This is a genomic window from Arthrobacter oryzae (genome assembly GCF_030718995.1).
Lineage (GTDB): Bacteria > Actinomycetota > Actinomycetes > Actinomycetales > Micrococcaceae > Arthrobacter > Arthrobacter oryzae_C.
Genome location: NZ_CP132204.1, coordinates 2,323,385 through 2,379,158 on the forward strand (window position 1 = coordinate 2,323,385; position 55,774 = coordinate 2,379,158).

At 65.8% G+C, this 55,774-nt stretch carries 50 protein-coding genes, 1 tRNA gene and 1 other RNA gene (2 of these 52 cut by a window edge); 17 read left to right on the forward strand and 35 right to left on the reverse strand.

What is annotated here, in order from left to right; all coding sequences use genetic code 11:
* Positions 1-1,851: the 3' portion of a S8 family peptidase gene (locus tag Q8Z05_RS10740; protein WP_305943436.1), read on the forward strand. It extends 1,212 nt beyond the left edge of the window; the window shows 1,851 of its 3,063 coding nt (coding positions 1,213-3,063); the start codon falls outside the window, past its left edge; it ends in the stop codon at positions 1,849-1,851.
* Here the strand turns inward: Q8Z05_RS10740 and Q8Z05_RS10745 are convergent.
* A complete protein-coding gene (locus Q8Z05_RS10745; protein ID WP_305939644.1) occupies positions 1,845-2,342 on the reverse strand; it encodes a MarR family winged helix-turn-helix transcriptional regulator in 498 nt (165 codons plus the stop codon). The two genes, Q8Z05_RS10740 and Q8Z05_RS10745, sit on opposite strands and share 7 nt — an antisense overlap.
* Positions 2,343-2,421: 79 nt before the next feature.
* Here Q8Z05_RS10745 and Q8Z05_RS10750 point away from each other — a divergent pair, with 79 nt between their 5' ends.
* Positions 2,422-2,649 (forward strand): hypothetical protein, encoded by a 228-nt coding sequence (locus Q8Z05_RS10750; RefSeq protein WP_305939645.1) that lies wholly within the window; start codon positions 2,422-2,424, stop codon positions 2,647-2,649.
* Between the two features lie 144 nt (positions 2,650-2,793).
* Positions 2,794-2,976: a hypothetical protein gene (locus Q8Z05_RS10755; RefSeq protein ID WP_305939646.1), complete on the forward strand. Its 183-nt coding sequence runs from the start codon at positions 2,794-2,796 to the stop codon at positions 2,974-2,976.
* 102 nt (positions 2,977-3,078) lie between these two features.
* Here the strand turns inward: Q8Z05_RS10755 and Q8Z05_RS10760 are convergent, their stop codons facing one another.
* The 5 genes from Q8Z05_RS10760 to Q8Z05_RS10780 form a co-directional block, all read right to left on the reverse strand.
* Positions 3,079-4,437 carry an aspartate kinase gene (locus Q8Z05_RS10760; RefSeq protein WP_305939647.1) on the reverse strand — a complete coding sequence of 453 codons (1,359 nt, stop codon included), beginning with the start codon at positions 4,435-4,437 and terminating at the stop codon, positions 3,079-3,081.
* A gap of 181 nt (positions 4,438-4,618) precedes the next feature.
* Entirely contained in the window at positions 4,619-5,218 is a 600-nt protein-coding gene (gene recR, locus Q8Z05_RS10765) for a recombination mediator RecR (protein ID WP_205651440.1), read from the reverse strand.
* Positions 5,219-5,368: 150 nt separating this feature from the next.
* Positions 5,369-8,500 carry a DNA polymerase III subunit gamma and tau gene (locus Q8Z05_RS10770; RefSeq protein ID WP_305939648.1) on the reverse strand — a complete coding sequence of 1,044 codons (3,132 nt, stop codon included), beginning with the start codon at positions 8,498-8,500 and terminating at the stop codon, positions 5,369-5,371.
* A gap of 65 nt (positions 8,501-8,565) precedes the next feature.
* Positions 8,566-8,662: signal recognition particle sRNA small type (gene ffs, locus Q8Z05_RS10775), an RNA gene on the reverse strand.
* 67 nt (positions 8,663-8,729) lie between these two features.
* Positions 8,730-9,083 (reverse strand): hypothetical protein, encoded by a 354-nt coding sequence (locus Q8Z05_RS10780; protein WP_305939649.1) that lies wholly within the window; start codon positions 9,081-9,083, stop codon positions 8,730-8,732.
* Positions 9,084-9,456: 373 nt separating this feature from the next.
* On the opposite strand from Q8Z05_RS10780, the gene Q8Z05_RS10785 reads away from it, so the two are divergent.
* Positions 9,457-9,541 (forward strand) — tRNA-Ser (locus tag Q8Z05_RS10785).
* Positions 9,542-9,588: 47 nt separating this feature from the next.
* Here the strand turns inward: Q8Z05_RS10785 and Q8Z05_RS10790 are convergent.
* Positions 9,589-10,518: an oxygenase MpaB family protein gene (locus tag Q8Z05_RS10790; protein ID WP_305939650.1), complete on the reverse strand. Its 930-nt coding sequence runs from the start codon at positions 10,516-10,518 to the stop codon at positions 9,589-9,591.
* 303 nt (positions 10,519-10,821) lie between these two features.
* Here Q8Z05_RS10790 and Q8Z05_RS10795 point away from each other — a divergent pair, with 303 nt between their 5' ends.
* The 4 genes from Q8Z05_RS10795 to Q8Z05_RS10810 all read left to right on the forward strand — a co-directional run bounded on the left by Q8Z05_RS10795 (position 10,822) and on the right by Q8Z05_RS10810 (position 15,298).
* The gene (locus Q8Z05_RS10795; RefSeq protein ID WP_305939651.1) at positions 10,822-12,081 is read left to right on the forward strand and encodes a peptidoglycan DD-metalloendopeptidase family protein; all 1,260 of its coding nucleotides are present in this window, start codon (positions 10,822-10,824) and stop codon (positions 12,079-12,081) included.
* A gap of 127 nt (positions 12,082-12,208) precedes the next feature.
* On the forward strand, positions 12,209-12,694 hold the full coding sequence (locus tag Q8Z05_RS10800; protein ID WP_305939652.1) for a glutathione peroxidase: 486 nt from the start codon (positions 12,209-12,211) through the stop codon (positions 12,692-12,694).
* Positions 12,695-12,936: 242 nt separating this feature from the next.
* The gene (gene fdhA / locus Q8Z05_RS10805; RefSeq protein WP_305939653.1) at positions 12,937-14,154 is read left to right on the forward strand and encodes a formaldehyde dehydrogenase, glutathione-independent; all 1,218 of its coding nucleotides are present in this window, start codon (positions 12,937-12,939) and stop codon (positions 14,152-14,154) included.
* Positions 14,155-14,350: 196 nt separating this feature from the next.
* Positions 14,351-15,298, forward strand: coding sequence for a phosphodiesterase (locus tag Q8Z05_RS10810; RefSeq protein WP_305939654.1), 948 nt, complete (start codon positions 14,351-14,353; stop codon positions 15,296-15,298).
* 4 nt (positions 15,299-15,302) lie between these two features.
* Here the strand turns inward: Q8Z05_RS10810 and Q8Z05_RS10815 are convergent, their stop codons facing one another.
* Entirely contained in the window at positions 15,303-16,778 is a 1,476-nt protein-coding gene (locus Q8Z05_RS10815; RefSeq protein ID WP_305939655.1) for a stealth family protein, read from the reverse strand.
* Positions 16,779-16,976: 198 nt separating this feature from the next.
* Positions 16,977-17,891, reverse strand: coding sequence for a hypothetical protein (locus Q8Z05_RS10820; RefSeq protein ID WP_305939656.1), 915 nt, complete (start codon positions 17,889-17,891; stop codon positions 16,977-16,979).
* A gap of 146 nt (positions 17,892-18,037) precedes the next feature.
* Between Q8Z05_RS10820 and Q8Z05_RS10825 the strand changes: the two genes are divergently transcribed.
* Together Q8Z05_RS10825 and Q8Z05_RS10830 are read left to right on the forward strand one after the other, a co-directional pair.
* The gene (locus Q8Z05_RS10825) at positions 18,038-18,337 is read left to right on the forward strand and encodes a type II toxin-antitoxin system VapB family antitoxin (protein ID WP_028272925.1); all 300 of its coding nucleotides are present in this window, start codon (positions 18,038-18,040) and stop codon (positions 18,335-18,337) included.
* Complete coding sequence (locus Q8Z05_RS10830) at positions 18,330-18,995, forward strand: LytR C-terminal domain-containing protein (protein ID WP_305939657.1); 666 nt, start codon at positions 18,330-18,332, stop codon at positions 18,993-18,995. Before Q8Z05_RS10825 ends, Q8Z05_RS10830 begins: the two co-directional genes overlap by 8 nt.
* A gap of 37 nt (positions 18,996-19,032) precedes the next feature.
* Here the strand turns inward: Q8Z05_RS10830 and Q8Z05_RS10835 are convergent, their stop codons facing one another.
* From Q8Z05_RS10835 to Q8Z05_RS10910, 16 genes are all read right to left on the reverse strand, one after another.
* A complete protein-coding gene (locus Q8Z05_RS10835; RefSeq protein ID WP_305939658.1) occupies positions 19,033-19,653 on the reverse strand; it encodes a TetR/AcrR family transcriptional regulator in 621 nt (206 codons plus the stop codon).
* A gap of 117 nt (positions 19,654-19,770) precedes the next feature.
* Positions 19,771-20,502 (reverse strand): DsbA family oxidoreductase, encoded by a 732-nt coding sequence (locus Q8Z05_RS10840; protein WP_305939659.1) that lies wholly within the window; start codon positions 20,500-20,502, stop codon positions 19,771-19,773.
* A gap of 81 nt (positions 20,503-20,583) precedes the next feature.
* Entirely contained in the window at positions 20,584-21,135 is a 552-nt protein-coding gene (locus tag Q8Z05_RS10845; RefSeq protein WP_305939660.1) for a GNAT family N-acetyltransferase, read from the reverse strand.
* A gap of 10 nt (positions 21,136-21,145) precedes the next feature.
* Positions 21,146-21,463 (reverse strand): heme-binding protein, encoded by a 318-nt coding sequence (locus Q8Z05_RS10850; RefSeq protein WP_305939661.1) that lies wholly within the window; start codon positions 21,461-21,463, stop codon positions 21,146-21,148.
* A complete protein-coding gene (locus Q8Z05_RS10855) occupies positions 21,456-22,493 on the reverse strand; it encodes a Gfo/Idh/MocA family protein (RefSeq protein ID WP_305939662.1) in 1,038 nt (345 codons plus the stop codon). The genes Q8Z05_RS10850 and Q8Z05_RS10855 overlap by 8 nt, the downstream gene beginning before the upstream one ends.
* Positions 22,486-23,388 (reverse strand): TolB family protein, encoded by a 903-nt coding sequence (locus Q8Z05_RS10860; protein ID WP_305939663.1) that lies wholly within the window; start codon positions 23,386-23,388, stop codon positions 22,486-22,488. Before Q8Z05_RS10860 ends, Q8Z05_RS10855 begins: the two co-directional genes overlap by 8 nt.
* Before the next feature lie 2 nt (positions 23,389-23,390).
* The gene (locus Q8Z05_RS10865) at positions 23,391-24,248 is read right to left on the reverse strand and encodes a 3-keto-disaccharide hydrolase (protein ID WP_305939664.1); all 858 of its coding nucleotides are present in this window, start codon (positions 24,246-24,248) and stop codon (positions 23,391-23,393) included.
* Between the two features lie 3 nt (positions 24,249-24,251).
* Entirely contained in the window at positions 24,252-25,253 is a 1,002-nt protein-coding gene (locus Q8Z05_RS10870; RefSeq protein ID WP_305939665.1) for a sugar phosphate isomerase/epimerase family protein, read from the reverse strand.
* A 1-nt stretch (position 25,254) separates the two neighbouring features.
* Positions 25,255-26,451, reverse strand: a complete 1,197-nt coding sequence (locus Q8Z05_RS10875; RefSeq protein WP_305939666.1) for a Gfo/Idh/MocA family protein — start codon at positions 26,449-26,451, stop codon at positions 25,255-25,257.
* A 10-nt stretch (positions 26,452-26,461) separates the two neighbouring features.
* Complete coding sequence (locus Q8Z05_RS10880; protein ID WP_305939667.1) at positions 26,462-27,580, reverse strand: Gfo/Idh/MocA family protein; 1,119 nt, start codon at positions 27,578-27,580, stop codon at positions 26,462-26,464.
* The gene (locus tag Q8Z05_RS10885) at positions 27,577-28,326 is read right to left on the reverse strand and encodes a sugar phosphate isomerase/epimerase family protein (protein ID WP_305939668.1); all 750 of its coding nucleotides are present in this window, start codon (positions 28,324-28,326) and stop codon (positions 27,577-27,579) included. Before Q8Z05_RS10885 ends, Q8Z05_RS10880 begins: the two co-directional genes overlap by 4 nt.
* A gap of 43 nt (positions 28,327-28,369) precedes the next feature.
* On the reverse strand, positions 28,370-29,263 hold the full coding sequence (locus tag Q8Z05_RS10890) for a carbohydrate ABC transporter permease (RefSeq protein WP_305939669.1): 894 nt from the start codon (positions 29,261-29,263) through the stop codon (positions 28,370-28,372).
* The gene (locus Q8Z05_RS10895) at positions 29,263-30,240 is read right to left on the reverse strand and encodes a carbohydrate ABC transporter permease (RefSeq protein ID WP_305939670.1); all 978 of its coding nucleotides are present in this window, start codon (positions 30,238-30,240) and stop codon (positions 29,263-29,265) included. The genes Q8Z05_RS10890 and Q8Z05_RS10895 overlap by 1 nt, the downstream gene beginning before the upstream one ends.
* A gap of 13 nt (positions 30,241-30,253) precedes the next feature.
* On the reverse strand, positions 30,254-31,576 hold the full coding sequence (locus Q8Z05_RS10900) for an ABC transporter substrate-binding protein (protein ID WP_305939671.1): 1,323 nt from the start codon (positions 31,574-31,576) through the stop codon (positions 30,254-30,256).
* 107 nt (positions 31,577-31,683) lie between these two features.
* Positions 31,684-32,508, reverse strand: a complete 825-nt coding sequence (locus tag Q8Z05_RS10905) for a hypothetical protein (RefSeq protein ID WP_305939672.1) — start codon at positions 32,506-32,508, stop codon at positions 31,684-31,686.
* Positions 32,505-33,599, reverse strand: a complete 1,095-nt coding sequence (locus tag Q8Z05_RS10910) for a Gfo/Idh/MocA family protein (RefSeq protein ID WP_305939673.1) — start codon at positions 33,597-33,599, stop codon at positions 32,505-32,507. The genes Q8Z05_RS10905 and Q8Z05_RS10910 overlap by 4 nt, the downstream gene beginning before the upstream one ends.
* Positions 33,600-33,811: 212 nt before the next feature.
* Between Q8Z05_RS10910 and Q8Z05_RS10915 the strand changes: the two genes are divergently transcribed.
* Both Q8Z05_RS10915 and Q8Z05_RS10920 read left to right on the forward strand, forming a co-directional pair.
* Positions 33,812-35,044 carry an ROK family transcriptional regulator gene (locus tag Q8Z05_RS10915; protein WP_305939674.1) on the forward strand — a complete coding sequence of 411 codons (1,233 nt, stop codon included), beginning with the start codon at positions 33,812-33,814 and terminating at the stop codon, positions 35,042-35,044.
* Between the two features lie 83 nt (positions 35,045-35,127).
* A complete protein-coding gene (locus Q8Z05_RS10920; RefSeq protein WP_305939675.1) occupies positions 35,128-36,321 on the forward strand; it encodes an MFS transporter in 1,194 nt (397 codons plus the stop codon).
* Between the two features lie 222 nt (positions 36,322-36,543).
* Here the strand turns inward: Q8Z05_RS10920 and aceB are convergent, their stop codons facing one another.
* Both aceB and aceA read right to left on the reverse strand, forming a co-directional pair.
* A complete protein-coding gene (gene aceB / locus Q8Z05_RS10925; protein WP_305939676.1) occupies positions 36,544-38,208 on the reverse strand; it encodes a malate synthase A in 1,665 nt (554 codons plus the stop codon).
* Between the two features lie 89 nt (positions 38,209-38,297).
* A complete protein-coding gene (gene aceA / locus Q8Z05_RS10930) occupies positions 38,298-39,626 on the reverse strand; it encodes an isocitrate lyase (protein WP_305939677.1) in 1,329 nt (442 codons plus the stop codon).
* A gap of 182 nt (positions 39,627-39,808) precedes the next feature.
* On the opposite strand from aceA, the gene Q8Z05_RS10935 reads away from it, so the two are divergent.
* Positions 39,809-41,296, forward strand: coding sequence for a helix-turn-helix domain-containing protein (locus Q8Z05_RS10935; RefSeq protein WP_305939678.1), 1,488 nt, complete (start codon positions 39,809-39,811; stop codon positions 41,294-41,296).
* A 184-nt stretch (positions 41,297-41,480) separates the two neighbouring features.
* Here Q8Z05_RS10935 and Q8Z05_RS10940 read toward each other — a convergent pair whose 3' ends face one another.
* From Q8Z05_RS10940 to Q8Z05_RS10950, 3 genes are read right to left on the reverse strand one after another with little or no spacing between them, the layout of a single operon-like run.
* Entirely contained in the window at positions 41,481-42,521 is a 1,041-nt protein-coding gene (locus tag Q8Z05_RS10940; RefSeq protein ID WP_305939679.1) for a TAXI family TRAP transporter solute-binding subunit, read from the reverse strand.
* The gene (locus Q8Z05_RS10945; RefSeq protein ID WP_305939680.1) at positions 42,518-43,951 is read right to left on the reverse strand and encodes a HAMP domain-containing sensor histidine kinase; all 1,434 of its coding nucleotides are present in this window, start codon (positions 43,949-43,951) and stop codon (positions 42,518-42,520) included. Before Q8Z05_RS10945 ends, Q8Z05_RS10940 begins: the two co-directional genes overlap by 4 nt.
* Positions 43,948-44,616, reverse strand: a complete 669-nt coding sequence (locus Q8Z05_RS10950) for a response regulator transcription factor (RefSeq protein WP_305939681.1) — start codon at positions 44,614-44,616, stop codon at positions 43,948-43,950. The genes Q8Z05_RS10945 and Q8Z05_RS10950 overlap by 4 nt, the downstream gene beginning before the upstream one ends.
* Before the next feature lie 258 nt (positions 44,617-44,874).
* Here Q8Z05_RS10950 and Q8Z05_RS10955 point away from each other — a divergent pair, with 258 nt between their 5' ends.
* From Q8Z05_RS10955 to Q8Z05_RS10965, 3 genes are all read left to right on the forward strand, one after another.
* Positions 44,875-46,269 carry an MFS transporter gene (locus Q8Z05_RS10955; RefSeq protein ID WP_305939682.1) on the forward strand — a complete coding sequence of 465 codons (1,395 nt, stop codon included), beginning with the start codon at positions 44,875-44,877 and terminating at the stop codon, positions 46,267-46,269.
* A gap of 290 nt (positions 46,270-46,559) precedes the next feature.
* Complete coding sequence (locus tag Q8Z05_RS10960) at positions 46,560-48,308, forward strand: pyruvate dehydrogenase (protein ID WP_305939683.1); 1,749 nt, start codon at positions 46,560-46,562, stop codon at positions 48,306-48,308.
* A 272-nt stretch (positions 48,309-48,580) separates the two neighbouring features.
* A complete protein-coding gene (locus Q8Z05_RS10965) occupies positions 48,581-49,873 on the forward strand; it encodes a serpin family protein (protein ID WP_305939684.1) in 1,293 nt (430 codons plus the stop codon).
* Positions 49,874-50,027: 154 nt separating this feature from the next.
* Here Q8Z05_RS10965 and Q8Z05_RS10970 read toward each other — a convergent pair whose 3' ends face one another.
* Positions 50,028-50,870: a hydroxymethylpyrimidine/phosphomethylpyrimidine kinase gene (locus Q8Z05_RS10970; RefSeq protein WP_305939685.1), complete on the reverse strand. Its 843-nt coding sequence runs from the start codon at positions 50,868-50,870 to the stop codon at positions 50,028-50,030.
* Between the two features lie 214 nt (positions 50,871-51,084).
* On the opposite strand from Q8Z05_RS10970, the gene Q8Z05_RS10975 reads away from it, so the two are divergent.
* Positions 51,085-51,780 carry a queuosine precursor transporter gene (locus tag Q8Z05_RS10975; protein ID WP_305939686.1) on the forward strand — a complete coding sequence of 232 codons (696 nt, stop codon included), beginning with the start codon at positions 51,085-51,087 and terminating at the stop codon, positions 51,778-51,780.
* Between the two features lie 106 nt (positions 51,781-51,886).
* Here Q8Z05_RS10975 and Q8Z05_RS10980 read toward each other — a convergent pair whose 3' ends face one another.
* The 4 genes from Q8Z05_RS10980 to Q8Z05_RS10995 form a co-directional block, all read right to left on the reverse strand.
* Positions 51,887-52,831, reverse strand: coding sequence for a hypothetical protein (locus Q8Z05_RS10980; protein WP_305939687.1), 945 nt, complete (start codon positions 52,829-52,831; stop codon positions 51,887-51,889).
* Between the two features lie 146 nt (positions 52,832-52,977).
* A complete protein-coding gene (tgt, locus tag Q8Z05_RS10985) occupies positions 52,978-54,294 on the reverse strand; it encodes a tRNA guanosine(34) transglycosylase Tgt (protein ID WP_305939688.1) in 1,317 nt (438 codons plus the stop codon).
* 43 nt (positions 54,295-54,337) lie between these two features.
* The gene (locus tag Q8Z05_RS10990) at positions 54,338-55,063 is read right to left on the reverse strand and encodes an SRPBCC domain-containing protein (RefSeq protein WP_305939689.1); all 726 of its coding nucleotides are present in this window, start codon (positions 55,061-55,063) and stop codon (positions 54,338-54,340) included.
* A 60-nt stretch (positions 55,064-55,123) separates the two neighbouring features.
* A protein-coding gene (locus Q8Z05_RS10995; protein ID WP_305939690.1) for a DUF6707 family protein crosses the window boundary here: on the reverse strand, positions 55,124-55,774 show its 3' portion. It continues 372 nt past the right edge of the window; 651 of the gene's 1,023 nt are visible here — the last part of the coding sequence; its start codon lies off the right edge, out of view — the gene reads right to left on this strand; the stop codon is at positions 55,124-55,126.

Below are 55,774 nucleotides of genomic sequence, written 5' to 3' on the forward strand. Positions count from 1 at the left end.
GTGTCCGCGTCAGCCGGCAACTCCGGTCCGGCGGCCAGCACCGTCAACCATGCCGCTCCGTGGATGACCAGCGTGGCAGCCTCCACCCACAGCAGCAGCCTTCGCGGCACAGTGGAGCTGTCCACCGGCCAGAAGTTCGCAGGCGCCAGCATCATGGCCACTGAAGTTGCGGCGGCGCCCATCGCGCTCGCTGCGACGCTGAAAACAGCAGACGCCCTGGAAGCCAACGCCGCGCTGTGTGCACCCGGCACCCTGGACCCTGCCAAGACCTCGGGCCGGATCGTGGTCTGTGACAGGGGAGTGGTGGACCGGACGGCCAAGAGCCTGACCGTGGCCCAGGCAGGCGGCGTCGGCATGGTCCTGGTCAACCTGACGCCCAACTCCTTGGACGTGGACCTGCACAGTGTTCCTACGGTCCACGTTGAAGACCCCGCCATCAAAGAGGCGGTTGCGGCCGACGCGGCGCTGACGGCGAGCCTGGTGGCCACCGACACTACCGGCCTGGATCCGCCACCGGTCCCGCAGATCGCCGGGTTCTCCTCCCGCGGGCCCACCCTTGCAGCCGATAGCGACCTCCTGAAACCGGACATTGCAGCTCCGGGCGTCGGTGTCCTCGCAGCTGTCTCGCCTGCCGGCCACAACGCCGGCCAGAACTTCGGTTTCCTTTCGGGAACGTCCATGGCAGCACCCCACATTGCAGGCTTTGGGGCGTTGCTGCTGGGCAAGAACCCCCTCTGGTCCCCGGCCACGGTGAAATCAGCGATGATGACCACGGCCTACGACCTCGTGGATGCTGAGGGTAACCCTGTACACGACGTCTTTGCCCAGGGCGCCGGCCAGGTCGACCCGGCCAGGATCGCGACGCCCGGGCTGGTGTACGACGCCGGCCCCAGCGACTGGCTCGGTTTCCTCCAGGGCCAGGGCCATCAGCTGGGCGTTGCCCCGGTGGCCGCGAAGGACGTCAACCTGCCGTCCATCGCCATCGGCGGGCTGACCGGCACGCAGACCGTGACCCGGACAGTGACTGCGTTGACGGCCGGAACCTACAGCGCCGACGTCGATATTCCCGGGATTACGGCGGTGGTGACCCCGGATGCGCTGACCCTGGAAGAAGGCGGGAAGGCCACCTTCACGGTGGAGTTCACGAACTCCGGCGCCACCTTGGACGCCTTTGTTGGCGGGTCGCTGACCTGGAGTTCGGATGAGGCCGCTGTCCGCTCGCCGGTCGCCATTCGTTCGGTGACCGCTGTTGCGCCGGCCGTGGTCAACGCCTCCTCCGCGGGGGGCACCGGCAGCATCGTTATTCCGGTGACATCCGGCAGTTCCGACCCGATCGACATGACCGTGAAGGGTCTTGCCAAAGCGAACTCGACGGCGATCAGCCTGGTTCCGGGGCCGTACACCGGGGTCAAGGACGCCGCGAACGAAGTTCAGATCGTGAATGTCCCGGCGGGTTCGTCCCTGGCGAGGTTTGCGGTCAATTCCGCCAACCCGGCAGCGGACTTCGACCTGTATGTGGTTTCACCGGCCGGCGTGCTGTATCCGGGGGCTACGCCTGCGGCCAACGAGGCCGTCTCCATCAAGGACCCGGTGGCCGGCGACTGGAAAGTGACCGCCAACCTGTTTGCCAGCCCCGGCAACGCGGCAACCGCGGCGTCGCTCGATGTGATGATCCTTGCCGGTGACGCAGGAAACCTGACCGTCAGCCCCAACCCCCTCACCATTGAAAACGGCGCCAGCGGCGAGGTTACTGCCAGCTGGGCTGGACTTGAGGCAGGAAACTGGACGGGCCTGATAACTTTCGGTACGGGGCCGTCAACGCAGCTGAATGTGGCCGTGACAGCTCAGTGATCGCCGGCCGCGGCGTCACGTACGGCAGCGGCCTTGGTGGCGGCGATCAGTTCTGTCATGGCCTGGTGGAGGGTGGCCACCTGGTCCCGTGTCAGGCCCAAACGCTCCATCATGGTTCCCGGGACGGCCAGCGCCTGCTGGCGGAGGGCTGCGCCGCTCGGGGTGAGCCCGACGGCCAGGGCCCGCTCGTTCCCGGCAGCGCGGCCGCGGGTGATGTAGCCTGCCGATTCGAGGCGGCGCAGCAGCGGCGAGATGGTGGCCGGTTCCTGGGCCAGCGCATCACTGATGTCCCGGACCGAGCGCGGGCTGGACTCCCACAAGCACAGCATCACGAGGTACTGCGGATGGGTCAGGCCCAACGTGTCCAGCACCGGCTTGTAGGCTCCCACGACGCTCCGCGACGCTACCGTCAGGGCGAAGCAAAGCTGGTGTTCCAGCAGGAGGTCTTCGTCAGACGCTTCGATGGCATCGGCCTGGCGCTGATTCGTCACTGCTCGCTCCTTGATCGTTAGTGGGCTAATGATTAGCGTACACTGGATTGAACGTGACCGTTCTGAAAGGGAATCCGCAATGGCCAGCAAGGAAAATGCCGCCCAAAAGTTCATGCGTGCCACCGGCAAGCTCCGGGCCATCTTCGGGCCGGCCAACCGCAGTGCCCTGAGCCACGAGATGACGGACGAGAACAAAGCCCTCCTGGTCCGCCGCGAAGCGGAGACGCAGCAGTGGGAAACGATCCGCAGGCCGGACGGCAGCACCTATGTGGTGCCCAGGAACCCTGACGATAAGTCCCTACGCTAGGCCGCTTACGCGCCGCCGGCCGGGGGCCTTTTTCTGTCCCCGGGCGTAAAATATGGGCACAGGTACCAACCGGCCATTGCAGCACTGCTTGACCCGACTCAGGGAAAGGGGGTGGAAATTGTGGCAAAGGCGATACAGCGTTTCATGAGCCAGACTGACAAGCTGCGGTTCTTCTTCGGACCTGCCACACGGGGTGATCCGACCTTGCCCGTTGTTCACAGGCATGACGACTTTGAGTCTGCTTCTGAAGAGGACCTGGCCCACTTCGAAGTAGAGACAGACTCCGAGGGGCATCACTACGCGGTCCGCAAGGAAGACATCAAGTAGCTTTCTACGACACAACGCACACAACGCACAAAAGGAACGGCACGGCGGTCTTACCGCAGTGCCGTTCCTTTTGCCATATGCAGTGGCCGGGCGTGGCCAGCCTTAGCGGCCCGTGCCGCCGTAGACCGTTGCTTCGTCTTCGCTGTCCAGGTCGAACGCCTTGTGGATGGCCCGGACGGCGTCGTCGAGCAGGTCGGCGTGCGTCACCACGGAGATGCGGATTTCCGACGTCGAGATCATGTTGATGTTGATGCCGGCATCGGACAGGGCCTTGAAGAAGGTGGCCGAGACACCCGGGTGGGAACGCATGCCTGCGCCGATCAGCGAAAGCTTGCCGATCTGCTCGTTGTATTCAATGCTCTCGAAGCCGATTTCCGGCTGCGCGGCACGGAGGGCAGCCAGGGCGTCGGCACCTTCCACGATGGGGAGGGTGAAGGAAATGTCCGTCCGGCCCGTCCCGTGCGTGGAGACGTTCTGGACGATCATGTCGATGTTGGAGTGTGCATCGGCGATGACCTGGAAGATCGCGGCGGCCTTGCCGGGGATGTCGGGGACTCCCACCACGGTGACCTTCGCTTCGGAACGGTCGTGTGCAACGCCGGAGATGATTGGCTGCTCCAAGGCAACTCCCTCTTGAATCTTGATCTTGTCGTCGGCTCCGGGCATGACCCAGGTGCCTTCGTGCTGGCTGAATGAAGAACGCACGTGCAGTGGCACCCCGAAGCGCCGCGCGTATTCCACGCAGCGCAGGTGCAGGATCTTGGCACCGGAAGCGGCCAGTTCCAGCATTTCTTCGCTGGAGATGCGGTCGATCTTCTGGGCGGAGGGCACCACACGGGGATCCGCCGTGTAAATGCCGTCTACATCCGTGTAGATTTCGCAGACGTCGGCATCCAGCGCAGCAGCCAGGGCTACCGCGGTAGTGTCGGATCCGCCGCGGCCCAGGGTAGTGATCTCGTTGGTGGTGCGGCTCATGCCCTGGAAGCCGGCCACAATCGCGATGTGTCCCTTGTCCAGGGCGGTACGGATCCGGTGGGGATCGACGTCGATGATGCGCGCTTTGCCGTGGATGCCGTCGGTGATCATGCCGGCCTGCGAGCCCGTGAAGGACTGGGCCGAGGCGCCCAGCTTGTTGATGGCCATGGCTACCAGGGCCATGGAGATGCGCTCCCCGGCGGAGAGAAGCATGTCCATTTCACGCGCGGGGGCCGAATCGGTGACCTGCGCGGCTAGGTCCAGAAGCTCGTCGGTGGTGTCACCCATGGCGGAGACCACAACAACTACCTCGTTGCCGGCCCGCTGGGCGTCCACGACGCGTTTGGCAACGCGTTTGATGCCGTCCGCGTCGGAAACCGAGGAGCCGCCGAACTTCTGCACAATGAGCTGCTTGGTGGGGGCGGCAGCCACGGGCAGCACATGCGGCTGGTTCTCGGTTTTCACTTCGGTAGTGGGCATACTCATGCGCGCACCCTCACTGCATCAAATCGGGGTTCCGGGGCCAGGCGACCAAAACGGCGCGACGGCGTAACTGATGTGCCAAGTTTATCGCCGGGAACCGCGCGGCGCTGAATTGTGACCGCATGGTGGCCTCCCGTCAGCCATCCCCCTCAGCCGTCTCCGGCGGGAATCCGTGTGTTCCGGTTCAGCTGAGCGCGTTGCGTCGGCCTTCGAAGGCGCGCCCCAGAGTGACCTCGTCCGCGTATTCCAGGTCACCGCCGACCGGCAGGCCGGAGGCGAGCCTGGTCACGGTGATGCCGATGGATTTCAGCATTCTGGCAAGGTAAGTTGCCGTGGCCTCGCCCTCAAGGTTGGGGTCAGTGGCGATGATGATTTCCTGGATGGCGCCGTCGTTCAGCCGGGTAAGGAGCTCCCTGATCCGCAGCTGTTCCGGGCCGACGCCGGCGATCGGGTTAATCGCGCCTCCCAGGACGTGGTAGCGGCCACGGAAGGAACGGGTGCGCTCAACGGCCAGGACGTCCTTGGACTCTTCCACCACGCAGATCACCGAGGGGTCCCGGCGGGGGTCACGACAGATGTTGCACAGCTCCTGCTCCGTGACGTTGCCGCAGACCGTACAGAATTTCACGCGTTCCTTGACGGTGGTGATGGCGTCCACGAGCCGCTTCATGTCCTGAGGGTCCGCCTCGAGGATATGGAATGCCAGCCGCTGGGCGGACTTGGGCCCCACGCCGGGAAGGCGGCCAAGTTCGTCGATCAGCTCTTGAACTGCACCTTCGTACACAATGTCCTCGTTCGTTTGACTCGTTTTTTGAATCGATAATGGGCTGGCGTGGCGGCCCGGGCATGCCGATTCCCTGCAGGCAATGCGGCCGGGGCCAAGCCGCCGGGTGGGAGTCCCGTTGGAGGGTGCCCAGACCTCCGGCGGCGCGGACTAGAAGCGCGGCGGGATCGGGCTGCCGTCCAGGGACCGCTCCTCCACCAGCTTTCCGCCCAGAATACGCTCGACGGCGGCGCGTCCAAAGACGCCCGATTCTTCAATCGTTTCGTCGTCCGGGCTCGGCGTGTCCTGGACGTAGGTCTTGACGGCCTCCGCCTGGCGGGCAGGGGCCTTGGCCCTGCCGGCTTCGGCCTCCGGGCTGTTGGATAGCCGCTGGTAGAGGCTTTGCTTGACGGCCGCGCCCGGAGCCGCTGTCGGAGCCGGAGTGGACTGGGCGGGCGCAGTCTGGGCTGGCGGGGACGCGTAAGCCGCCGGTGCCGACTCGATGCTCCTGACGTCCGGGCCGGCCATTGCCGGTGACGGGTCGGTTGCCGTGGCGGGAACATACTGCGCGGAGGCAGCCCAGCCTGCTCCGGAGGAGCTGCCCGCACCGACCAGTGCACCCACCGGCTGCCGGACTTCCGCCGGGCGCAAGGTTTCGCCGGAGCCGAGGGTGGACGCTTCTTCCGGGGTCTCGACTGGCCGGGGCAGCTGGGCCGCCGCCGGCTCGTAGTGCGGCGTGGGAGGCTCCGGAACAACGGGCAGGCCCGCACGGTCCGGGTCTTCCACGGACTTTCCAACGTTCGACTCGGCGCCCACGGTCCAGACGCCCGGCGCTTCTTCCTTGGCACGGGACCACGGATCGTCGCTGGAAGTACCGCCTGCTACGCGTGAAGAGTTGGCGGATGGCGGCGTCGGGTCCGGCTGCTCGCCTGATCCACGGTTTTCCGATGCCGGGCGTGACTGTTCCGGACGTGCCTGCGTCGGGACGGATTGCCTCGGAGCGGACGGCGTCCAGTCCATGGGAGGCTCTTCGTCCAACGGGGGAGCATCTTCGTCAAGGGGCGGGCCCCAGTCGTCCTCGGGGTAGCTGTACGAACCGGAAGCGGTCTCTTCCGGCTGCGACGCCGGGGCAACTGGAACCGCGGGCTCACGCTGCGCGTCCGCGCCGACAGAGCTGGCAGAGCCGACAGAAGCGGAAGAGCCGACAGAACCGGAAGAGCGGCCAGAACTGGCAGAGTCGGCGGCGGGGTCAGGCGTCGGGCCGGGGGCAAGACCCCAGGCAACGTCGGCGGACGTCGCCGGAGTTTCCGGCTTAGCGGGTGCTTTTGGGTTTGGCTCAGAGCTCGCTGTGCTGCCGGCGCTGCTGGGCACTGCATGGACGCCGCCGGACACCGCATTGATCTGGCAGTCGATGCCAACGGTCTTGTGGATTGCCTGGCGAAGATTCTCGGAGTGGTCGGCCCGGCCGAAGGCGCCGGCCAGCCCGGACGTTGTGAAGACCAGAGTGAGCATCTGGCCGTCGAACTGGCCCACCTGGGCGTTCGGTTCGACAAGCGCCCAGGTGCTGCGCTTGATCTTGCTCAGGGTCTGCAGGATGTCAGCCCAGGCGCGGCGCAGGACCTCCACGTCACCCCCGGGACCGTGGGCCGGAACGTGGCTCTCAGCCGCGGGCTGCCTTGCTTCGGACTTCATGGGTGCCCGCTCGGCAGCCACCGGTTCGGCCACTGCGGCGGGTGCAGCAGGTGCCGGTGCCGCAGCTGGAACCGGCGCCGCAGCTGCAGGTGCTGGCGGAGCGGCAGGACGGGAAGGCGCTTGACCGGACGGGACCCGATTCGCAGCCGGCTGTTCGTCGACCGGCCAGTCCGCTGTGGAAACGCGCGGGGGAGTGAGGGATTCCCGTGCGGGCGCTTCACTGCGTGCGGCGGCTGGTTCAGCCGCCGGCCCGGCCGCGGGAGCCTGCTCCGGTGACGGTGCCTGAATCGGTGCGGAGGTTGGCGCAGCAGGCGCAGGCGCCGGCGCGGACACCGGCGCAGCAGCGGGCGCGGGAGCGGACACGGGCGCAGCGGCAGGCGCGGACACCGGCGTTGCGGCGGGTGCCGCCGAAGCAGCGACGGGTGCTCCGACGTCGTTCCCTCCGTAGTTCAGGCGGCGCTCCACGCGGTCGATCCGGGCAGCGATCCCGCGCTCGGTCTGTTCTGAAGTCGGGAGGAGGATGCGGGCGCACAGCAGCTCCAGGTGGAGCCGCGGCGACGTGGCACCGGTCATCTCAGTGAGGGCGGTGTTGGTCACGTCGGCAGCCCGGGACAGTTCGGCCGCGCCAAGGTTGTGGGCCTGATTCTGAAGCCGGGCTATCTGGTCCGCCGGCATCCCGCGGAGGATCGACTGGGCGCTCTCCGGCATGGCCTGGACAATGATGAGGTCGCGGAAGCGCTCCAGGAGATCCTCCACGAAGCGCCGCGGATCGTGGCCGGTCTGGATCACGCGGTCCACGGCCCGGAACACCGTGGCGGCGTCCGCGGCTGCAACTGCTTCGACGACGTCGTCCAGGAGGGACGCGTGGGTGTAGCCCAGCAACGCGACCGCGAGCTCGTAGTCCAGCCCGGTGGGGCCGGCCCCTGCCATCAGCTGGTCCAGGACGGAGAGCGAGTCGCGCACCGACCCGCCGCCTGCCCTGATGACCAAGGACAGCACGCCGGGCGCCACGGGAACGTTTTCCTGGTTGCAGAGCAGCTCAAGGTAGGCCATGAGGGGTTCGGGCGGGACCAGCCGGAACGGGTAGTGGTGGGTCCGCGAACGGATGGTTCCGATCACTTTGTCCGGCTCCGTGGTGGCGAAGATGAACTTGATGTGCTCCGGCGGCTCTTCCACGATCTTGAGCAGGGCGTTGAAGCCGGCCGAGGTGACCATGTGGGCTTCGTCGATAATGAAGATTTTGTAGCGGTCCCGGACTGGCGCGTAGGTGGCGCGTTCGCGGAGGTCGCGGGCATCGTCCACGCCACCGTGGCTCGCGGCGTCGATCTCGATCACGTCGAGTGATCCGGAGCCCCCGCGTGCCAACTCGATGCAGCTGGGGCACTTGCCGCAGGGGGTATCAGTGGGACCCTCGGCGCAGTTGAGGCAACGGGCCAGGATGCGGGCCGAGGTGGTCTTTCCGCAGCCGCGCGGACCGGAAAACAGGTAGGCGTGATTGACGCGGTTCTTTCGCAGCGCCGTCATCAGCGGATCGGTGACGTGTTCCTGCCCGATAACGTCAGCAAAGGAGTCTGGACGGTATCTGCGGTAAAGGGCGGTTGTAACACTCACAGAGAAAACCCTACCAATCCGGGCTGACAATCAGACCCTCGCGGGCGGCCGCCCTGTTCGGGAATAGTAAAGACCCCCCATGCACCCGCCAGAGCCCGTCTACCCTTGCTACCTTCCGGTCCTGGGGGAGTTCAACAGGATGACGCCACATGAGGGGCCGTCAATGAGTTTACCCGATGATTTCGTGTGCCCCGAATCGGCTGACCGCGGCTCATTCCGGCGGCCCCGGCTAGGTTTCGCGGCCGCCCCGCGCCGTGGCCGGACGGTGTCCGTTGACCGCCCAGCTCATCAGTGCGGGCTCCTCGTAGGGGTGGGCGGTGCGAAGGGCTGCCACAACGGCGTCGAGCACGTCTTCCGTGACGACGCACTCGATCCTTACCTCCGGCACGTGTTCGCTGCGGTCCTGGGAACCGAGAAACGGCTGGGATCCGGCGAGGGGTGTGAACCGTCCGGTGCCGGGGGTGGTGAAGGCGCAGTGCGAATAGTTGCCGATCCGTCCGGCGCCCGCATCGCCGACAGCGGCGAGGACAGCCTCCGCGTGGTCTGCGGGAACGTACGTCACCAGGGCATGCAGTTGGGTCATGAGGCCCATCTTTCCAGCAGTTTGCCGGAAGCGGATACCGGCACAAGTCGGTAACGGTCCGCCGATATTCGGCCAGGAACCCTTGCTTATCACTGCCCCAGGGCGGACGATGGATATGTACACCGATTGGGGCAATCTCAAGTTGAGCTCAAGGTTGTGAGCTGCAGGGCCTGGCGCGAGGGCCGGACCCGGCAGCTCAACGGTGTTCCGGCGGAGTGGGCGCATTGGGGGCGTCCATTTTGACGTTAACGGGCCTTTTGAAGCGCTGGTCCGGGCACTGCACAGCATGCCGTCGTAATGTCCCGCGGTGCCCAATTGGGTGATGCCGGAAAGTTCAGGTAGTCTAGTATCTGCTTTTGATTCAGAAGCTACTGGAGAATTCGCCTAGCGGCCTATGGCGCACGCCTGGAACGCGTGTTGGGTTAACGCCCTCGGGGGTTCAAATCCCCCATTCTCCGCGGTTCGGCCCCGGTCCTCGGACCGGGGCCTTTTTGCGTTCCGTCCACTATGCAGCAAAACCGAGGCGCCGCAGCCGGCGTCGTGCTGCCTGCTCACTCGGCCCGATCCTGTGTCCGCGTTTTGCCCCGCCAAGGGCCAACTGGACGACGGCGAGAGTCACCTTGGTGCCGAACCTCACCGGCAGCGGCAGGGGGCCCAGCCGGGCTGTCCGGAGCCCCAGCAACTCCCGGTATTTCGGGTCGAGGCTGGCGACAGCGGCGGCAAACAGCATCCGGTATCCGGGGCGCAGCGAAGGATGCAGCGGCGGGTTGCGGATGAAGGCCACAATCTCAGCCACCCGCTCATCGGAGCGGAGGTCGCCGTCGTCGTACCAGCTGTCCAGCTGCCGCCTCATTTCCGCCTCGCTCAGCGGGGGCGAATCAACCCCCATCAGCGTTCCCGCGTGCGCCCACTCCCGGACGTACGCATCCGGACCGCCGGGGATGGGCCGTCCCCAGATCTTGTGGGCGGAGAGGAATGCGTCAGTGAAGGCGATGTGGACCCAGCGGAGGAGTTCGGGGTCGTTGGCTGCATAGCTCCTGGTGATTCCGTGGGCGTCCACGTAGTCCCCCCGTACCGCTTCGTGCAGCCGCAGCACCCAGCCGGAGGCTTCATGCGCCGCGGAGGTGGAGCCATAGGACACGGTGAAGATCCAGCGGATGGTTCCGGCTAGCCGTCCCAGGGGATCTTCGCGGAACCGTGAATGGTCGTGCACGCCGGCCAGGGCGCCCGGATGGAGCGACTGCATCAGGAGCGCGCGGATTCCCGCCACGATGGTGGTCATTGAACCGTGGACCGCCCAGACCGCGGACCCCGGAAGGTGGTAGCCGGCGTCGTCACCGTCCTCAAGCCGGGGGACCCAGGGTGGCACCGCACCCCGCGAGCCGGTGAAGGTCTGCCTGAGCTCGGCCTGCCACTCCCTGAGGACATTGCGCATGGTCCATTCTGCGCACCATAGCTGTGAGTCAGCTGGGAATTCCGGCCGGAAGTGGCGGAATTCCGCGGGAGTGCCTGGGCGGGCCGATGTTGGGGGGTTCACAGAGTCGATGGGGCTGTGGTCCCATAGGAATCGTAAGTCCGTCGAGATTGGGGTCTGGCGGGCCTATCGCAGGAGTCGCACGTGGGAAATCACTGGGGATATGGACACGACGAGCAACCAGCCAGGCCCTGCCTCGCCGCTGCACGGATTCTTGGCGTATGCGCCGTTTCAACGTTTGGTGTGATTGGGCTTAGTCTCCAAATGCCCGCGGCTGCGCCATCTGCGGTGGTTGCCGCCTCGAAGCAGGCCCCGATAGGCAATGCGGGCATTGCGCCCTGGTGGCCGGATGCCTTCGTCAAACCGCTGGGCATTGCCCCCGACGCCGTTTCGGCCAATGCCAACGCCCTGATCTCCTTCAGCCGCAGCGACATCCGGACAAGCTCCAAAAGCGGCCAGCGTGAACTCAACGTTGCCTCCGACGAACTGAGGCGGCCACCTGCCGGTTCCCTGATGTCTCCCTTGGAAGTCCTGACCGAAACTTCAGGCTTCGGGCTCCGGGTCAGCCCGCTGACCGGGACCGCGGGTGAGTTCCACTGGGGCCAGGACTTTGCGGCTGCGTGCGGCAGTCGCGTGTACGCGGCCGACGCCGGTGTGGTCAGGGCCGTGGGCTGGCACCCGTGGGGTGGCGGCAATCGTTTGGAGATCGACCATGGCAACGGGCTGATCACCACCTACAACCATTTGGAAGGGATCGCCGTCAAGAAGGGCGACTCTGTCCAGGTGGGTGAGGTCATAGCTAAAGTCGGCACCACTGGTTCGTCCACGGGGTGCCACCTGCATTTTGAAACTATCCTCAACGGCGTCCACGCCAACCCCCTGGACTGGACACTGCTGCCCACCAAGCAGCTGGATGAGCTGGGGAACATCGACATGATCAGCTACGTTCCCGGCATCGGCGCCCCCGAGGGCGATCCCACCTGGGCCATCCCCGTCTCCGCGGACAACGCGCACACGGTGTCGGGCGGCGAGGCTGAAGTTCCCGCGCCGGAAACGCCCGCCGCGACGGCCACCGGGACGTCGTCGGCTCCTGCGACGCCTTCTGCGACGTCTTCCGTGTCGGGAAGCTCGACGGCGACCCCAACTCAAACGCCTACCGGCACCGCTACGGCCACCCCGACGCCGACTCCCACGCCGCCGCCGACTCCAACGCCGACGCCGACTCCAACCCAGACCGGGCAGTCCACTGAGCCGGCGTCGCCGACGGAGAGCGTCACCGCGGAACCCACGGCTGAGCCCACCGCGGAACCCACGTGGGAACCTTCCCCGGAACCGACTACGGAACCCACGGCTGAGCCCACCGCAGAGCCTTCGTTCACAGCCACCGCTGAGCCCACCGCGGAACCTTCGTTCACAGCCACCGCTGAGCCCACCGCGGAACCCGCGTGGGAACCTTCCCCGGAACCGACTACGGAACCCACGGCCGAGCCGACGCCAACAGAAACACCCACCCCCGGGCCATAAGGGCATTCGGTTTACCACCGCGTTCCTCCTCCCGAAGGACCGCGCCGGAATTCACAGGGCGCCAACCCATACACTTGGCCGTTGTCAACGAATAGCAGCCATGACCAGTTTCTTAAGGAAGCCCTCCGTGAATTCGATCCACTCCATTCCGCTGACCCTCAATGACGGAACCGAAACCGATTTTGGCCGCTTCAAGGGAAACGTGGTGATGGTGGTCAACGTGGCCTCCCAGTGTGGCTTCACGCCGCAGTACGCCGGCCTTGAATTGCTGTACGGCAAGTTCAAGGACCAAGGATTCGAGATCCTGGGCGTGCCGTGCAACCAGTTCGCCGGACAGGAACCGGGTGGCGACGACGAAATCGCCGAATTCTGCGAACGCAATTTCGGCGTGACATTCCCGCTGGCCGCAAAGGCTGATGTGCGCGGCAGGAACCAGCACCCGCTGTACGCAGAACTCACCAAATTCAAGAACGGGCTTCTCCCCGGGATGGTGAAGTGGAACTTTGAAAAGTTCCTGGTCAACCGCGACGGGTTTGTGGTGGCCCGCTTTGCGCCCACGGTGGAGCCGGATTCGCCGGAGGTCATCGCCGCCATCGAGGATGCCCTCGCCTGACGACAGTGCGTGAGACGACACCGCTATGACGGCGGGCACTAGGGCCCAACGGCCCATGTTCCTCAGCATGCTTACCGCCTAGACTGGCCGGACCCTCCAATCTGTCCAGCAAGGCCGCGGCTTCGCCCGCTGCACCACTGCGGGACGGCGCGGCCGGTCCATGCCTGCCTCGGAGGGCGCATCAGTACTTCATGAATCACACGGGACATCCTTGCGGTGCCCGTGAAACCAGGAGGAAAGAGATGACAGGGAACAAAGCCGTTGCCTACAAAGGACCGGGCAAGGTCGAACTGATCGACATCGACTATCCCAGCTTCGAACTCAAGGACGGACCGGGCGTCAACCCCGCCAATGTGGGCCGCTCCGTGCGCCATGGCGTGATCCTCAAGACCGTTGCCACCAACATCTGCGGCTCCGACCAGCACATGGTTCGCGGCCGCACCACTGCTCCGCCGGACCTCGTCCTGGGGCACGAAATCACCGGTGAAGTAGTGGAAATCGGCCCGGACGTTGAGTTCATCAAGGTGGGGGACATCTGCTCCGTTCCGTTCAACATCGCCTGCGGGCGCTGCCGCAACTGCAAGGAACGCAAGACCGGCATCTGCCTCAACGTCAATCCGGACCGGCCGGGAAGCGCCTACGGGTACGTCGACATGGGCGGCTGGGTGGGCGGCCAGGCCAACTACGTCCTGGTGCCCTACGCGGACTGGAACCTGCTGAAGTTCCCGGACAAGGACCGGGCCATGGAGAAGATCCTCGACCTGGCCATGCTTTCGGACATCTTCCCCACGGGATTCCATGGCGCCGTCAGTGCCGGGGTCGGCGTCGGCTCCACCGTCTACATCGCCGGTGCCGGCCCGGTCGGCCTGGCCGCGGCCACAAGCGCCCACTTGCTGGGCGCCGCCGTCGTAATCGTCGGTGACTTGAACGAGGACCGGCTCGCGCGGGCGCGCAGCTTTGGCTGCGAAACGGTGGACCTCACCAAAGGGGGCCCGGCGGAGCAGATCGAGCAGATCCTTGGCGTACCGGAAGTGGACTGCGGCGTGGACGCGGTGGGCTTCGAGGCACGCGGTCACGGACACGGCAAGGACGCCGAGGAAGCTCCGGCCACCGTGCTGAACTCGCTGATGGACATCACCGCCGCCGGCGGTGCACTGGGCATCCCGGGGCTGTACGTCACGGGTGATCCGGGCGGCATTGACGAGGCAGCCAAGAAGGGTTCCCTGAGCCTGAGCCTGGGTACCGGATGGGCCAAGTCGCTGAGCTTCACCACAGGCCAGTGCCCGGTGATGAAGTACAACCGCCAGTTGATGATGGCCATCCTGAACGACAAGGTGAACATCGCCAAGAACGTGAACGCTAAGGCCATTTCACTGGAGGACGCTCCCAAGGGCTACGCCGAGTTCGACGCCGGCGCCGCCACGAAGTACGTCCTCAACCCGAACGGCTACCTGAGCTAAGCCGCCGAAGAGCTGAGTAACTACGTGCCGGCGGACACGTACCCTCTGGGGTGTGTGTCCGCCGGACTACTCGTTATTTCCATATTTTCAAACATGCCTACTGGAGTTTGCACATTGTTGGCCGAATGTCTGATTGGATAGACCTTACTGAGAGGGACACTGGAGGCGCCGCTTCCAACCAACCACGAAGGCAGTAATGGAGCTCATCGAGGCCGAACACCCCCGGCCGCGTCATTTTCTACTCCACCTGAGCGACCCCCACCTGTTGGGGGGTCCGGATCATCTGTATGGCACAGTAGACAGCGAAGCCCGCCTGAAACAGCTGTTTGAGGAAGTCAAAGCCTCAGGGGCCCGTCCGGAAGCCGTGATTTTCACCGGCGACCTGGCTGACCAGGGCGAACCCGAGGCGTATGTAAAGTTGAGGGCCATCGTTGAACCCGCCTGCAAGGCGATGAACGCGCAGGTCATCTGGGCCATGGGAAACCACGACGACCGTGGGAACTTCCGCGCCGGCCTGCTCGACCAGCCCGGGAACGATTCACCGCTGGACCACAGCTACTTCGTCAACGGACTGCGGGTGATCACCCTGGACACCTCGGTGCCGGGGTTCCACCATGGTGAACTCAGCGAGGAGCAGTTGGAATGGCTCGCCGCAGAACTCGCCACCCCTGCGCCGGACGGCACCATCCTGGCGCTGCACCACCCACCGGTCCCCTCCATCCTGGACCTTGCCGTCCTTGTGGAGCTCCGCGGCCAGCCGGCCCTTGCAGCGGTCCTGCGCAACTCGGACGTCCGCACCATCCTGGCCGGCCACCTGCACTACTCCACCACCGCCACCTTCGCAGGCATTCCGGTGTCGGTGGCCTCTGCCACCTGCTACACCCAGGACCTGAACGTACCCGTGGGCGGCACGCGCCCGCACGACGGCGGCCAGGCCTTCAACCTTGTGCACGTGTATGAACACACGATTGTGCATTCCGTGGTGCCTGTCGGCAGCGCGGCAGCCGTGGGCGAGGTTGTGAGCGCGGCGGAAACCCAGCGGCGCCTGGCGGCCGCGGGCGTCCGCATTCCCCGCCAGGCGAAGACACAGGGACACCCGCCCACCCAGAGCATCCCCATGGTCAGCATGGGTTCCGGACGCTGAGTTTCTACTTTTCCCAGGGCGCCTTGATGGGGTAGTACTTCTCCAGGAAGTCCGTCACCAGTTCGGCACGTTCGTCGGCTTCCACTTCGGGGAAGCTGCCGTCGTTCAGGCAGAAGAAGTCCATGTTGCGCTTGGACAGCAGCTTGGGCAGGTAATTGAGGCCAGACCGCATCGTCGTGTCGATGTACCTGACCTTCGCTGCGGTCTGGGTGACCGCCCGCCCGGTCAGCAGGGCGTAGTAGTGGTAAAAGGAGTTCGTGACGGAGATATTGTCCGCGGCACGGAACCGGCTTGCCGCGGTCTTGGCGAATTCCTGCGGGAATTCCTGCTCCATGGTGGCCACCACGCTCCGCCGCAACGGGGCAGCCGTGTGCTCCAGGTGGCGGGTGGTGATCCGGCCGAACCGGTCCCACAGGAGTTTCCGGTTCACCCTGGCAGCGTTCTCGAAGCCGCTGCGCTCTGCGTCGTTGTCGCCCAGCCCGATGCGGGTTTCCGCCTCAATGAACTTGGTGACGCCGCCCGGGGTGAAGAACATGTCCGGTCCCACCGCGCGGCCGAAGAACATGTCGTCGTTGGAGTACAGGAAGTGCTCCGAGAGCCCCTCAATGTGGTGCAGCTGGCACTCGACGGCCTGTGAATTGTGCGTGGGCAGCACGGACGGGTCCGCGAAAAATTCTTCACTGCGCACAATGGTCACCGACGGGTGGTCGGCCAGCCAGGCGGGCGCCGGGGAGTCCGTGGCGATAAAGATGCGCCGCACCCACGGAGCGAACATGTAGACCGAGCGCAGGGCATACTTCAGTTCGTCGATCTGGCGGTAGCGGGCCTCGTGGTCATCGCCTTCGCCCACCACCACGCCTGCCATCCTGGCGCGCCGCGCGGCGATGTACTCCGGCGAGCTGCCGTCCACCCAGGAAAACACCATGTCGATGTCGAAGCTGATATCGCTCGCGTGGTCCGCGAACATGTTCTCGATGGTGGGCCAGGTGTGGCCGTAGCGCTCCACGGTGCCGCGCACTGCGTCGGTGGTGAGCATGGTCCGGCGGGTGAGGGAATTTTCGATCGGCAGGATCAGCTGGTTGCCTTCAAAGCTCCACAGCTCGATCTGCACGCCGGCGGAGGAGCCGAAGTCGAAACCGCCGTTGGGCTCAACGCGCGGACGGTAGAGCCGGAAGATCCGGGCCTGGCGGTTGGGGGAGAGCTCGCCGTCGGCCACCAGGACAGAGGACTTCTTCTTGGCATCCACGGTCATGGAGTAAACAGGCTCGTCACGGCACGCTTCCACCAGCGCGGCCCGGAGCTTCTTCCGGTTCTCCCAGTCCAGCGCAATGACCGGCCGGTGGTTGTTGCCGCGGACCAAGAGGTAGTCCAGGCCCGCATTCGCGAGGACATTGCGGATGAACAGCAGGTCCTCCACCATGGCCTGATAAGGCGTCCGGGTGTCATTGATTAGCGCGTAGCGCCCCCGGTGGCGGACCACGTCGGGGCGGTTCTTCAGCCGCGCAACAGCGGCGGGCGACGTAACTTCGGCGTGGCTCCGGCCGTCGTCGGAGGGCTGACCGCCGTAGTAGATCTCATCCTGAACGAGTGCGTCTGTAATGGTGTTTCTCCGAGCTTTTGTCTATAGAGGTCCTACCTGCATAATAACCCGCGCAAAAAAACCGGACTAATCCCGGACTCAGCCGGCCAGGGCGTCCCGCCAGCTGCGCAGGAACGCCGCGCCGGCGTCGTCGTGGATCACGTCTTCGGCGAGCCCCAGGTCGGCGGCGGTCAGGACCGCGTACGGCTTGACGGGAACCCCGTCCGCCGGGCGGACGTCCACGTGCTTCACCTCGTGGTCGTTGTGGTGCAGCCAGTCGGCCATGGCGTAGTCGGTGCGGGAGTCGCCCACCGTGCGCCAGGCGAGAGGCCGGATTCCCTGCGCGGCGAGGAGTTCCACGGCGCGGCTGGCACCCAGGTCCTTGCCGAGGCGTACCGACTCGATGTCGGTGGAAATGATGGTGGGGTCCACCCGGTAGTCCACCTGGTCGTCCGAATCGGGAGCATGGTGGTCCAGCCGGACCACGCCCAGGCCGTGCCGGGCCATCAGTTCCATGGCGTCGGCATCGAACAGTTTCTGTTCGTCGAGGTAGTCCTGGCTGGGCACGTCGATGTGCTGCTCCACGGATACCATGGCGCGCTTGGTTTCGTCGTAGAACATGTGGTTCGCGTAGTCCTCGGAAACCAGCCGGCGGACGTCATCGCCGTAGGCACGGGGGACTGCGAGGTCGTGGTCCACATGCATGGGGCCGGGCCCCGCGGCCGTGTAGCTGAACCAGACGGCACCCTTCTCGCAGATGGCGTGGATGATGGTTCCGCTCGGCATGCCTGCCGCGATCATGGGCTCCATGACCTGCTTGCGGATGAACGCGTCCGAGCGGCCCGTGTTGAAGATGACCGGAATCCCGGCGGTGGCCAGGGCCACCATGTCCGCAATGATCTCCGGCTTGACATCGCGGGTGACCGGACTGGCCACAGGGCCGTCGACGTCGAGCAGTAGGGCAAGGGGAGGAGCCGACGCCGATGCGGCGGCGCGGTTACCGGGTGCAGTCATGCCTCCATTCTCGCAGTCCGGACCGGCCCGGCGCAGAATGTTGCCTTGCTGCGTCGCCGGCCCCAATGGTCACTGTTTGGCTACAACCTTGGAACTGCGCGGGGTCATTCGTTCCCTTGGCCGGGCAACTTCCATAGGCTGGCAGGGTGATATTCAAAGCTGTGGGCGAGGGCCGCCCCTACCCCGACCATGGTTACAACACCCCCAAGGAATGGGCCGCCCTTCCGCCGCGGCCTGTCCGGCTCGATGAGCTGGTGACTACCAAGCGCACCCTCGACCTCGAGGCTCTCCTCGCCGAGGACTCCACGTTCTTCGGCGACCTCTTTCCCCACGTGGTGCAGTACCGGGGAACCCTGTACCTCGAGGACGGGCTGCACCGTGCCGTCCGGACCGCACTGCATCAGCGCACCGCCATCCACGCCCGTGTGCTGGTGATAGATGGCTAGGAAGCCCAAAGACCCCACAGTCCTGCACGGACACCGCGTTGTTTCCGGACAGGAACTCAGGGCCACGTTCGTTGAACAGGATGACACGGCAGACAACCCTGTCCGGCTGCGTCGTCGGATCCTGCACGGTGTGGTGCTGGTCCTGCTGGTGGGGCTGATCATCTCCGCGATATTGGTTGCGCTTGCCATCATGAACGGCCAGATCAAGATCCCGACGGCGGAGCGGACCGCGTCTGCCGCCTCGGCGTGCCCCGCAACCACTTTTGACTACACCCCGAACGACAAAGTCACCCTCAGGGTCTTCAACGCCACCAACCGGCCGGGCCTGGCGCGTTCGGTGGCGGACGAGTTCCTTGCCAGGAAATTCGCGGTGGCGGAGGTAGGCAACACCCAGTCCGGGTACCGCGGCGTGGCCGCGGTGCTTTCCGGTGCCGCCGGCCAGTCGGCCGCCTTCAGCGTCCAGCGGAACCTTCCCGCGTCGGATTACTTCCAGGACGGCCGGTCAGACGGCAGTGTGGATGTGATCCTTACGGGTGAATTCAAGGAATTGAATGCGCCTGAACTCGTGGACCAGACGCCCGGCCGGCTCAGCTGCCCGCGCGACAGCCGCCGGATCGTCGACAGCGCCAAGTGGCCGGTGATCCCTAAATCCGGCTGAGCCTGGCCGGGGTTGGGGCTGGAACGGCTGTAACCGGCTAGGGTCCGGCGAGCGTGACGGGACGGCCGTCGTCGAACCGTGCCCCCGCTCCGAGCTGGATGAACCGAACGGTTCGCAGCACCGCTTCGGGCGTGCCGTCGCCGCGCGCGGCGCTGGAGGACAAGGTGCCGTGGATAAGCTGGGCCAGCTGGGTGATGTCCGCCTCGGGCAGGTAGCCCTGCGCCATTGCGTCGCGCAGGATGTCCTGGAGGAGGAGGCTGAGCTCGCCCACATGGTCCGCGAGCTTGGAGAAGGACGCGGGCGAGAGCACTGCCGCCATGGCCGGGCCCGGCGGCAGGTGGCGGCGGCTCAGGTCCTCCACCTGGGTGCGGACGTACAGGGCCAGGCGTTCCACCGGGTTCTCCAAGGACTGCAGGGATTCCCTGAGGCCGTCGAGGAAGCGCTCGGTTTCGTCCAGGGCGTAGGCGATCAGCAGTTCCTCGATGTCCGCGTAGTAGTTGTACACGGCAGTGCGTCCGATGCCGGCATGGCGCGCAACATCAGTCATGGTGAGGCCGGGCAGGCCGTGGGTGAAGAGGAGTTCGCCGAAGCCGGTCAGGATACGGCGTTGGGTCTCGGCTCGTTGGGCAGCATTCGTGGCGGCCGAAATCCTAGGCATACAGACACTTTACAGCGATCTGTCAGCAAACCTATTTGATTTTTTGTCCAGATAACGCGAGCTAAACGTGGGTTTGGCCGCGTTATCTGGACAAAAACTCGATTACTCAGGGGCGCGTCAGACGGCGCAGCCGGCGGGACCGCACGCCTCGGCGCCGGCGTCGCCGCTTTTGCTGCCGTCCGCTCCGGTGCCGGCGCCCGCCATGACGAGGGGCTGCTTCTCATGCCAGGCCTGGGTGAGTGCCTGGCTGAACATCGCCGACGGCTGGGCACCGGAGAGGCCGTACTTGCGGTCAATCACGAAGAACGGCACGCCGGTGATGCCCAGAGCCCGGCCTTCTTCGAAGTCGAGCCGGACGTCGTCGGCATATTTGTCCGTGGTGAACAGCTCCTCCAGCTCCCCGGCGTCGATTCCCAGGTCCTGGCCGAGGGACGTGAGGTACTCCCGGCTGCCGATGTCCTTGCCGTGCTCAAAATGGTCGCTCAGCAGGCGCTCTTTGGCGGCATCCTGCTTGCCGTGGGCGGCGGCCAGATGGATGAGCCGGTGTGCGGTGAAGCTGTTGGCAACCACGACGTCGTCAAACCGGTAGGTGAGGCCCTCACCTTTGGCCTGCTCCGCCACATGGTCGAACATCTGCGAGACCTGCGCCGGCGCCATGCCCTTGCGGGTGCTGAGGTACTCCAGTTCCGTGCCGTCGTAGTGCTCCGGCAGGCCGGGATCGAGCTGGTAGCTGCGCCACTGCACCTCCACGGAATCGCGGTGCGGGAATTCGGCCAGGGCTGCTTCGAAACGGCGCTTGCCGATGTAGCACCAGGGGCACGCGACGTCGGACCAGATCTCAATCTTCATGCTGGCAACAACCGCTTGCCCGCCGGATCCATTCCCCTGGCGGCATGTCACGTGGCTCACCCCTGCGCCGGGACGGGGGCCTCAACTGTCCGTTCGCGCTGGTGGAAGTGCGCGCTCCATCACGAAGTCGTGCTCCACTGTGGTCCCCAGGGTGAACGACTTGGTGCCCACCTTCCGGAAGCCGGATTTCTCGTAGAAGCGGACGGCCCTGGCGTTCTGGCTGTTGACGCCCAGCCACATTCCGGCGGCTCCGGAGGCCGCGGCCTCGCCCAGGCTGGCGTGGATCAGTTCGGCGGCTGCGCCCAGGCCATGGTGGTCCGGGTGCACGTAGCACTTGCTGAGCTCGGTGGCAGGAAGGATCGTCAGGGCGGCGGCAACGTCCGGGTCGCCGGCCGGCCGGTGCACCAGCATGCTGTAACCGCGGAGGTCGCCGTCGGAATCGATCACCAGCACCGTGATGTCCGGGTCCGACAGGTAACTGCGGAAGTTCGCCTCGCTGAGGGTGTTCGCAAGATGCGCCGCGATGTCGGCGGGGGAGGACTGCGGCGGGCAGGCGAGCGGAAAGGTGACGGCGGCCAGCCCGGCCAGCCTTCCGGCGTCGTCCGCAGTTGCCTTCCGGATGGTGTGCGTCATGGGCAAGAGTCTATTCGGCGGGATCCTTGAGGTACGTCCTGATGCTGTCGACCAGCAGCTGGTGGTCGTCGTCGGAGGACAGCCCGGAGGCCGTGACAGCGGCGACGACGCCCGTGCCCCGGACGCGGACGGGGAAGGAGCCCCCGGCCAGGGTGTAGTCCTCCGGCGCGAGCCACCCGCCTTGCAGGGGGTCGAAGCCCTTGGCCGCGAACTCTTCGGACAACAGTGCCGTGCTGCGTTCAAACCGCAGGGTGGCGGCCGACTTGCGGCGGATCCATTCCTCGTGCTGCCGGAGTTCGGTGATCCGCGGTGAGTCGGTCTCAGTCATTCGGGACGGTCCCTTCAGGCAGGCCGTCGGCAGCGTACGTGAGTCCGATCTGGCGGCGGATCTCGTCCATTGCTGCCATGACTGCAACTGATTCGCTGGGCGGAAGGATGGTGCCGGCCGAGTCGCCCGCGCGGACGAGGCGTTCCAGTTCTGCAGCCTGGTACTGCATACCGCGGCTGGTGACCGGCTGGTCGAACCGCTCCACAATGGTCCCGTCAACCGCATGGACGGTAAACGGGGTCGGGTTGTACCAGGTTGGTTCGATGTCGATCCACCCTTCGGTCCCGATGACCATGGCCCGGTTGGCGCTGGCGGCGTCCAGTTCGCAGTCCACAATGGCCTGCTGGCCGCCGACATACTCAAAAATCGCCGCTGTCTGGCGGTCGACCCCCGTGGCGGTCATCGAGGCGCTGGCGCGGATGGTCTCCGGGGTGCCCAGGATGTCGAACGCGAAGGAGATCAGGTAAATGCCGAGGTCCAGCAGCGCTCCGCCGCCCAGTGCAGGATCGTTCAGCCTGTGGGCAGGGTCCTTGGGCAGGCTCTGGTTGTGGCTGGCGACCACCTTCCTTACCTCGCCGATAGTGCCTTCCTGGATGATTGCGCGGAGGCGGATCATGTGCGGGAGGAATCGGGTCCACATGGCTTCCAGCGCCACGAGCCCCTTGGATTCCGCGAGGTTAACAATGTCCCGGGCTTCGCGGGCGTTCATGGTGAACGACTTCTCCACCAGCACGTGCTTGCCCGCGTTCAACGCCAACAAGGCATTGGCGTGGTGGAACGGGTGCGGCGTGGCGATGTAGACCACGTCAACCAACGGGTCTGCCACCAAGTCCTCATAGCTGCCGTGCGCGGTTGCCACGCCGTACTGCTCAGCAAACGCCTTGCTCGAGTCCAGCGAGCGTGACCCGACAGCCTGCACCGTGAAGCCGTTCTCGTTCAGGTCCTGCGCTTGCAGCCCGGCGATGAAGCCGGTGCCGAGGATGCCCCAGCGGATTGTTCCGTCGGAGGTGCCGGTGGGTTGATCAGTCACGAACGTGGTCCTTTGATGAGTCGGTGTTGGCCAGCGGGTACGCCACAAACGCAAAGCGCCTGGAATCGGGTGACCAGCTGTTGACGTTCAGTGTTCCCTGGCCTCCGAAGAGGGACCACGTGTGCAGCGGTGCGGCCCAGTCGCCGGTGGAGACAAGCACGACGTCGACGGGCAGGTCGGCGGGGTGGCCTTCTGTTCGGCTGGGGAAGCGGATATAGCTTGCCAGCTCTCCGTCGGGGGAGAGGTGGGGGAACCAGTCGACCGTTTCGCTCTCAAGGAGGCGCTCGAAACCGCTTCCGTCAACCTGCACACGGGCAAGCTGGGCGTGACCGGGGAGAGAGCTGAAGGACTCCGTGTTCAGGTAGAGCCACTTTCCGTCGGGCGAGTACTCGGGCCCGTCGCAATGGCCGGTACCGACGTCCACGAGGGTGGCCTGGCCGCCGCCGGCCGGAACCGTCAGGAGCCGCCCCGGCTGGCTGAAGTCGCCGGCCTCGATCCCCACGTAGGCGAGCTCGCCGCCGTCGGGACTAACGCCGTGCAGGAAATGGAAGGAGCCGTCGTCGGCCGTGACTCTCTCTGCCGCACCGCCGCCCAGAGGCGCGCGGTAGATGTGGCCGTCGTTCGCCGAGAGGAAGATCTGCTTTCCGTCGGGGGCGAGGACATGGTCGTTGTTGAGGTCGGGGATGCCGGTGAGGGGGACATGGCTGATGGTGCGGCCGGCAACATCAAAATTCCAGAGCTTTCCGTCCCCGTTGAGGACCAGGGCCGAGCCGTCGAGGGTCCAGTTGGGCGCTTCGAGGAGGAGCTCGTCGGACGTGAACACCAGCTCGCGCTCGCCGGTGACGCCTGCAATCCAGACTTCGCAGCGCTGGCCGGGCCGAAGGGTGCGCAGCATGCTCAGAGCTCCTTGATCCGGATGTTCCGCCACCGGCACTGCGCGCCCTTGCCCCAGCGGGCCTCGCCGAACATGGAGTCGTTGTCGTGGACTTCCAACGCGATGTGCCCGCGCTCGCCGAGCACTGCCAGGACATCCTCCGGGTTGTAGTTCGGCGAGTCCAGCGTGGCGGTGTCCAGCTCGGCGATCCTGAGGCCGTTGACCCAGGTAGTGATCACGGGCATGGCGCCCACACAGCGGATGCGGAGCTCGTTCCAGTCATCCCAGCGCCACACTTTAAGGAAGTCCCCGACGTCCGCGGCGTGGCTTAGGCGCGCACGCTTCTCTTCCGTGACGGGTTCCACCGAGGTGGCCGGATCATCGGCGACCAGCCCCGTGGGCCGGCCGCCGTCGTCGAGGGCCGCATCAATGGCGAACGGGACGGCGGAGAAGCTCGCCAGCCCGTTGCCGAAGAACCCGCCGATGCCGCCGGAGGGACGGTGGTCCACGAGCACCTGGAAACCCTCCCAGCTGTCCCGTTGCCTGCGGATCATGACTCCGGTGTCGGCCGGCCAGTCAGGGCGCATTTCGAGAACAAGTTCGAAGTCGCCATAGGGCTGGTCGCTGACGAGATACCCGCCGTACCCGCTGCCCGGAGTGTCCTGCTCGCCGACGAGGACGCCGTCTTCCACGAACCACCTGGCCGGGTGCTTTTCGGGTTCCCCCGGGCGGGGGATGCCGCGGCGGTCGAAGAGCTCCAGGAGCTCGGGGCCGCCAGGATACTCAGTACCGTACACCCGGGGTGCGGCGTGCCACCCGGCCAGGCTCGCGCCGTCGAACATCGGGACGAACCCGTTGGCGTCATCGATCGTGTGGTTCAACGGCTAGTCATTGCTGCTGAAGGCGGCGTCGAAGCTGGTCTGGGAGGCGGGGAAGTCGAACTTCTTGAGCGCGGCGAGGGCTTCGGGGGCGCCGTGGAGGCGGTCCATGCCGGCGTCTTCCCATTCGACGGAGATGGGTCCGTTGTAGCCGATCGCGGTGAGGGCGCGGAAGGACGATTCCCAGGGGACGTCGCCGCGTCCGGCGGAGACGAAGTCCCAGCCGCGGCGGGGGTCGCCCCAGGGCAGGTGGGAGCCCATGACGGTGTTCCGGCCGGTGGGGCGGAGCTTGGTGTCCTTGCAGTCCACGTGGTAGATCCGGTCCTTGAAGTCCCAGATGAACGAGACGGGGTCGATGCCCTGCCACATGAAGTGGGACGGGTCCCAGTTCAGGCCAAACGCCGGACGGTGGCCGATCGCTTCGAGGGTGCGCACGGTGGTCCAGTAGTCGTAGGCGATCTCGGAGGGGTGCACTTCGTGGGCGAAGCGGACGCCGCATTCGTCGAAGACGTCCAGGATGGGGTTCCAGCGGTCCGCGAAGTCCTGGTAGCCGGCTTCGATGACCTTTTCCGGGACGGGCGGGAACATGGCCACGTACTGCCAGATCGAGGAGCCGGTGAAGCCGACGACGGTGTCCACGCCGAGTGCCTTGGCCAGGCGGGCGGTGTGTTTCATTTCCTCGGCGGCGCGCTGGCGGACGCCCTCGGGGTCGCCGTCGCCCCAGACCTTGGACCCGACGATCGCCTCGTGCCGGAAGTCGATCGGGTCATCGCAGACGGCCTGGCCCTTGAGGTGGTTGGAGATGGCCCACACCTTCAGGTTGTACTTTTCCAGGACGGCGAGCTTGGACTCGACGTAGCCGGGTTCGTCCCAGCGCCAGGCGTCCAGGTGGTCCCCGGAGACGGCGATTTCGAGGCCGTCGTAGCCCCAGCCGGAGGCGAGCTTGGCGACTTCCTCGAATGGGAGGTCGGCCCACTGGCCGGTGAACAGGGTGTACGGGCGGGGCATGTCAGGCTCCTTCGGTAACGGGGACGGGGGACGTGCTGATCTGGATAATGGAGGACTTGGCGTTGGCGGATTCTTCGATGGCGGCCAGCACCCGCTGTACGGCCAGGCCTTCCTCGAACGACGGCGACGGCGGGGTGCCGCCGCCGATTGCGGCCAGGAAGTCCCGGATCTCGTGGGTGAAGGTGTGTTCCCAGCCGATCACGTGGCCCTGCGGCCACCAGGCAGCCATGTAGGGGTGCTCGGGCTCGTTGACCAGGATTCGCCGGAAGCCCTGTTCCCGGACCGGGACGGTGGCGTCCAGGAAACCGAGTTCGTTGATGGACTCCAGGTCGAACAGCAGGGAGCCCTTGTCGCCGTAGATCTCGAGTTTGAGCGAGTTTTTCTGTCCGGTGGCCATGCGCGAGACTTCCACGGAGGCGATGGTCCCGGTGTCCAGGGTCAGCGTGGCCCAGGCGGCGTCGTCGACCGTTACCTCTTCGGGGCCGTCCGCCCCGGGGCGGCTGGACACGAAGGTGTGCAGCCGTCCGGAGACTTCGGTGACCGTGCCGCCGAGCAGGAACATGACCTGGTCGATCGCGTGGGAGGCGATGTCTCCCAGCGCGCCCGACCCGGCGGTTTCCTTGTTCAGGCGCCAGGTCATGGGGGAGTCGGCATCCACCAGCCAGTCCTGCAGGTAGGCGGCGCGGACGTGACGGATCGTTCCCAGCCGGCCCTCGGCGATGAGCTCCCGGGCCAGTGCCAGTGCCGGTACGCGGCGGTAGTTGAAACCGATCATGGACTGTACGCCGCGTTCCCGGGCTGACCGGGCAGCGTCCGCCATGGCTTCGGCCTCGGCCAGGGTGTTGGCGAGCGGCTTCTCGACCAGCACGTGTTTGCCGGCCTCAAGTGCCGCGATGGCGATCTCCGCGTGCATCCACCCCGGGGCGCAGATATCCACGATGTGAATGTCGTCCCGGTCAAGGACCGAGCGCCAGTCCGTCGCGGTTTCCGCCCAGCCGTATTTCCGGGCCGCTTCGGCGACCTGCCCGGCGTCCCGGCCCACGAGCACTTTCTGCTCGAAGGCCGGGACGTCGAAGTGGGAGGCAACGTTGCGCCAGGCGTTCGAGTGGGCCTTGCCCATGAACGCATAGCCGATCATTGCCACACCCAGCGGTGAGTTGTCCGGGCTGCTGCCGTCCGTGCTTTCGGGGGAGTTCATTGCCTGGTTCCTAGAGGGTGGAAGCGGTGGGGTCCCAGTCCTCAGGGAGGGCCGGGGACGCGGGGGCGGAGCTTTCGACGTTGACAAAAGTGCCGGACTCGACGGATTCGGAAATCGAGACCATGGTGTCCAGTACGTGGTAGGCGAGGTTGCCCGTGGCGCGGTGCGGAACTCCGGCCCGGATGGAGCGGGCCATGTCCAGCACACCCATGCCGCGGCCGTTGGAGGCGCCGGTGGCGGGGATGACGGTCCAGTCTTCATCGCCCGCGCGCCAGAGCCTGATATCGCCGTCGAAGTAGTTGGGATCCGGGAGCGAGAGGGTGGCTTCGGTGCCGGTGATCTCCACGAACCCCATCCGCTGCCGGGGAGACTCGAAGGAGAACACGCTGTGCGAGGACTGGCCGCCCTCGAACTGGGCCATCGCGGACACGTGGGTGGGGACTTCCACCGTGAACTCCTCGCCCAGCTTGGGGCCGGACCCGATGACCCGGACTTCCTTGGCCTTGGAACCGATGGCTGCCACCTTACGCACGGACCCGAACGTCTGAACCAGCGCGGTGAGGTAGTACGGACCCATGTCGAACAGGGGCCCGGCACCGTACTGGAAGAGGAACGCAGGGTTCGGGTGCCAGGATTCCGGCCCGGGGGTCTGGAACGTGGTCATGGCGGTCAGCGGGGTGCCGATGTCGCCGCGCTCAATCAACCGCCGTGCGGTCTGCAGCCCGGCGCCCAGGAACGTGTCCGGCGCGCAGCCGAGCCGGAGCCCCGCGGCGTCGGCAGCCTTCAGCAGCCCCAGCCCGGATTCCCGGTCCAGCGAGAACGGCTTTTCCGTCCAGACGTGCTTGCCTGCGTTGACGGCGGCCGTGGCCACCTCCACGTGTGCCGCCGGGATAGTCAGGTTCACGATGATTTCGACGTCGGGATGGTTCAGCGCCGCGTCCACCCCGCCCGACTCCGCGATCCCGTATTCCTTCGCCCGGGCGGCCGCCGCGTCCTCGAACAGATCGGCGATGACGTGGACCTTGAGGTCCGGGAAGACAGTCAGGTTGTCCAGGTACTGCTTGCTGATGTTGCCGGCGCCGATGACGGCGACGCCGACCGGGCCCTTCTTCATGGAGGAGGTGCTCATGCCCGTGCTCCTTCGCTGGCTTCAGCGGTCAGGTACGCCAGGCTCTGGGCGATGCCGTCGAAGATGTCGCCTGAGTAGTCGTCAAATTCCACAACTCCGACTTCCAAGGACTTGGCGGCGCCGATGACGTCCCATACAGCAATCTTTCCCTGGCCTGCCGGCTGCTGGGCCTTGGTGTCGGTGTTGAGCGGGCCGTCCTTGATGTGGATGAACTTCACCCGGTCCCCGAGCTTGGCCAGGATATCGACCGGGTCCTGGCCTCCGACGGCAACCCAGTAGGTGTCCACTTCGAGGACCAGTTCAGGGTCCAGGAGGTCGGCGAAGTATTCCAGTGCCGTACGGCCCTCGATGGTGGACTCCAGCTCCCAGGCGTGGTTGTGGTACCCGACCCGGATGCCGTATTCGGCGCCCTTCCTGGCTGCAGCATTGAGCTTGGCGGCGGTGGCCTGGATGTCCTCGGCCTTCTGCCAGTGCTCGGCCGGCAGGAACGGGTCGATGACGGTGCTGATGCCCAGTTCCCTGGCCGCGGCGAAGATTTCGTCCTGGTCCTGGCTGAGCAGGGGAGCGTGGCCGGACGGTGCGGTGAGGCCGTTCTCCTTCAGGGCGGCACCGAGTTCCGTTGCCGTTGCCACGAAGTTGTACGGCTCAACCTGGGTGAAGCCGATCTCAGCTACCTTCCTGATGGTGCCCGGCAGATCCTCCTGAATGGCATTGCGCAGGGTGTACAGCTGGAGTGAGTAAGACATGTCGTTCCTTTGCGGTTGTTCTAAAAGAGGGTTGCGGCGCTGGTTAGCGGCCGGCGAGGGATCCGCCGATGCCGCCGACGCTGAAGTATTTGTTCAGGGTGGCGAAGACGATGACGGGCGGAAGCATCATGACCACGGCCAGGGCCATGACGGAGGTCCAGTCGGTGGCGTTCTGCTGGAAGAAGGACTGCACGCCCATGGGCAGGGTGAAGATTTCGTTGGAGCGGAGGAACACGATGGCCACGAGGTAGTCGTTCCAGGCGAGCAGGAAGGCGAAGATCGCGGTGGAGAGGATGCCGGGCAGGCTGTTGCGGAGCACCACTTTGGTGAAGGAGCCGAACACGGAGCAGCCGTCGATCCAGGACGCTTCTTCGAGGCTGATCGGGATGGAGTCGAAGTAGGCGGCCATCATCCAGGTGGCAACGGTCATCGTGGAGCCCACATAGATGATGGTGATGCCCAGCAGGTTGTCCACCAGTCCCATGCCGGCGAAGAGGATGAACAGCGGGACCACCGAGGTGATGATGGGCAGAGACTGCATGACGAACAGCAGCAGGGAGTAGCCGGAGACGGCCTTGCTGCGTCCGCGGGAGAGGACGTAGCCGGCAGGCGCGGCGACGGCTACGGAGACCACCACCGTGGAGAGCGTGGTGATCAGGCTGTTCTGCAGCCAGGTGGCGGCAAACGTTCCGGAGAAGACGCTGGCGAGGTTCTCGAAGGTCAGGCCGGTGGTGGTGCTGGTCGGACCCGGGGTGAAGGCCAGGATGACGGTGACCATGATCGGGACGAGGACGATGGCGGTGATGACCAGGATGGCAACGAACCGCCACCACTGGCCGCGGTCGCCGGCTTCGGAGAGTGTGCGGCGGGCTTTGGCGGGGCCGGCGACGCCGAGGACGGGGCCGGACTCGGGATGGGCGTGGACTGCTGCGCTCATTATTCGACGCTCGACTTTCGGATCTGGCGGTACAGGAGAACGGAAATGACCACCAGGGTCATGGTCATGAGGAAGGCAATGGCCACGCCGGGACCCGTGGCGAAGTCCTGGAAGACGGTGCGGTAGGCCAGGACCACCAGGGAGGTTGTGGCACTGACCGGGCCGCCGCCGGTGAGCAGGTAGATGGTGGGAAAGTCATTGACGCAGAAGATGGTCATGAGGATCCACGAGATGTAAGTGGAGCGGGCAATCAGCGGCAACGTGATCTGGGTGAACTGCTGGAACCGGGTGGCACCGTCCATGCTGGCGGCTTCGTAGACGGTGGTGTCCACGGAAGCCAGGGCGGCTGAAATCATCATCATCATGAACGGGAAGCTGACCCAGACCTTGAAGACCATCACGGTGATGGCGGCGAGGTTGGGATCGGCCAGGAACAGCGGCGTGCCCAGGCCGAGGTTCCGGAACAGGGACGGGATCAGGCTGTCCGGGGTGGCAACGAGCCAGTTCCACGCGGTGGAGGACACCACGATCGGCACCACCCACGGCAGGAGCAGCAGGACCTTGAACGTTGCGCCGGCGGGGATTTTGGTGCGGAGCAGCAGGGCCAGGCCCAGGCCCACCAGCCAGGAGCCGAAGACGCCCACGATGGTGAACCACAGGGTGAACTGGGCGGCTTTCCAGAACGCCGGCGAGGACAGGACGGTGGCGAAGTTCTCGCCGCCGACGAAGTTTCCGGTCTGGAGCAGGTCGCCGTCGTGGGTGGCCTGCACGCCGGCGTGGATCAGCGGGTAACCGTGGATCAGGACCAGAAGGACAACGGAGGGGAGCAGGAGCCAGAAGAACGTCCTGGTGGCCTGGGCCGAGAGTTTGCTCTTGCGGTTCACGTGCCCGGGGTCCGGGGACCCGGCCCCGGGCCCGCCGGGGGCAAGCCCGCGGCGGGCCCGGGCAAGGCCGGACGGTGCTGTGGTGGATGACATGGCAGGTACCGTTCTACTTCTTCAGGACCGATTCGAGGCCGGACTGGAAAGTCTGCAGTGCCGTCTTGGCATCGGCCTTGCCGGTCAGGATCGTCTGGCTGAACTGGTTCAATGCCTGGCCGCCGTCAAGGGCCGCGAGGTTGGCGTTGAGGGTGTTGCCCTGGGACGCGAAGGTCTTGGCGATGGGCTGCCAGTCCTTGACGATCTTGACGTTGTTGGGATCATCGGCGAATTCGGGGAGTTCCGTGATCGACTTGAAAACCGGCAGGGCGGACATCAGCTTCTGCTTCCACAGTTCCTTGAGCTGGCCCAGGTAGTACACCAGGAAGGCCTCGGATGCTTCCTGCGAGGGTGTGTTCGTGTACATCATGATGTTGTTCGGGAACACGATGGTGGCCTTGTCCCCGTGCGGGCCGGTGATGGGGTCAGCCACCAGCAGGTCTCCGGACGTGTCGCCGACGCGCTGGGGAACGTTGACCTGGAACAGGCCGTATCCGGCCTTGCCGTCCTTCCATTGTGCGGACATGTTGTCGGTGGTGTAGCTGACCGCCGCAGGATCGACAATTCCGTTGGATACGAGTTCAAGGACAAATTCCATCGCTTCCACATTGCGGTCGTTCATCAGGTCCAGCTCGCCGTCCTTGTTGAAGACGCCGCCGCCGTTGTTGACCATCATCATGATCATGGAGTGGTTGCCGTAGTTGTTGCCTGAGCCTGCGCCGGTGGTGAAGCCAAATGCACCGACCTTCTTGAGTGCTTTTCCGGCTTCCAGGAGGGACGGCCAGTCGGTGGGAAGTGCCACGTTGGCCTTCTCGAACAGCGACTTCCGGTACCAGAACACGCGCATGTCCAGCTGCCACGGAACCGCCACGTAGCCCTTGTCCGACTTGAACGGGTCCAGGACGCCCGGCAGGAAGTCGTCGAACTGGCCGTTCTCCTTCAGCTTGTCAATGACCTTGTCGGCGTACGCGATCTGGCCCTGCTGCTCGAACTGGAAGGCCTGGAAGCCGCCGCCGGTGGACACTGCCGGCCCGGTCTTGGACGCGATGGCCGAGGAGAAGGTCTGGTAGAAGTTGTTCCACTGGATGATCTGGTAGCTGGCTTTGCTGTTGGCTCCGGAGAAGCCTTCCGCGAGCTTCTTGGCAGCGTCGTTGTAGGCCGGGGTGGCCCACGGCATGTCCCAGAACTTGATCGTTCCACCCGCGCTGCCACCGCCCTGCGAAGCGGAGCCGCCGCCGCACGCGGCCAGGAGGGGCGCGGAGGCCGCGGCGGCAGCGAAGCCCAGGAACCCCCGCCGGGAGAAGGCGGAGGAAGCGATGGAAGGTTTGGTAGACACGATGGTTTCCTTTCAAGGCCCGGAGTGACTGAATGCCCGGGCCCTTCTCGACAATGAGTGGATAGTGACTTGAGGAACTGGAACTGCTGGTGGATGGGTAGGGCTGTCTAGCTGGTGAGTTGGCTGAGGAGTGACATAACGGAGGTGAACTGCGTCAGGTCGTTGGCCGGGATCCCGGAAGAAATATGTGCGTGAACCCTCGACCAGCTGGTCCGGTGGGACGACTCGTACAGTGTGGGAAGCGTCGTCGCTCCTTCTGTGGTTACTGCGCGGACTTCGGCCGGCCACGCCGCTGCGGGGTCCGGCAGAACGACGTCGGCGCGGCCGGCAGACGTCAGGATCGTGAGGCTTGCCGTGGCCGGCAGCGCGGAGGTGAGGATGCCCTGCAGCGCCACGGGCACCCCGTCTGCCACGACGCCTGCCACGGTGTAGCCGTTCCCGTTGCGCTGGACCATCCGCACGTTCCGGACGTTGATCCCGCACTGAACCAGGACGGCGAGCTGATCCTTTAGCAGGTGCACCGGATCCGTGCCGGGCGCGGCGACGGCAACCGAGTCGAGCAGGACGGCGTCCTTGAGTGCCGTGGCGATGACGCCATGCACGTTGCCGGCGGTGGGGGCCAGCGCGGTGTTGCCGGCCCATTGCTGGTCCAGCACCACCACCGAGCCGGCCGCGCCGGCCACAGCGATGAGCTCGGCGGGATCTTCCGCCACCGGCCCGGACACCACAACCCCTTTGGCTCCGTTGCGGATTGCATCGGCCGATCGTCCGGTCCAGCCCGCATGGCCGGCGACGGCGGTGACGTCAGGCGCGGCCGCAGCCGGCCCAGCAGGAGCCGGACCAAAGGACAGGGGAAGGGAAGCGACGACGGCGGACACTGCACCTGCTGCTTCAGCCTGCGGATCCGCGTGCACGGACAGCTGCGTGGTCATGCGTTGACCTCCTGGTCTGCGGGGGAGCTGGCGGCACTGCCGGTATCTACCCGGCCTGCGGCCGCGTCGGCGATCGCCAGTGCAAACTCAAGGTCATGGATCAGCGTTTCGGCCGACGGCGGTTCGCCGGTGCCGCTGGCAAGTTCAGCCAATTTGCGCCACTCGCCCTCGTAGCCGTTGTGGCCGAAGGGTCCAAGGACGGTGGTGCGACCTTCCGTGAGGATCCGGGCGGTTGCCGAGCCGGCGTGGACGTATGACGGCGTGAAGTCGATTCTCAGGGCGGCGTCGTCGCCGATTGCCTCAAACTCCCAGGACGGTTCCCAGGTGGCATTCATCGCGGCGCGGAGCTCGATGGTGACGCTTCCTGCCCGCAGGGAGATGACGTAGCCGAAGGGGCGCACGATTTCGGCGTGGAGGACCTCCACCGCCTCAAAGTCAGGGGTGAAGCGGCGGACCAGGGGAAGGTCGTGGATGGCCAGGCCCATCACGCCGCCGGTGAGCATGGCCTTGATGACTTCGGGGTCGCTGGTATCGGACCCGGGCAGCGGGACACGACCCACGATCTCGGTGGCGAAGTCCTCGAAGCGGGGGTTGGGCGGAAGGACGATCGAGGACCGGACAGTGTGCACCTGCTCCGGAAGGTCGCCCCAGGCGTCCTCCGCCGCGAGCCAGCCCGGATCGAAGGTGTGCATTGCGCCCACGATGATCGGGACGCCGGTTTCGGCTGACACGGCGGAAATTCCGGCTGCCTCTTCACCGCTCATGGCGAACGGCTTTTCGCACAGCACGGCTTTCTTGCCGGCCCGGCAGCTGGCGATGACCTGTGCTGCGTGGAACTGGTGCGGGCTGCAGATGGCCACGATGTCCACTGCCGGGTCCGCGAGGAGCTCTTCCATGCTGGTGCTGAAGTTCGCTCCGACCCGGCCGGCCACGGCCTCCGCTACGGCGGGGTCCACGTCCATGATGTGGCGGACTTCGAGGATGTTGCCCAGCCGGGCCAGGGACGGCAGGTGGATTGCCTGGGTAACAGGCCCTGCGCCGAGAATGCCGACGCCCAGGAGGGCCGGTGATGCCTGTGCTTGGCTCGACAAGTTGCTTACCTCTTTGTAATAGCTGGAGCGTTTTGTAATAGCTGGAGGTTCCCGGCGATGCCGGTCCCGGTCCAGCTCATGCTCTGGATCAGTGACACCGCTCACAGATCAAGCTAGAACCACTTTTGTCGATCGTCAAGCAAAAGTTGGAAACTTATCGTCATTCTTTCGGTGGCGTGACATGCATAAGAGCTTCGTGCTATCACTGACTCATGAGTCCAACCTCTGGAAAAGAGACCGGCACAGACGCCGGAACCGATACCGCCCCCGAGGGTGCCGGGAGCCTTTCCCGGGCCGGCGATCTCTTCCAGCTGCTCCGCGACGGCAAGGCCCGCACCCGGGCCGAGCTGGCCCTGACCACCGGCCTGGCGCGGTCCACTGTGGCGGCCCGCATCGATGCCCTGATTTCCTCAGGGCTCGTGGGGCCTGCCGGTGAGGCAAGCTCCAGCGGCGGCAGGCCGCCGTCGCGCTTTGCCTTCAACCCTGCCGCCCGCTCCGTGCTGGCAGTCGACGTCGGGGCCACGCACGTGATCGTTGCCGTCACCGACCTCGGCGGGAACGTCCTCTCCGAGCGGCGCCTGGCCCAGGACGTCGCCGACGGGCCCGAAGCGGTGCTGGGCCGCGTGGTGGAGGAAGGCAAGACACTCCTCACGGAAGCCGGCCGGACCGTTGCGGACCTCGCCGGCATCGGGATCGGGCTGCCGGGCCCGGTGGAGCACGCCACCGGCATGCCGGTGAAGCCGCCCATCATGCCCGGCTGGGACGGGTTCGACGTGGTCCGCTACGTCCAGCGCTCACTCCCGGTCCCCGTGCTGGTGGACAACGACGTCAACATCATGGCCCTCGGCGAACGTACCGCGTACTGGCCCGAACACGAGAACTTCCTCTTCATCAAAGTGGCCACCGGCATCGGTGCAGGCATCATCAGCAGCGGGGAACTCCAGCGCGGCGCCAACGGAACCGCAGGAGACCTGGGCCATGTGCGGGTTCCGCGCGGCGACGAAGTCCTGTGCCGCTGCGGCAACTACGGCTGCCTCGAAGCGTTGGCATCGGGCCCCGCCGTTGCGAGGGAACTGGCACGGCAGGGCCTCCCGGCGGAGAAGGGAGGCGATGTCCTGAGGCTCGTGGGCGAGGGCAATCTCCAGGCGATCCAGGCCCTCCGCCAAGCCGGCCGGGACGTGGGGGATGTGCTGGCCATGGTGGTCAACCTGCTGAATCCTTCGGTGATCGTGATCGGCGGCAGCCTGGGCCAGGCGGGCGACCACCTGATGGCCGGGGTGCGGGAGGTGGTTTACCGGCGGTCCCTGCCGCTGGCCACGTCACACCTGCGGATAGCCCTCTCGATGGCCGGCGACCGGGCCGCGATCCTTGGTGCCAGCCAGATGGTCACCCAACACGTGCTGTCCCCTGCCGTGATAGAAGCCACGCTGCAGGCCACGGGATAACGCCCGTCATTTGGCGGCGGCCATGATAGCAATGAAACGATGAAACCGATTTCCAGCTCCCGTACCAAGCCGCAGCCCGCCGCATGACGGCGAACATCCTCGCCAGGATTCCGCGCGGATGGATCCTGTTGGCGAGCATCGGACTCATTGCGCTGAACATGCGCGGCCCGTTCGTGGCTGTGGCCCCGGTGGTCGGCCCGATGCAGCAGGATCTCGGATTTTCCCCGGTGGAACTGGGTCTGCTGACCGGCATTCCCGTGTTGTGCTTTTCGCTGGCAGCACCGCTTGCCTCGTTCGCCGGCCGGAAATTCGGGGCGGAATTCGCCATCATGCTCACGCTGCTGGGCGTGCTGGCCGGCGTCATCGTCCGCTCCGCCGGCAACGGCGGCCTGGTGCTGTTCGGAACCGCGATCATCGGCGTGGCCATCACTATCGGTAACATCGCCGTGCCCCTGATCATCCGCCGGGACTTCTCGCCGCAGCGCCAGGGGACGGCCATGGGCATCTACACCGCCGCCCTGAACATCGGATCCACCGTGACCTCGGTGGTCACTGCGCCGCTGGCCGAGTTGGCCGGGTGGCGTCTTTCGCTGGCCGCCAGCGGGCTCTTCGCCCTGGCCGCCATCGTATTCTGGGTGATGGCGGCAGGCCGGCAGGCCTTCGTTCCGGCCCCAGCCGGGGACTCCGACCCGCGTCCGGCAGGCGGCAAGCCGGCGTCCCGCTGGATCACGGTTGGGCTGACGGCGGGCTTTGCGGGGCAGGCTTTCTCCTACTACGGCGTCACAGCCTGGCTGCCCACCTTCCTGACCGACGAACTGGGCATGGCGCCCTCCGCCGCCGGCGCCGGATCTTCGCTGTTCCAGATCCTCGCCATTGTTGGCGGCCTCGGTGTTCCGATGGTGGCCAGGTTTGCCAGTACGACGACGGTGGCGGTCACCTTGGGCCTGATGTGGCTGACCGTTCCCCTTGGACTGCTGCTGGCCCCGGAACTGTGGTGGCTCTGGTCCTCGGTGGGCGGCGCGGCGCAGGGCGGCGGCATCACGGTCATCTTCATCGCCATCATCAAACTGGCCCGCGACCAGGCCTCAGCCGGCCGGATGTCCGCCGTTGTCCAGGGCGTGGGCTACGCGGTGGGTGCTGCGGCTCCGACGCTCCTGGGCTACGTGCACGGGCTCTCCGGGTCCTGGACCAACCCGCTGCTGCTGATCCTTGTCTCCGTTTCAGCGTTCCTCCTGGGCACGACGCTCTCCGTGCGGAAGGTGCCGAAGACCCGCTGACGCGTCCGCCGTCGTCGTCCGTCACCCCACCCCCCACCACCGAGCGCGAACGGACTTAAGCCCCACACCAAAAACGCGAACGGACAGTTGAGTCCCTCAAACGAGGGCCTCAACTGTCCGTTCGCGCTTAATGGTTCTTCCGTTGCCGGGCCGCCGCCCCGGATTTCGGGGTGCCTGTTGCGAAGGGCGTGGCCGCCCGGCGAACGGAAACTCTTCGGATTCCTAGGCGGCCACGAGCTCCGCGTCCTCGACCGGCTCTTCGGAGCGGTCCCGGGCCTCGTGCAGGAAGCGGGCGTAGGCTGGCAGGGTCAGGAACGTGGGGAACGCGTCGGCCAGGGTAACTTCCTCGAAGATGTCCCGTGCGTCGGCGAAACGGTCGCCTTCAAAGCGTTCCAGCCGGGTGAATTCCTCGTCCAGCAGGTCCTCCACCCACTCCCGCGTGATGATTTCGCCGTGGTCGGTGATGGCGTGGGAGTAGATCCACTGCCACAGCTGCGAGCGGGAGATCTCCGCGGTGGCGGCGTCCTCCATCAGGTTATGGATGGCCACGGCCCCGTTGCCGCGCAGCCAGGACTCGATGTAGCGGATGCCCACCTCGATGTTGTTCCGGATGCCCTGCTCGGTGATGGTGCCCGTGGTGGAGGCGATGTCCAGCAGCGCGCGGTCGTCCGGGGTGACGTCCTCGCGGAGGCGGTCCAGCTGGTTCGGGCGGTCGCCGAGGACGCCGTCGAACACTTCGCGGCACACCGGAACCAGATCCGGGTGCGCTACCCAGGAACCGTCAAAGCCGTCGCCGGCCTCGCGGGTCTTGTCCGCACGGACCTTCTCGAAGGCGATGGCGTTGGCTTCCTCGTCCTTGCGGTTGGGGACGGCCGCGGCCATGCCGCCGATGGCCATGGCGCCGCGCTTGTGGCAGGCCCGGACCAGCTGCTCGGTGTAGGCGCGCATGAACGGGGCCGTCATGGTCACCTGCACGCGGTCCGGCAGGACGAAGCGGGGGCCGCGGGTGCGGAAGTTCTTGATCATGGAGAAGATGTAGTCCCAGCGGCCGGCGTTCAGGCCTGCCGCGTGGTCGCGGAGCTCGTAGAGGATCTCTTCCATTTCGAAGGAGGCCGTAATGGTCTCGATCAGCACGGTGGCGCGGATGGTGCCCTGCGGGATGCCCAGCAGGTCCTGCGCCAGGATGAAGATGTCGTTCCACAGGCGTGCCTCGAGGTGGTTCTCGATCTTGGGCAGGTAGAAGTACGGGCCCTTGCCCTGGGCCAGCAGGCGGCGCGCGTTGTGGAAGAAGTACAGGCCGAAGTCCACTATGCCGCCGGCGATCGGTTCGCCGTCGATGAGCATGTGCTTTTCCGGGAGGTGCCAGCCGCGGGGACGGACCACGATGGTGGGCAGTTCGCCGGCGGGGCGCAGCTTGTAGTCCTTGCCCTCGGGAGAGGTGAAGTCGATCCGGCGTTCCAGCGCGTCCGTCAGGTTCAGCTGGCCCTGGATGACGTTGCGCCACGACGGCGTGGAGGAGTCTTCCATGTCGGCCAGCCACACCTTGGCGCCGGAGTTCAGCGCGTTGATGGTCATCTTCTTGTCCACCGGCCCGGTGATTTCGACGCGGCGGTCCTCAAGGCCCGGAGCCGGGGGAGCGACGCGCCAGTTCGGATCGTTGCGGACGGACTCGGTCTCGCGGAGGAACCGCGGGTCCTGGCCCTTGGCGATCAGCGCGCGGCGGTCCCGGCGGCCCTGAAGCAGCTCCTGCCGGCGAGCCGACGTGGCCCGGTGCAGCTTGGCCACAAATGCCAAAGCATCCGGAGTAAGAACCTCGCCCTGCCGGCAAATCGGCTGCGCGGTCAAAGTTATGCCATTGATGGTGAAGTTGTCAGTGAAGCTGTTCATGAGAGGTCTCCTGGTGCAGTGCCCAACTGAGTCGCAGTAGGTGTCGTTTTGAGCCTTCAAAACGACACCTACTGCTATCTAGTTGGGGATTAGTGGAACTGGCCCTCTTCGGTGGATCCCACGAGAGCGAGGGTGGATGCGTTCGGGTTGAGCGCAGTTGCGATGTCGTCGAAGTAGCCGGTGCCGACTTCGCGCTGGTGCTTGGTCGCGGTGTAGCCGCGGGACTCGGAGGCGAATTCCTTCTCCTGGAGCTCGACGTAGGCGCTCATGCCTTCACGGGCGTAGCCGTGGGCGAGGTCGAACATCGAGTAGTTCAGGGCGTGGAAGCCGGCCAGGGTGATGAACTGGAACGTGAAGCCCATGGCGCCGAGTTCACGCTGGAACTTGGCGATGGTGGCGTCGTCCAGGTGCTTGCGCCAGTTGAACGACGGCGAGCAGTTGTAGGAGAGCATCTGGTCCGGGAACTCTGCCTTGACGGCCTCGGCGAACTTCTTGGCAAGCTCGAGGTCCGGCGTGCCCGTTTCCATCCAGATGAGGTCGGAGTAGGGTGCGTAGGCCTTGGCGCGGGCGATGCAGGGTTCGATGCCGTTGCGGACCTTGTAGAAGCCCTCCGCCGTGCGCTCGCCGGTGACGAATTCCTGGTCGCGGGGATCGACGTCGGAGGTGATCAGGGTTGCTGCCTCGGCGTCGGTGCGGGCGATGACCACAGACGGGGTGCCGGCGACATCGGCGGCCAGGCGGGCGGCGTTCAGGGTGCGAACGTGCTGCTGGGTGGGGATGAGCACCTTGCCGCCGAGGTGGCCGCACTTCTTCTCCGAAGCGAGCTGGTCCTCCCAGTGCACGCCTGCGGCGCCGGCCTGGATCATGGATTTCATGAGTTCGTAGGCGTTGAGCGGGCCTCCGAAGCCGGCCTCGGCGTCGGCGACGATCGGCACCATCCAGTCCTCGACGGTCTGGATGCCTTCGGAGAATTCGATCTGGTCGGCGCGGAGCAGCGCGTTGTTGATGCGGCGGACCACCGTCGGGACCGAGTTGGCCGGGTAGAGCGACTGGTCCGGGTAGGTGTGGCCGGAGTTGTTGGCGTCGGCGGCGACCTGCCAGCCGGAGAGGTAGATGGCGCGGAGGCCGGCCTTGACCTGCTGCACGGCCTGGTTGCCGGTGAGGGCGCCGAGGGCGTTGGTGTAGCCGCCGGTCTTGTGCTCTTCGGTGAGCTGCTTCCAGAGCTTCTCGGAACCGCGGCGGGCCAAGGTGTGTTCTTCGGAGACGCGGCCGCGGAGGCGGACGACATCCGTTGCCTTGTAGTCCCGGGTCACACCTTCCCAGCGGGGGTTGGCGGCCCACTCGAGCTCCAGTGCGGCGGCCTGCTCTGCTGTGTCCTGGCCGGACGGCTCCTGGGTGGGCTCAAATGCTGCAGTCATCTTTGTCTCCTTGTTTGTGCTCCGGGTTGTCCTGGCCGGTCCCTTTCCTGCGCCTTTGCAGTGGGGGACCGGCTGGACCGGTGCGGTGTTTCTTTCCGTGAGATCTACTTTTCTGCACTTTCAAGAGGGTTACTAGATGAAAACCATGGAAAGAAATGCACTTCTTCGCGTATGCTCAATAAATGTCGCCTACGAGCTGGAACCGCAAAGTCGCAACCCCGCCGTCGTCCCCTGCCACCCCTGAACTGGACGTCATCAGCCTCGGCCGGCGCGTCCGCCACCTGCGCAAGGCGGCGGGCATGACCCTCGATGACCTGAGCGCCGCCGTCGGCACCGCGCCGAGCCAACTGAGCCTGATCGAGAACGGGAAACGGGAACCCAAGCTGGGACTGCTGCAGCAGCTGGCGGCCGCCCTGAACGTCAGCATTGACCAGCTGCTCGGGGCGGAGCCGCCGAACCGCCGCGCTGCCTTGGAGATCGAGCTGGAACGCTACCAGCGGAGTCCCCTCTACGAGTCCCTGAACCTGCCGAAAATCCGCATCAGCTCGCGGCTTCCGATGGATGTGCTGGAGTCCATGGTGGGCCTGCAGCACGAGCTCGAACGCAGGCTCAACGAGCAGGCGGCCACCCCGGAAGAGGCCCGCCGCGCCAACGGTGCGCTGCGTGCCATGATGCGGGAACGGAACAACTTTTTTCCGGAGTACGAGGCGGAAGCGCAGAAGGTGCTGGCCTCGGTGGGTCACACCAGCGGTCCGCTGTCCCACCACGTGATCGCGGACATCGCCGGGCACCTCGGTTTCAGCCTCCACCACGTGGGTGATCTGCCGCATTCGACCCGTTCCGTGACGGATCTTAAGAACCGCAGAATTTACCTGACGCAGAACCAGCGCACCGATCACGACCCCCGTTCCGTGCTGCTGCAGGCGCTGGGACACTACGTATTGGGCCACCAGACGCCGTCGAACTACGGGGACTTCCTGATGCAGCGCGTGGCCACGAACTACTTCGCCGCCGCACTGATGCTGCCCGAGCAGGCCACCGTGGAGTTCCTGCAGAAAGCCAAGCAGGCCAAGGAAATTGCCGTCGAGGACATCCGGGACGCGTTCGCGGTGTCCTACGAGACCGCGGCGCACCGGTTCACGAACCTCGCCACGCAGCACCTGGACATCCGCACGCACTTCCAGAAGACCCACAAGAGCGGCATCATCTACAAGGCCTACGAGAACGACGGCGTGACGTTCCCGCAGGATCACACCGGCGCCATTGAGGGCCAGCCGTCATGCAAGAACTGGACGTCACGTGTGGTGTTCGACGTGCCGGACAAGTTCAGTGCATACAGCCAGTACACGGACACTCCGTCCGGGACGTACTGGTGCACCGCGCGGACCGAACGCTCCGCCACCGGCGAATTTTCCCTCTCCGTTGGCGTTCCCTATGCCCAGGTGAAGTGGTTCCGCGGGCGGGAAACCACGGAGCGGTCCAAGTCCACCTGCCCGGACGAGAACTGCTGCCGCCGTCCGCCGGCATCGCTGACCTCGGAGTGGGCGGGCAACGCCTGGCCGTCCGCCCGGGCCCATTCGCACCTGCTCGCGGCCATGCCGCCTGGCGCGTTCCCCGGTGTGGACGAGACCGAGGTGTACAGCTTCCTGCAGGCACATTCGGGGAGCTGAGGACGCTGACGACGGCGGCCGTGCCCCGCCGTCGGTTCCTTACGGGACTGAGGTGCGGCACCGCCGTCGTCCGTCCCCGGACGCTCTCTCACTTCCTGCAGCTTTTTGGCCAACGCTCTCTCACTCTCTTGAGGAAAGTGAGAGAGCGTTGCCGTATTTGTTGCATTAGGTGAGAGAGCGTTTGTTAGCCGTGCAGCTCCCGGTAGGCGTCGGCTGCCGCCGGGTGGAGCGGCAGGCCGGCCGTGTTGATCAGCGATTCCGGGCTCAGGAACTGGACTCCCAGGCTGGAACGGGGGATCAGTTCCTCTGCATGGTCCACCAGCAGTTCGACGGTCTTTGTCACAGTGCGGTCATCCAAGTCGCTCCGGCACAGGAGCAGGTTCGCCACCCCAACGGTCCAGATGGCCGGAATGCCCTCGTAGGCGCCTTCAGGGATCAGCACGCGGTCGTAGAAGCTGCCGTACGTGGTCCGCAGCGCCGGCAGCAGCGGGGAGAGGTCCAGGAACCCGAGCCCGACGTCCCCGTGGGTGGCGGCAATGGCGGCTGTCGGCACACCACCGGACCAGAACAGCGCATCCACGGACCCGTCCCGCAGCGCGGCCAGCCCTGCATTGAGCCCGAGGTTCAGGACGGCGACGGTCTTCCCGGGGGCGGCGACGCCGGCGGCGGGGGTTTCGCTCTCGGCAACCGAAACCAGTCCGGCAGCCTCAATCAGGCGCGGAGTGGTGAGTGACGTCCCTGAACCGGGCTCACCGACAGCCACGGTTCTGCCTGCCAGTTCCGTGAGGTTGCGGATACCGCTGGCCTTCCGGACCACGCAATGGACGTAGTTTTCGTACACCCTTCCGATGGCTGTGATTCGAACGTCTGACGTGCTGTGCGCCTCGCTGGTTTGAGCTGCGGCATCGGCCAGCGCGACGGCGAACGTGGCCTGCCCGGTCAGCAGCTGCTCCAAGTTGTCCAGACTTCCCCCGGTAGTCAGCGCTGTCGCATTGCCGGCCACCCCGTGCCGCCGGAGGGACTGGGCCAGCAGCGTGGCGAATTCAAGGTAGAAGCCTCCCGGCTCACCCCCGGCGACAGTTACGGTGCCTGGATTGTCCTCAGCAGTGCAGGCGTTCAGGGCCGGGATCGTCAGCCCGGCCAGCCCCGCCAGCCCTGCGGCCAGGCCGGCCTTGAGGGCGGCTCTCCGCGGCGGGAAGTCTCCGGTCAGGTCAGTCACGGTCATGAAGCGGCCTCCGGCCCCAGGGAAGCCGCGGCGTGCGGGAACTCGATGCTCGCTATCAGGCCGTGCGGGGACGCTTCCGCCAACAGCAGGCGGCCCCCGTTGGCCCCGGCCAGTTTGTCCACGATGGTCATGCCAAGGCCGTTGCCGCGGATGTCCCGGTGCTGCGGGGACCGCCAAAACCGGTTGGTGGCAGCAGCCCGCTCTTCGGCGGAAAACCCGGGGCCGCCGTCGGACACTTCAACGGCAACCGCGTCCGTGCGTACGCGGACTGCCACCGATATCCGGGAACCGGCGGCGTACTTGATGGCGTTGTTGATCAGTTCCCCCGCCATCTGGGCCAGCTCGGCGGCGTTGCAGGCGATGTGAGCCGAAGGGTCCGGCGGATCCTCCAGCAGGATGGAAGAGCCGCTGCGCCGGGCCGCAGGTCCCGCCCGTTCGGTTTCTTCCTGCAGGACAGGGTAGGGATCAATGACTGCGGGCAGCCCCGGTGAAGCTGTCCCCGGCGGGCCTCCGGCAGAGTCTTCGAAGGCCCGGTGCTCGGCCGCGGCCAGCCTCAGCACCCCGTCCAGGATCTCCTCCACGCGTTCCAGTTCTGCCACCACTCCTGCCGCCGCCTGGTGTTCGCGGGCTGTTTGCAGTTCAAGCTGCAGTAGGTCGATCCTCAAGCGCAGGGCGCCCACGGGGTTCCGCAGCTGATGCGACGTGTCGGCAATCAGCTGGCGCTGGGAGTCGATACTGTCGCTGACCGTCCGGGCCATTCTGGTGAAGGAACGGCTCAGCTCGCGCAGCTCCGGTGGCCCGTCCTCCGGAAGCCGGCCGGCCCGGCCTGTTGCTTCAAGCTCCGTCACGGCCGAATTCAGGCGGTGCACAGGACGCAGCACCCAGCGGGTCACGCGGGCTGCACCCAGGAGAAGCACGGCAGCGAGGGCGGCCGCGGCTACTCCGACGAGGAGCCACCGTTCACGCAGCTTCTGCCGGGCCGCGTCCAGGTTGACCTCAAGGACCGCCTCGCCAAGAACCTGGCTGGCACTGCCGAATGACCGTGAAATCACCTCGGACCCGGTTCCGAACGGCTGGATCGGACTGAGTGTGGTGTCGCTGAGGTTGAGCTTTGCCCGGGCAACAGCGTCCCGGACGTCCGCCCGGTCCTCGCTCAGGCCGCCCGAGCGCAGGGTTCCTTGCTGGAGGCGGATCAGCACCCCCTCGCCGTACAGCTCCGAGTATCTGTCCATCTCCGTCTGCAGCTGGGTGGATTCACCGTCGGTTGCGGCATCGAAGGCCACCTGCGCGAGCCTGTTGAGGGCAGCCGCCCGGTTGATCTGGAGCTCCTGGGTGAGCTCCCTGCTGGCCGAGGTCAGGATGGCCGTGGAGGCGAAGATAACGATGAGGACGGACAGCACACTCAGGATTCCGAGAACGCGCAGCTTCACGCAGAATCCGCCTCGACCCGATAACCCACACCACGCACGTTGATGATGAAGCCGGGCAGCTGGAGCTTCGCACGGAGGCCCGTCAGGTGCACGTCAAGGGACCGTGAGGACGCCACGAAGGCATCCCCCCAGAGCGCGTCCAGGATTTGTTCCCGGGTGACCACGGACCCTGCATGCCTGGCCAAAAGAGCGAGCAGGTCGAACTCCGTGGCCGTCAAGGACAGGACCCTGGGGCCGACGGCGGCCACACGCCGTTCAAGGTCCACCTCGAGTTCCCCGAGGACGATGCTGCGCTGCCGGCTGTCCCTTGCACGGACTGCACGGCGTGCCACGGCTTCGATGCGGGCCAGCAGCTCAACCAGTTTCACCGGCTTGACGAGGTAGTCATCGGCTCCCGACCGCAGGCCAAGGACCACGCTGCGTTCATCGTCCCTTGCAGTGAGTATGAGGATCGGGACCGCCGTGACCTGGCGGAGCTTGCGGAGCACCTCGAGGCCGTCCATGTCCGGCAGGCCCAGGTCCAGGAGGATGACCTCAAATCGCCGGTGCTCCAGGAGCGCGTCAGCCCCGCGGGCAACCCGGGAGGCCTTGTGTCCGGCGGAAACCACCGCCGCGTCAAGGGCGGACGCCATGGCGTCGTCGTCCTCGACGATGAGCACATCCATTCCCTGGTCCTGTCCGTTGACGGGGCAACTTCGATCTGCCCGCTGTGGAGATTATCCCCTGTACCGGCGAAACCTAAGGAACTGTTAGGAATTCCCCCTCCACGTTGGCTGTGCGGTGGATCACCAATAGCTTGGATGGGGTCCCCGGCTTTTTGCCCAGGACCATCAATGTCGAGGAGGAACCATGGGCAACGTTGCCGTGGACAGCAGGAAAGCGAGCCCGGACGCTGTGGCGGCGCCGGCCAGGAAGGTTCAGCGATGAGCACCCAGCAAGCAGAAATCCAGAGCGAGGCAGCCCAGACCCGCCGTGCCGTGAGCAACATCCTCAAAGGCTCGGCCGGCAACCTGGTGGAGTGGTACGACCTCTACGTCTACACAGTCTTTGCCGCCTACTTCCAGTCCCACTTCTTCAACTCCAAGGACGAGCTGCAGGCCGGCCTTGAGGCGATGGCCGTCTTCTCGACGTCGTTCCTGATGCGCCCCATCGGCGCCTGGTTCTTCGGCCGCTATGCCGACCGCAAGGGCCGCAAGGCGGCGTTGACGCTCAGCGTGACGCTGATGTCCGCGGGATCCTTCGCCATCGCGATCCTGCCCACCACCCAGCAGGTCGGCGTCTGGGCCCTGGTGCTGCTGATCCTCATCCGCCTGGTCCAGGGCTTCTCGGTGGGCGGCGAATACGGGACCAGCGCCACGTACATGTCCGAGGCCGCCACGTCCAAGCGCCGCGGCTTCTTCTCCAGCTTCCAGTACGTCACCCTGATCGGCGGCCAGATGATGGCACTCCTGGTCCTCGTCATCCTGCAGAACGCCATGCCCAAGGGCGACCTCACCGAGTGGGGCTGGCGTATTCCGTTCGCCATTGGCGGCGTGGCTGCGCTGGTGGTCCTGTGGCTGCGGCGCTCGATGGAGGAAACCGTCTCTGAGGAGCAGGTGGAGGCCGCCAAGATCCCGGCAGCCGCGGGCGTGGCACAGCCGGGCACCATGAAACTGCTGTTCACGCAGTACTGGAAGCCCCTCTTGATCTGCATCGGCGTCACCCTCGGCGGCACGGTGGCGTTCTACACGTACACCAACTTCATCCTGAAGTTCATGAACGATACGTCCGGCATCGCCAAGACCGACACCTCGGTGATCAACTTCTGGGCCCTCTTCATCTTTATGCTGCTGCAGCCCGTCTACGGCCTGATCTCGGACAAGGTGGGCCGCAAGCCGCTGCTGCTGTGGTTCGGTATTACCGGTGTCCTCTTCACCTGGCCTCTGCTGTCAACCCTCTCCAACACCAAGGATCCCTTTACGGCGTTCCTGCTCATGATGGGCGGCCTCTTCATCGTTGGCGGCTACACGTCCATCAACGCCCTGGTGAAGGCGGAACTGTTCCCGGCGTCCATCCGCGCACTTGGGGTCGGCCTCGGCTACGCGATCGCCAACTCGCTCTTCGGCGGTACAGTTCCCCTGATCGGCGCCGCGTTCCAGAAGGCCGAGCGGGTGGACCTGTTCTTCACGTACGTCACCGTCGCCATCGCCATCTCGCTGGTGGTCTACGTCTTCGCCCTCAAGAACAAGAAGGCCACCCACCTGGACCGCGAACAGGGCGACGCCTGGACGAAGCCCGCCAAGGACGACGACAAGGACAAGGACCTCATCAACGTCTGATCCCGGTTCAGCACGGAAGTGAAAGGACGACGGCGGGTGCCCGCCCGCCGTCGTCCCCTCACCACCCCAGGACGCTCTCTCAGATCCTGCAGGAAAACCCTGGACGCTCTCTCACTTTCTTATGGAAAGTGAGAGAGCGTCAGGGTTTTGTTGCGTTAAGTGAGAGAGCGTCCGGGTTTTGGGTGCATTAAGTGAGAGAGCGTCCGGGGCCTTGTGCTCACGGAGCGTTCAGGTGGGCGGACTATATTGGCCGTGTCAGCCCATCAACCTGATCGCGGGAGTGTGCACTCATGGCCAAGGAACTCGCCACCCAGCTCATTGAACAACTCCAGGCTGCCGGCGTGCAGCGAATTTACGGGATCGTGGGGGACAGCCTCAACCCGATCGTCGACGCCGTCCGCAAGACCGGCGGCTCCGGGCAGGGCGGCATTGACTGGATCCACGTCCGTCACGAAGAGGCAGCCGCCTTCGCCGCCGCGGCCGAAGCCCAGCTGACCGGCAACCTGGCCGTCTGCGCCGGTTCCTGCGGTCCCGGCAACCTGCACCTGATCAACGGCCTGTACGACGCCAACCGCTCAGGAGCGCCGGTCCTGGCCATCGCCTCGCACATTCCGAGCAAGCAGATCGGCAGTGGCTTCTTCCAGGAAACCCATCCGGACCGTCTGTTCAACGAATGCTCGGTGTACTCGGAGCTTGTCAGCACAGCGGAGCAGGCGCCGCGGGTCATGCACAGCGCCATCCAGCACGCCATCGGGCTCGGGGGAGTCGCCGTCGTCACCCTTCCCGGCGACATCGCTGGCCTGGAAGCGACCGGCGAGACTCCGCTGCCGGCGACGTTCCGCCGCGCCACGCTGATTCCCGACGCCGCGAGCGTCCGCGAACTCGCCGAGGCAATCAACGCAGCGGACAAGGTCGCCATCTTTGCCGGCGCCGGAACCCAGGGCGCCCATGACGAAGTGGTGGCCCTCGCGGAAGTCATCGGCGCCCCGATCGGCCACTCGCTGCGGGGCAAGGACTTCATGCAGTACGACAACCCCTACGACATCGGCATGACCGGGCTGCTGGGCTACGGCGCCGCGGCCGAGGGCATCGAGGACGCCGACCTGCTGATCCTGCTCGGCACCGACTTTCCGTACGACCAGTTCCTTCCCGGCACCCGCACGGCCCAGGTGGACCGGGCCGCCCACAAGCTGGGGAGGCGGACCGACGTCGACATCGCCGTCCATGGCGACGTGCTGCCCACACTCGCCGCACTGAAACCCCTGCTCACCCCGAAAAAGAGCAGGCGCTTCCTCAACCAGATGCTCAAGAAGCACGATCGGCTGATGAACAAGGCCGTGGGCGCCTACACCCGCAAGGTGGAGAAGAAGCAGCCGATCCACCCGGAGTACGCGGCGTCCCTCCTGGACCAGGTGGCGGCGGAGGACGCGGTCTTCACGGCGGACACCGGGATGTGCAACGTCTGGACTGCGCGGTACATCAACCCGCTGGGCACGCGCCGGCTGATCGGCTCCTACCTGCACGGTTCCATGGCCAACGCGCTGCCCCACGCGATCGGCGCGCAGCTGGCCTACCCCGGCCGCCAGGTCATTTCGGTGTCCGGGGACGGCGGCTTGTCCATGCTGCTGGGCGAGCTCATTACCGTTGCGGCGCACCGGCTCCCGGTCAACGTGGTGGTGTTCAACAACTCCACGCTGGGCATGGTGAAACTGGAGATGCTGGTAGACGGCCTGCCCGATTTCGGCGTGGACGTCCCCGATGCCGACTACGCCGCCGTCGCCCGCGCCCTCGGTTTCCACGCCGTCCGCGTCACCGACCCGGCCCGCATCGAGGACGCCTACCGGGAAGCCTTTGCGCATCCGGGACCCTCGCTCGTTGAGCTCATCACGGACCCGAAGGCGCTCTCCATTCCGCCCAAGATCACCGGCTCGCAGGTCCTGGGCTTTGCGACCGCCATGTCCAAGGTGGTCCTCAACCGCGGCGCCGGCGAGGCCGTGAGCATGGCGCGGAGCAACCTGCGCAACATCCCCCGGCGGTAGGCGGGCGCACTACGGCGGCGTCCCGCCGTCGTCCGTTTCCGACGGCGGCACGTAACCGCGGCGAAGGAACCGGGAGAGCGTTGCTGGAATCGTTGCGAAAAGTGCGAGAGCGTTGGTGGGGCGAGACCAAAACGACCGCAAACCGTGACCCTACGGGCATCGTCCTGCCGCGGGCAGGCTGGTTGACTGAAGGAAGACGGGCGGATTCCCGCCAGGCGCCGGCAAGGCAGGTCCCAGTGGCAGGTCCAAGGGGCAGGTCCAAGGGGGAGAAAATGAAGACATTCCGCGTGGCCAGGATCGCTACGGCCGGCGCCCTGGTGGCGCTCACCGCATGTTCGGCGTCGTCGCCGGAGCTGCTGAAGGCCGACGGCGTGGAGCGGGTTTCGGTGGACCGCGCGGCTTATGCTGCTGAACTGCGCTCCTTCCGGGCCTCCGCTTTCGGGCTAGGCGAGGCCCTGCTGGCCGACGGAGGCGACGCCTCCAACGGGAACGTGGTGTCCTCGCCCGGGAGCCTGCTGATTGCGCTCGCGATGCTTCGCTCCGGTGCGTCGGGCGGGACGGCGGCGGAGATGGACAGCGTCCTGCAACTTCCCCTGGAGAACCGCGATGAGGCCATGAACGCGCTTCTCAGCTCGCTCGAGAAGTTCGACGGCGACCCCGGCACAGTGGATGAGGACAATCCGCCGCGGAAACCGGTCATGCATGCCGCCAACGGGCTGTTCGTGGACAAAGGGGTGCCCACCGGTGAGTCCTTCCTGGACACTCTGGCCCGGCACTACGGAACCGGTGTGTATCCCGTGAACTTCAGCGATGAAGGTGCAACGAAACCCGCCATCGATGCCTGGGTCAACAGGAACACTGGCGGCCGGATCAAGGAAGCCCCCGCGAAATACGACCCGGACAATACGTTCAGCCTGCTCAATTCCCTGTACTTCGCGTCCGCCTGGAGTGCGCCGTTCGACCCGAATGACACCTCCGATCTGCCCTTCACCACAGCTGCCGGCGACGAAATCGAGGCGCCTGCAATGCACAACGAGTTGAAGATGAAGTACGCGGAAGGGGCCGGCTGGCAGGGTGTGGACCTTCCCTACGCCGACGGGTTCGTGATGCGCCTCGTCCTGCCGGATTCGGGCGCTGCTGCAGGATCCCGCCCCTCCTCCGCGGCCTTCGACGCCGCCAAGCTCACGGAGATTGCGGACGCCGTTGATACTGCGCCACTAGAGACCGTGCAGATCCAGCTGCCCCGCTGGGACCACAAGTGCAGCTTTGACCTACGGAAGGTGTTTGAGTCGCTTGGCCTGCAGAAAACGCTGGCAACCACCGAGGACTTCGACAATATCCAGCCCAGGATGATGATCACCCAGGCCGCGCAGGCTGCGAACATCACGGTCGCCGAAAAAGGTACCGTTGCCGCCGCCGTCACGCAGATCAACGGAGCTGTGACCAGTGCGCCGCCGCAGCCCGAGCGGACTATCGTCTTCGACCGGCCGTTCCACTACCAGATCGTGCACAACGAAACCGGGCTCCCGCTGTTCATGGGAACGGTGGCCGACCCCCGTTCCTGATCGGACGCTCTCTCAGATCCTGCCGCCTAATGCACGACGCTCTCTCACTTTCTTGAGGAAAGTGGGAGAGCGTCGCGGGTTTTCGTGCGGAAAGTGAGAGAGCGTCGTATAAGGAACCAGCGGAAAGTGAGAGAGCGTCCAGGGAGGGGGAGGGCTAGCGCGGGCCGCCCTGCCAGAGGGCGTCGAACGGCGCGCCGGAGGCGACGCGGTTGCGGATCCCGGCAGTCACGAATTCCTTCGCCGTGCGGGCAGCCTCAAGCGGGGATGCACCCTTGGCCAGCTCGGCGGTCACGGCGGCGGCCAGGGAGCAGCCGGCTCCGGACACTGCCACGTCGCCCACTTTGGGGGCGGAGAGGATTTCCAGCGTGTCGCCGTCGTAATAGACGTCGACGGCGTCGGGCCCCGCCAGGCGCACGCCGCCCTTGGCCAGCACTGCGGCGCCGCTCAGCTCGTGGATGCGGATGGCTGCGGCCGTCAGGGAGTCGACGTCCGTGATCTGCAGGCCGGACAGCGACTCGGCCTCGAAGTGGTTGGGCGTGACAAACGTGGCCAGCGGCAGGATCTGCGCCTTCAGTGCCTGGTCCGTGTCCAGTGCGTGGCCCGGCTCCTGGCCCTTGCAGATCAGCACCGGGTCCAGCACCACGTTGGCGAACCCGTTGGCTGCCAGCGCCGAGGCCACGGTCGAAATGGTGGCAGGGCTGCCCAGCATGCCGATCTTCACGGTGTCCAGAACGGACGGCGCGCCTGAAGCGGCGCCGTATGCCGCCGTCGTCGCCTCCAACTGGTCCGCGATGACCTGCTGGTCCACGGGGACAAAACGGTGGTTCCAGTTGTCGTTCGGGTTGAAGGAGACGATGCAGGTCAGGTTGGCAATGCCGAACACACCCAGTTCCTGGAACGTCTTGAGGTCGGCCTGTGCACCGGCACCGCCGGTCGCTTCGGAGCCGGCAATGGTCAGGGCGACGGCGGGGAAGGTCTCAACAGTGGCGGAAGTCATCCACCCATACTGCCACCGTGCCCAACGGGGCCGCATTGTGCGTTCGACCAATCTGACCATTCGAAGGTGTCCAGCATAATGGTGCGAGAATGGAAGACGGTTCCGGCGGACGCACGTCGCGGGAACCCTCCCAGTGCTAATACAGCCGGCCGCTGCAGCGATCGCCACCGCGATCTTCCGGGCAGCCGCGCGAACCACTCCGAATGGATCACCCATGACTTCCGCCAAGACTTTCCCCGCCTCCGCGGCGCCGAAATTCGCCTCGATCGGTTCCCCCTACTTCGGCATCATGCTGGCTTGCATGGCGGTAGTGCTGATCCTGTCCAACATCGGGGCATCAAAGGGCGTGGCGATCGGCCCGATCATCACGGACGGCGGCTTTTTCCTCTTTCCGCTGGCCTACATCCTGGGCGACGTCATCAGCGAGGTCTACGGGTTCAAGGTGGCGCGCAGGGCCATCATCACCACGTTTGCCCTGTCCGTCTTCGCCTCCGCCTGCTACTGGGTGATCATCGCGCTGCCCGGCTTTGACGATGAGTTCGGCGCCTCGAAGCAGGCCGCACTCGAGGGCGCGCTGGGGCCGGTTCCGCAGATTGTCCTGGCCTCGCTGCTGGCGTTCCTGGCCGGCCAGACCATCAACTCCTGGATCCTGGTGAAGATGAAGGCCCGCACGGGCGAGAAATCCCTCTGGGCCCGGATCATGAGCTCATCGGTCGCCGGCGAATTTGTGGACACGCTCATCTTCTGCAGCATCGCGGCGTCGGTCATCGGCATCACGGACTTCGGCACCTTCGTGAACTACGTGGTGGTCGGCTTCCTCTACAAGACCCTGGTGGAGTTCGCGTTTGTGCCGCTGACCTCGCTTGCCATCGGCTGGGTGAAGAAGCGCGAACCGAGCTACGGGGCGTAGGACTCCCGGCTCCCAGTCGCCGAAGTCGCCGGAAAGGTGCCGGTTCGCCGGAAGTTTGCGGCGAGTTCGCACCGTTCCGGCGAACTCGGAACAAAGAGCCGCGGGCTCAGGGCATACGTGGGCGGCCGGCCAAGGCCCGGAGGACACGGTTCTTGAATTCCTGCTCCCGGAACAGGTCCTTCCACTCGACCCGGACGAAAAGCCATCCTTCCTCCGTCAATGCCTTCTCGCGGAGACGTTCCTGGAAGAGCACCTCGCCGGTGGGCTGGAAGTCGAAGTACTTGAGCCTGCCGTCGAACTCCAACGCGACCTTCTCCTCCTTCCAAGCGAAGTCCAGGCGGTGCCTCCCGGCTCGGCTCGTGACCTCAACCTGCGGCTCCGGAAGTCTGATCTTCAGTCGGAGGAGCAGTTCCCGGGTCAGCGTCTCGCCGGGGGACTCCGAGCGGGGGTCGGCTGCGGCCAGGACTCGACGGAAGGTCCGGACACCCCGCCGCCCGTCCAGTGAATCCGCCATTTCCTGCAGCAATGACCGGTTGGCGCCGAGGCGCAGAGCGTGGTCCATCACGATGAGCGCTTGCCGATAGTTCAGCATCATGCAGCAATCCGCAGCAGTCCTCTCTATCGAGGTGGTCGGCAGGCCGCCCACCGATGTCACCTCGTTGTGGGCGAACGGGCGCGTATGGCACTGCACATCCTTGCCGTGGCGCTCACTCGACGGGCGCACGCGCTGTAGAAGATGGATTACGTCATCCACGTTCCAGAGGTGGAGTCGGTGAAGCCGTGCGGCGGAAGTGTGGCTGCAGGCAAAGCCGCCTGCCGACGTCGTGCGTGTTCCGTGCGCATGGGCGTAAATCAACTGCCGGCTCCGGACGCGAGGGGACTGGGAGTTCCAAGTGCTGGCGCGGACATAGCAGCCGTAGCGCAGCCGGACAAGGGAACCGGTATCCACCAGGGATTTGATAGATCGCGAGCCAAAGCCGAGGTCGATGAGCTGGTCCGTGCGCCAGAGGTTGCCTGTCGCCGGGAGCGTGGGGGTGGTGTGAGGAGGCATGGGATTAGCTTCCGGCGCCGCTGAACCTCCCGGGAGGCCCCGACCTCGTTATGTGGAAAACGCGAGGTCGCCGGAACCCTGCGAGATCGCCGTAGGCTTCCGGCGACGTCGAACGTTTCCGGCGATTTCGACGGCGGTGCCCGCCCCTAGGAGTAGTAGCGCCCCAGGGTCTCGGCCTTGAAATCGAAGAAGTTGCCGGCCTCGATGGCAAGCCGGGCGTCGTCCACCATCTTCACCACGAAGCGCTCGTTGTGGATGGAGATGAGCGTTGCCGAGACCATTTCCTTGGCCTTGAACAGGTGGTGGATGTAGGCCCGGGAGTAGTTCAGGCAGGCGTAGCAGTCGCAGCCTTCCTGCAGCGGACCGAAGTCGCGTTTGTACTTGGCGCCGGAGAGGTTGAACCGCCCGTCCGGGTGATAGAACGCCGAGTTGCGGGCCACCCGGGTGGGGGAGACGCAGTCGAAGGTGTCCGCACCGTTCTCGATCGCGGTGAAGATGTCGTCCGGCTCGGAAATGCCCAGCAGGTGCCGCGGCTTGTCCTCCGGCAGTTCCTCGTTGCACCAGCGCACAATCGTGCCCAGATTGTCCTTCTCCAGCGCCCCGCCGATGCCGAAGCCGTCGAAGTTCATGGCACCGAGGTCCCGGCAGGCCTTGCGCCGCAGGTCCTCGTACTGGGCTCCCTGGATCACGCCAAAGAGCGCCTGGTAGGGCTTTCCCGCCCGCTCGGATGTAAGCCGGAAGTGCTCGGCAAGGCAGCGTTCGGCCCAGCGGCGGGTGCGTTCCAGCGACTCCTCCTGGTAGCCGCGGGAGTTCTGCAGCGTGGTGAGCTCATCGAACGCGAACATGATGTCCGCGCCGATCTGGTGCTGGACGTTCATGGAGATCTCGGGGCTGAAGCGGTGCCGGTCGCCGTTGAGGTGGCTCTTGAACCACACGCCCTCCTCGTCCACGTGGGCCAGGCGTTCCTTGCCGGGGGCGACGGCGTCATCCGGGACTGCCGCGTCCGCGGCAGACACAGTCTTCATGTCGATGACCTTTTTGAACCCCGAACCCAGGCTCATCACCTGGAACCCGCCGGAGTCCGTGAAGGTGGGCCCGCGCCAGTTCATGAAGGCACCGAGTCCGCCGGCTTCGTCCAGGATGTCCGCCCCCGGCTGGAGGTACAGGTGGTAGGCGTTGGCCAGCACCGCCTGCGCGCCGAGTTCGGCAACGGACTCGGGCAGCACTGACTTCACGGTGGCCTTGGTGCCCACGGCGATGAACGCCGGCGTCTGGATCTCGCCGTGCGGAGTGCTGATGGTGCCGGTCCGGCCCAGGAACCCACCGCCGTTGGCGGCCACCTGCTCCGGCGTCGGCGAGCACGTCTCGCTCAGCCGCTTGCCCACGGTAAAGGAAAACTCGGACTGCAGGGCCGGGGCACCCGGCTCGAGAGGCGGGCGTGAGGGGTCAGTATTGGCTGGCACGGTTCAAGTGTGCCAGCTTGTTCCGGGGAAACTTAGCCCGGCGTCAGTGCACGGGGTCCGATGTGGGATAGTTCTCAGCGCGCCAGTTGTCCCAGCTGGTGCGGATTTCCTCGAGCCGGTGCGCCCCCAGGTCGTAGGTGGAGATGATCGCCATGGATCCGCCGTCGGGCCTCACTTCGGCGATGGGCGGCTGGTCGGCCACGATCAGGAGGCCGTCGCCGTGTTCGGCGTAGCTGTGCACCGTGAGCCCCACCTGGTGGTTGGTCCGGTACCAGACCTTGCCGGAGATCTCCTCGCCGGTGGGCAGTGTCAGCGAGTACGGCTCACCCGGCTTCGGGATGTCACGGAGGCCTAGCTTGTCGATCGCCGAGCCGTCCCCGCCCGGAACGGAGAAGAAAGCTGTGCGGCGCTTGCCGTGCGGGTGGTGTTCCAGGGCGAAGCGGAGCTGCTGGAGGAACGTCAACCAGCTCTGGGTGATGTCCTCGTCCCAGGCAGCCCACTCGGAATTGTGGTCCAGGGCGGCCCGCGTCACGCTCACCTCAGTGCCGGTGGGAACGGGCTTCAGGGAGAACTCGTCGCCGCCGTCCACGGTCAGGCTCGTGTGGTCGGGGCCTTCGACCACGGTGTCCTTGAAATAGATCTCGTTGATTTCGGCGGCAAGGTCGTCGGCTTCCCAGCCGTGCCACTGGGCAACTCTTGCCGGTTCGCGCAGCATTGTCCAAACCTGCTGCGCATCGGAGTTGATCACAACGCTCAGATTGTTCGTCATGGGGTGAATCTACAACTCCCGGCGCCTGCCGGGTAGGGCCAAACGGATACGGCCTGCCCCTCAGCCCCGCACGGATTCCAGCTCGTTGCCGATCCGGCGCTCCAGTTCCTTCAGCCCGATGGTTTCCGAGCCGCCGTGCGCCCGCAGGAACATCAGGGCTTCAAGCCGCAGCAGCCGCCATTCGCGTTCGGCGTCCGGGTTCGAGTTGTCGATGGCCCGGAAGATTTCCTTGTCATACAGGTTGGGTTCGTTCAGCGACCGCTGGCGGACTTTGGCGTTGATCCGCGCCTTGAACGGGTCCGTTTCCATGGCGTCGGGGGCGCGGAGCAGCTTTTCGTACACCTCGGCACGGTCCTCCTGCCCGTTCTGCCGGCAGATGTAGCTGGACAGGGCCAGCGCCGCCTCCACGGATGTCCACCGGCCCGGGTTCCCGTCAAAGGGGAGCACGTTGAGCAGGTCCGCCACCGCGAGGGCGCCGTCGGCATCCTTGAGGATGACGAACAATTCGTGGGCGAGGTCGCTGAGGTCCTTGAGGCAGCTCCCGGACTTGGTGTTGATGCCCTTGGCCAGCCGGTCGCTCAGCAGCATCACGCCCATTGCGTCCGGGTGGGCTGCCGCCGCGGCTTCCACCACGGACTCGGGCGTCCCCGCCGGTTCCGGGATCAGCGCCAGCTCGTCCTCGTCCGGACCGGCTGCGGCGGCTGCGGCGGC

What these genes read in the sequence shown, in the direction of transcription:
- Q8Z05_RS10750 (WP_305939645.1), top strand. Translation starts at nt 2,422, where the DNA reads ATGGCCAGCAAGGAAAATGCCGCCCAAAAGTTCATGCGTGCCACCGGC.
- Q8Z05_RS10755 (WP_305939646.1), top strand. Translation starts at nt 2,794, where the DNA reads ATGAGCCAGACTGACAAGCTGCGGTTCTTCTTCGGACCTGCCACACGG.
- Q8Z05_RS10760 (WP_305939647.1), bottom strand. Translation starts at nt 4,437, where the DNA reads ATGAGTATGCCCACTACCGAAGTGAAAACCGAGAACCAGCCGCATGTG.
- Q8Z05_RS10780 (WP_305939649.1), bottom strand. Translation starts at nt 9,083, where the DNA reads ATGACCCAACTGCATGCCCTGGTGACGTACGTTCCCGCAGACCACGCG.
- Q8Z05_RS10790 (WP_305939650.1), bottom strand. Translation starts at nt 10,518, where the DNA reads ATGCGCAATGTCCTCAGGGAGTGGCAGGCCGAGCTCAGGCAGACCTTC.
- Q8Z05_RS10795 (WP_305939651.1), top strand. Translation starts at nt 10,822, where the DNA reads ATGCCCGCGGCTGCGCCATCTGCGGTGGTTGCCGCCTCGAAGCAGGCC.
- fdhA (WP_305939653.1), top strand. Translation starts at nt 12,937, where the DNA reads ATGACAGGGAACAAAGCCGTTGCCTACAAAGGACCGGGCAAGGTCGAA.
- Q8Z05_RS10810 (WP_305939654.1), top strand. Translation starts at nt 14,351, where the DNA reads ATGGAGCTCATCGAGGCCGAACACCCCCGGCCGCGTCATTTTCTACTC.
- Q8Z05_RS10820 (WP_305939656.1), bottom strand. Translation starts at nt 17,891, where the DNA reads ATGACTGCACCCGGTAACCGCGCCGCCGCATCGGCGTCGGCTCCTCCC.
- Q8Z05_RS10830 (WP_305939657.1), top strand. Translation starts at nt 18,330, where the DNA reads ATGGCTAGGAAGCCCAAAGACCCCACAGTCCTGCACGGACACCGCGTT.
- Q8Z05_RS10835 (WP_305939658.1), bottom strand. Translation starts at nt 19,653, where the DNA reads ATGCCTAGGATTTCGGCCGCCACGAATGCTGCCCAACGAGCCGAGACC.
- Q8Z05_RS10840 (WP_305939659.1), bottom strand. Translation starts at nt 20,502, where the DNA reads ATGAAGATTGAGATCTGGTCCGACGTCGCGTGCCCCTGGTGCTACATC.
- Q8Z05_RS10845 (WP_305939660.1), bottom strand. Translation starts at nt 21,135, where the DNA reads ATGACGCACACCATCCGGAAGGCAACTGCGGACGACGCCGGAAGGCTG.
- Q8Z05_RS10850 (WP_305939661.1), bottom strand. Translation starts at nt 21,463, where the DNA reads ATGACTGAGACCGACTCACCGCGGATCACCGAACTCCGGCAGCACGAG.
- Q8Z05_RS10860 (WP_305939663.1), bottom strand. Translation starts at nt 23,388, where the DNA reads ATGCTGCGCACCCTTCGGCCCGGCCAGCGCTGCGAAGTCTGGATTGCA.
- Q8Z05_RS10870 (WP_305939665.1), bottom strand. Translation starts at nt 25,253, where the DNA reads ATGCCCCGCCCGTACACCCTGTTCACCGGCCAGTGGGCCGACCTCCCA.
- Q8Z05_RS10875 (WP_305939666.1), bottom strand. Translation starts at nt 26,451, where the DNA reads ATGAACTCCCCCGAAAGCACGGACGGCAGCAGCCCGGACAACTCACCG.
- Q8Z05_RS10880 (WP_305939667.1), bottom strand. Translation starts at nt 27,580, where the DNA reads ATGAGCACCTCCTCCATGAAGAAGGGCCCGGTCGGCGTCGCCGTCATC.
- Q8Z05_RS10885 (WP_305939668.1), bottom strand. Translation starts at nt 28,326, where the DNA reads ATGTCTTACTCACTCCAGCTGTACACCCTGCGCAATGCCATTCAGGAG.
- Q8Z05_RS10890 (WP_305939669.1), bottom strand. Translation starts at nt 29,263, where the DNA reads ATGAGCGCAGCAGTCCACGCCCATCCCGAGTCCGGCCCCGTCCTCGGC.
- Q8Z05_RS10895 (WP_305939670.1), bottom strand. Translation starts at nt 30,240, where the DNA reads ATGTCATCCACCACAGCACCGTCCGGCCTTGCCCGGGCCCGCCGCGGG.
- Q8Z05_RS10905 (WP_305939672.1), bottom strand. Translation starts at nt 32,508, where the DNA reads ATGACCACGCAGCTGTCCGTGCACGCGGATCCGCAGGCTGAAGCAGCA.
- Q8Z05_RS10915 (WP_305939674.1), top strand. Translation starts at nt 33,812, where the DNA reads ATGAGTCCAACCTCTGGAAAAGAGACCGGCACAGACGCCGGAACCGAT.
- Q8Z05_RS10920 (WP_305939675.1), top strand. Translation starts at nt 35,128, where the DNA reads ATGACGGCGAACATCCTCGCCAGGATTCCGCGCGGATGGATCCTGTTG.
- aceB (WP_305939676.1), bottom strand. Translation starts at nt 38,208, where the DNA reads ATGAACAGCTTCACTGACAACTTCACCATCAATGGCATAACTTTGACC.
- aceA (WP_305939677.1), bottom strand. Translation starts at nt 39,626, where the DNA reads ATGACTGCAGCATTTGAGCCCACCCAGGAGCCGTCCGGCCAGGACACA.
- Q8Z05_RS10935 (WP_305939678.1), top strand. Translation starts at nt 39,809, where the DNA reads ATGTCGCCTACGAGCTGGAACCGCAAAGTCGCAACCCCGCCGTCGTCC.
- Q8Z05_RS10940 (WP_305939679.1), bottom strand. Translation starts at nt 42,521, where the DNA reads ATGACCGTGACTGACCTGACCGGAGACTTCCCGCCGCGGAGAGCCGCC.
- Q8Z05_RS10950 (WP_305939681.1), bottom strand. Translation starts at nt 44,616, where the DNA reads ATGGATGTGCTCATCGTCGAGGACGACGACGCCATGGCGTCCGCCCTT.
- Q8Z05_RS10955 (WP_305939682.1), top strand. Translation starts at nt 44,875, where the DNA reads ATGAGCACCCAGCAAGCAGAAATCCAGAGCGAGGCAGCCCAGACCCGC.
- Q8Z05_RS10960 (WP_305939683.1), top strand. Translation starts at nt 46,560, where the DNA reads ATGGCCAAGGAACTCGCCACCCAGCTCATTGAACAACTCCAGGCTGCC.
- Q8Z05_RS10965 (WP_305939684.1), top strand. Translation starts at nt 48,581, where the DNA reads ATGAAGACATTCCGCGTGGCCAGGATCGCTACGGCCGGCGCCCTGGTG.
- Q8Z05_RS10970 (WP_305939685.1), bottom strand. Translation starts at nt 50,870, where the DNA reads ATGACTTCCGCCACTGTTGAGACCTTCCCCGCCGTCGCCCTGACCATT.
- Q8Z05_RS10975 (WP_305939686.1), top strand. Translation starts at nt 51,085, where the DNA reads ATGACTTCCGCCAAGACTTTCCCCGCCTCCGCGGCGCCGAAATTCGCC.
- Q8Z05_RS10980 (WP_305939687.1), bottom strand. Translation starts at nt 52,831, where the DNA reads ATGCCTCCTCACACCACCCCCACGCTCCCGGCGACAGGCAACCTCTGG.
- Q8Z05_RS10990 (WP_305939689.1), bottom strand. Translation starts at nt 55,063, where the DNA reads ATGACGAACAATCTGAGCGTTGTGATCAACTCCGATGCGCAGCAGGTT.